This is a genomic window from Methanosarcina sp. (assembly GCF_028693135.1).
Taxonomy (GTDB): Archaea; Halobacteriota; Methanosarcinia; order Methanosarcinales; family Methanosarcinaceae; genus Methanosarcina.
The window spans coordinates 230686-285599 of the sequence record NZ_JAQUVZ010000001.1 but is presented as its reverse complement, the minus strand read 5'-3'; the positions used below and the strand labels follow the sequence as shown (position 1 = coordinate 285599).

The 54914-nt window shown below is 43.9% G+C and carries 49 protein-coding genes (1 of these 49 running past the window's edge); 16 read left to right on the top strand and 33 right to left on the bottom strand.

Annotation, left to right across the window (positions count from 1 at the left end; genetic code table 11):
* Nucleotides 1–71 precede the first annotated feature (71 nt).
* Nucleotides 72–371: a zinc ribbon domain-containing protein gene (locus PHF18_RS01125; protein WP_300097287.1), complete on the bottom strand. Its 300-nt coding sequence runs from the start codon at nt 369–371 to the stop codon at nt 72–74.
* 1056 nt (nt 372–1427) lie between these two features.
* Between PHF18_RS01125 and PHF18_RS01120 the strand changes: the two genes are divergently transcribed.
* The 3 genes from PHF18_RS01120 to PHF18_RS01110 all read left to right on the top strand — a co-directional run bounded on the left by PHF18_RS01120 (nt 1428) and on the right by PHF18_RS01110 (nt 5504).
* The gene (locus PHF18_RS01120) at nt 1428–1880 is read left to right on the top strand and encodes a hypothetical protein (RefSeq protein WP_300097285.1); all 453 of its coding nucleotides are present in this window, start codon (nt 1428–1430) and stop codon (nt 1878–1880) included.
* A 412-nt stretch (nt 1881–2292) separates the two neighbouring features.
* A complete protein-coding gene (locus PHF18_RS01115; protein WP_300097283.1) occupies nt 2293–4659 on the top strand; it encodes a heavy metal translocating P-type ATPase in 2367 nt (788 codons plus the stop codon).
* 290 nt (nt 4660–4949) lie between these two features.
* Nucleotides 4950–5504 carry a cytochrome c gene (locus PHF18_RS01110; RefSeq protein WP_300097281.1) on the top strand — a complete coding sequence of 185 codons (555 nt, stop codon included), beginning with the start codon at nt 4950–4952 and terminating at the stop codon, nt 5502–5504.
* A gap of 128 nt (nt 5505–5632) precedes the next feature.
* On the opposite strand, the gene PHF18_RS01105 is transcribed toward PHF18_RS01110, so the two are convergent.
* From PHF18_RS01105 to PHF18_RS01095, 3 genes are all read right to left on the bottom strand, one after another.
* Entirely contained in the window at nt 5633–5851 is a 219-nt protein-coding gene (locus PHF18_RS01105; protein ID WP_300097279.1) for a PLD nuclease N-terminal domain-containing protein, read from the bottom strand.
* Between the two features lie 162 nt (nt 5852–6013).
* Entirely contained in the window at nt 6014–7450 is a 1437-nt protein-coding gene (locus PHF18_RS01100; protein ID WP_300097309.1) for an MFS transporter, read from the bottom strand.
* Between the two features lie 53 nt (nt 7451–7503).
* Nucleotides 7504–7719 carry a hypothetical protein gene (locus PHF18_RS01095; RefSeq protein WP_300097277.1) on the bottom strand — a complete coding sequence of 72 codons (216 nt, stop codon included), beginning with the start codon at nt 7717–7719 and terminating at the stop codon, nt 7504–7506.
* A 43-nt stretch (nt 7720–7762) separates the two neighbouring features.
* Here PHF18_RS01095 and PHF18_RS01090 point away from each other — a divergent pair, with 43 nt between their 5' ends.
* Nucleotides 7763–8629 (top strand): class I SAM-dependent methyltransferase, encoded by an 867-nt coding sequence (locus PHF18_RS01090; RefSeq protein ID WP_300097275.1) that lies wholly within the window; start codon nt 7763–7765, stop codon nt 8627–8629.
* Nucleotides 8630–8867: 238 nt separating this feature from the next.
* On the opposite strand, the gene PHF18_RS01085 is transcribed toward PHF18_RS01090, so the two are convergent.
* The 6 genes from PHF18_RS01085 to PHF18_RS01060 form a co-directional block, all read right to left on the bottom strand.
* Complete coding sequence (locus PHF18_RS01085; protein ID WP_300097273.1) at nt 8868–10346, bottom strand: phenylalanine--tRNA ligase subunit alpha; 1479 nt, start codon at nt 10344–10346, stop codon at nt 8868–8870.
* A gap of 104 nt (nt 10347–10450) precedes the next feature.
* The gene (locus PHF18_RS01080) at nt 10451–11764 is read right to left on the bottom strand and encodes a tryptophan--tRNA ligase (RefSeq protein ID WP_300097271.1); all 1314 of its coding nucleotides are present in this window, start codon (nt 11762–11764) and stop codon (nt 10451–10453) included.
* Nucleotides 11765–12132: 368 nt separating this feature from the next.
* Entirely contained in the window at nt 12133–13347 is a 1215-nt protein-coding gene (locus PHF18_RS01075) for a radical SAM protein (protein WP_300097269.1), read from the bottom strand.
* A 415-nt stretch (nt 13348–13762) separates the two neighbouring features.
* Nucleotides 13763–14374, bottom strand: a complete 612-nt coding sequence (locus PHF18_RS01070; protein ID WP_300097267.1) for a translation initiation factor IF-2 subunit beta — start codon at nt 14372–14374, stop codon at nt 13763–13765.
* A gap of 37 nt (nt 14375–14411) precedes the next feature.
* Complete coding sequence (locus PHF18_RS01065; protein WP_300097264.1) at nt 14412–14933, bottom strand: 50S ribosomal protein L16; 522 nt, start codon at nt 14931–14933, stop codon at nt 14412–14414.
* Between the two features lie 351 nt (nt 14934–15284).
* Nucleotides 15285–16439, bottom strand: a complete 1155-nt coding sequence (locus PHF18_RS01060) for a DUF1786 domain-containing protein (RefSeq protein WP_300097262.1) — start codon at nt 16437–16439, stop codon at nt 15285–15287.
* Nucleotides 16440–16632: 193 nt separating this feature from the next.
* On the opposite strand from PHF18_RS01060, the gene PHF18_RS01055 reads away from it, so the two are divergent.
* The gene (locus tag PHF18_RS01055; RefSeq protein WP_300097260.1) at nt 16633–17172 is read left to right on the top strand and encodes a molybdenum cofactor biosynthesis protein B; all 540 of its coding nucleotides are present in this window, start codon (nt 16633–16635) and stop codon (nt 17170–17172) included.
* 89 nt (nt 17173–17261) lie between these two features.
* Here the strand turns inward: PHF18_RS01055 and PHF18_RS01050 are convergent, their stop codons facing one another.
* The 5 genes from PHF18_RS01050 to PHF18_RS01030 form a co-directional block, all read right to left on the bottom strand.
* A complete protein-coding gene (locus tag PHF18_RS01050; RefSeq protein ID WP_300097258.1) occupies nt 17262–19985 on the bottom strand; it encodes a tetratricopeptide repeat protein in 2724 nt (907 codons plus the stop codon).
* A gap of 240 nt (nt 19986–20225) precedes the next feature.
* The gene (locus PHF18_RS01045) at nt 20226–20489 is read right to left on the bottom strand and encodes a FeoA family protein (protein WP_300097256.1); all 264 of its coding nucleotides are present in this window, start codon (nt 20487–20489) and stop codon (nt 20226–20228) included.
* Nucleotides 20486–20650, bottom strand: a complete 165-nt coding sequence (locus tag PHF18_RS01040) for a hypothetical protein (protein ID WP_300097254.1) — start codon at nt 20648–20650, stop codon at nt 20486–20488. Before PHF18_RS01040 ends, PHF18_RS01045 begins: the two co-directional genes overlap by 4 nt.
* Entirely contained in the window at nt 20647–22752 is a 2106-nt protein-coding gene (gene feoB / locus PHF18_RS01035) for a ferrous iron transport protein B (protein ID WP_300097252.1), read from the bottom strand. Before feoB ends, PHF18_RS01040 begins: the two co-directional genes overlap by 4 nt.
* A 301-nt stretch (nt 22753–23053) precedes the next feature.
* Nucleotides 23054–23851, bottom strand: a complete 798-nt coding sequence (locus tag PHF18_RS01030; RefSeq protein WP_300097250.1) for a winged helix-turn-helix domain-containing protein — start codon at nt 23849–23851, stop codon at nt 23054–23056.
* 384 nt (nt 23852–24235) lie between these two features.
* Between PHF18_RS01030 and PHF18_RS01025 the strand changes: the two genes are divergently transcribed.
* Both PHF18_RS01025 and alaS read left to right on the top strand, forming a co-directional pair.
* The gene (locus tag PHF18_RS01025) at nt 24236–24496 is read left to right on the top strand and encodes a YhbY family RNA-binding protein (RefSeq protein WP_048125196.1); all 261 of its coding nucleotides are present in this window, start codon (nt 24236–24238) and stop codon (nt 24494–24496) included.
* A 710-nt stretch (nt 24497–25206) separates the two neighbouring features.
* Nucleotides 25207–27984: an alanine--tRNA ligase gene (gene alaS, locus PHF18_RS01020; protein ID WP_300097243.1), complete on the top strand. Its 2778-nt coding sequence runs from the start codon at nt 25207–25209 to the stop codon at nt 27982–27984.
* Between the two features lie 550 nt (nt 27985–28534).
* On the opposite strand, the gene PHF18_RS01015 is transcribed toward alaS, so the two are convergent.
* The 6 genes from PHF18_RS01015 to PHF18_RS00990 form a co-directional block, all read right to left on the bottom strand.
* Nucleotides 28535–29575 (bottom strand): methyltransferase domain-containing protein, encoded by a 1041-nt coding sequence (locus tag PHF18_RS01015; protein ID WP_300097241.1) that lies wholly within the window; start codon nt 29573–29575, stop codon nt 28535–28537.
* A gap of 252 nt (nt 29576–29827) precedes the next feature.
* Nucleotides 29828–30133 carry a DUF190 domain-containing protein gene (locus PHF18_RS01010; protein WP_300097240.1) on the bottom strand — a complete coding sequence of 102 codons (306 nt, stop codon included), beginning with the start codon at nt 30131–30133 and terminating at the stop codon, nt 29828–29830.
* Between the two features lie 204 nt (nt 30134–30337).
* A complete protein-coding gene (locus tag PHF18_RS01005) occupies nt 30338–31465 on the bottom strand; it encodes an isocitrate/isopropylmalate dehydrogenase family protein (RefSeq protein ID WP_300097238.1) in 1128 nt (375 codons plus the stop codon).
* A gap of 95 nt (nt 31466–31560) precedes the next feature.
* A complete protein-coding gene (locus PHF18_RS01000; protein ID WP_300097236.1) occupies nt 31561–32049 on the bottom strand; it encodes a 3-isopropylmalate dehydratase small subunit in 489 nt (162 codons plus the stop codon).
* Between the two features lie 715 nt (nt 32050–32764).
* On the bottom strand, nt 32765–34057 hold the full coding sequence (locus PHF18_RS00995; RefSeq protein ID WP_300097234.1) for an ATP-binding protein: 1293 nt from the start codon (nt 34055–34057) through the stop codon (nt 32765–32767).
* A 924-nt stretch (nt 34058–34981) separates the two neighbouring features.
* A complete protein-coding gene (locus PHF18_RS00990) occupies nt 34982–35332 on the bottom strand; it encodes a hypothetical protein (RefSeq protein WP_300097232.1) in 351 nt (116 codons plus the stop codon).
* A 698-nt stretch (nt 35333–36030) separates the two neighbouring features.
* On the opposite strand from PHF18_RS00990, the gene recQ reads away from it, so the two are divergent.
* From recQ to PHF18_RS18020, 3 genes are all read left to right on the top strand, one after another.
* Entirely contained in the window at nt 36031–38934 is a 2904-nt protein-coding gene (recQ, locus tag PHF18_RS00985) for a DNA helicase RecQ (protein ID WP_300097231.1), read from the top strand.
* A 213-nt stretch (nt 38935–39147) separates the two neighbouring features.
* On the top strand, nt 39148–39720 hold the full coding sequence (locus PHF18_RS00980) for a DUF1847 domain-containing protein (protein WP_300097230.1): 573 nt from the start codon (nt 39148–39150) through the stop codon (nt 39718–39720).
* Nucleotides 39721–40019: 299 nt separating this feature from the next.
* Complete coding sequence (locus PHF18_RS18020) at nt 40020–40286, top strand: RecQ family zinc-binding domain-containing protein (protein WP_367279120.1); 267 nt, start codon at nt 40020–40022, stop codon at nt 40284–40286.
* A 38-nt stretch (nt 40287–40324) separates the two neighbouring features.
* On the opposite strand, the gene PHF18_RS00975 is transcribed toward PHF18_RS18020, so the two are convergent.
* From PHF18_RS00975 to hxlA, 3 genes are all read right to left on the bottom strand, one after another.
* Entirely contained in the window at nt 40325–40834 is a 510-nt protein-coding gene (locus PHF18_RS00975; protein WP_300097229.1) for a hypothetical protein, read from the bottom strand.
* A 133-nt stretch (nt 40835–40967) separates the two neighbouring features.
* The gene (locus PHF18_RS00970; protein ID WP_300097228.1) at nt 40968–41744 is read right to left on the bottom strand and encodes an A24 family peptidase C-terminal domain-containing protein; all 777 of its coding nucleotides are present in this window, start codon (nt 41742–41744) and stop codon (nt 40968–40970) included.
* A 215-nt stretch (nt 41745–41959) separates the two neighbouring features.
* A complete protein-coding gene (gene hxlA / locus PHF18_RS00965) occupies nt 41960–43240 on the bottom strand; it encodes a 3-hexulose-6-phosphate synthase (RefSeq protein ID WP_300097307.1) in 1281 nt (426 codons plus the stop codon).
* 350 nt (nt 43241–43590) lie between these two features.
* Between hxlA and PHF18_RS00960 the strand changes: the two genes are divergently transcribed.
* The 5 genes from PHF18_RS00960 to PHF18_RS00940 all read left to right on the top strand — a co-directional run bounded on the left by PHF18_RS00960 (nt 43591) and on the right by PHF18_RS00940 (nt 48396).
* A complete protein-coding gene (locus PHF18_RS00960) occupies nt 43591–44070 on the top strand; it encodes a DUF5788 family protein (RefSeq protein ID WP_300097227.1) in 480 nt (159 codons plus the stop codon).
* A 104-nt stretch (nt 44071–44174) separates the two neighbouring features.
* Nucleotides 44175–45101 (top strand): aspartate carbamoyltransferase, encoded by a 927-nt coding sequence (pyrB, locus tag PHF18_RS00955; RefSeq protein ID WP_300097226.1) that lies wholly within the window; start codon nt 44175–44177, stop codon nt 45099–45101.
* Entirely contained in the window at nt 45098–45568 is a 471-nt protein-coding gene (pyrI, locus tag PHF18_RS00950; RefSeq protein ID WP_300097225.1) for an aspartate carbamoyltransferase regulatory subunit, read from the top strand. Before pyrB ends, pyrI begins: the two co-directional genes overlap by 4 nt.
* Before the next feature lie 627 nt (nt 45569–46195).
* Complete coding sequence (locus tag PHF18_RS00945) at nt 46196–47431, top strand: transposase (RefSeq protein ID WP_300097224.1); 1236 nt, start codon at nt 46196–46198, stop codon at nt 47429–47431.
* Between the two features lie 485 nt (nt 47432–47916).
* Nucleotides 47917–48396 carry a DUF5788 family protein gene (locus tag PHF18_RS00940; protein ID WP_300097223.1) on the top strand — a complete coding sequence of 160 codons (480 nt, stop codon included), beginning with the start codon at nt 47917–47919 and terminating at the stop codon, nt 48394–48396.
* A gap of 106 nt (nt 48397–48502) precedes the next feature.
* Here PHF18_RS00940 and PHF18_RS00935 read toward each other — a convergent pair whose 3' ends face one another.
* From PHF18_RS00935 to PHF18_RS00910, 6 genes are read right to left on the bottom strand one after another with little or no spacing between them, the layout of a single operon-like run.
* On the bottom strand, nt 48503–49222 hold the full coding sequence (locus tag PHF18_RS00935) for a DUF1673 family protein (protein ID WP_300097222.1): 720 nt from the start codon (nt 49220–49222) through the stop codon (nt 48503–48505).
* Nucleotides 49223–49837, bottom strand: a complete 615-nt coding sequence (locus tag PHF18_RS00930) for a DUF1673 domain-containing protein (RefSeq protein ID WP_300097221.1) — start codon at nt 49835–49837, stop codon at nt 49223–49225.
* A complete protein-coding gene (locus PHF18_RS00925) occupies nt 49838–50476 on the bottom strand; it encodes a DUF1673 domain-containing protein (RefSeq protein ID WP_300097306.1) in 639 nt (212 codons plus the stop codon). It abuts the gene before it with no gap.
* Complete coding sequence (locus PHF18_RS00920; protein WP_300097220.1) at nt 50473–51108, bottom strand: DUF1673 domain-containing protein; 636 nt, start codon at nt 51106–51108, stop codon at nt 50473–50475. The genes PHF18_RS00925 and PHF18_RS00920 overlap by 4 nt, the downstream gene beginning before the upstream one ends.
* A complete protein-coding gene (locus tag PHF18_RS00915) occupies nt 51108–51812 on the bottom strand; it encodes a DUF1673 domain-containing protein (protein WP_300097219.1) in 705 nt (234 codons plus the stop codon). The genes PHF18_RS00920 and PHF18_RS00915 overlap by 1 nt, the downstream gene beginning before the upstream one ends.
* Before the next feature lie 34 nt (nt 51813–51846).
* On the bottom strand, nt 51847–52302 hold the full coding sequence (locus PHF18_RS00910; protein ID WP_300097218.1) for a hypothetical protein: 456 nt from the start codon (nt 52300–52302) through the stop codon (nt 51847–51849).
* A 344-nt stretch (nt 52303–52646) separates the two neighbouring features.
* On the opposite strand from PHF18_RS00910, the gene PHF18_RS00905 reads away from it, so the two are divergent.
* Nucleotides 52647–53075, top strand: a complete 429-nt coding sequence (locus tag PHF18_RS00905) for a hypothetical protein (protein ID WP_300097217.1) — start codon at nt 52647–52649, stop codon at nt 53073–53075.
* 83 nt (nt 53076–53158) lie between these two features.
* Here the strand turns inward: PHF18_RS00905 and PHF18_RS00900 are convergent, their stop codons facing one another.
* The 3 genes from PHF18_RS00900 to dapA form a co-directional block, all read right to left on the bottom strand.
* Nucleotides 53159–53305: a hypothetical protein gene (locus tag PHF18_RS00900; RefSeq protein WP_300097216.1), complete on the bottom strand. Its 147-nt coding sequence runs from the start codon at nt 53303–53305 to the stop codon at nt 53159–53161.
* Nucleotides 53306–53512: 207 nt separating this feature from the next.
* Nucleotides 53513–54304 (bottom strand): 4-hydroxy-tetrahydrodipicolinate reductase, encoded by a 792-nt coding sequence (dapB, locus tag PHF18_RS00895; RefSeq protein WP_300097215.1) that lies wholly within the window; start codon nt 54302–54304, stop codon nt 53513–53515.
* Nucleotides 54301–54914: the 3' portion of a 4-hydroxy-tetrahydrodipicolinate synthase gene (dapA, locus tag PHF18_RS00890; RefSeq protein WP_300097214.1), read on the bottom strand. The gene runs 262 nt beyond the window's last position; 614 of the gene's 876 nt are visible here — the last part of the coding sequence; the start codon falls outside the window, past its right edge; its stop codon occupies nt 54301–54303. Before dapA ends, dapB begins: the two co-directional genes overlap by 4 nt.

Sequence of the window (54914 nt, the reverse complement as noted above, 5' to 3'; positions counted from 1 at the left end):
CCTCACGTCCACATTCCGGACCCTGACTTCAATTTAACAGGACAAAAATGCTATATTTGCTTCCAACATAATCATAAATTCAGAATGAGGGTCCGGAGTGCGAAATCAGAGGTACTTTCATGCCAAACTAATAATGCATTCACCATTTGAATAACCATAAAGAGAAGCCCTTTTCCTATCTCTCCGTTGTATATTTGACCCAGTCCTACCCATAAACAGGAAGCTACAGCAGCAAATCCTGGATTCTTAATTTGATTTTGTATTACACCAAATTGTCTTACACCACATTGTCTTACACCACATTTCGGGCATATCTCAGATGTTTCTAAAATCTCAGCACCACAAGTACGGCAAAAAGTTTGGTTAGTCACTTTGTACATCCTCCATTGGCAACTTTGTACAAAAAGTTACAAACTGTATTTACAACAGATACTAAAATATTTATATGTTGGCATTCCCTTAAATATTATATTTAGAAAAGGATACCACGTCGTTTATCCATCATTTTTCCAAAATTCTCACCATGGTTTTTTATTATCCGTATTCTCTGGAAGCAGCTTAATGTTTTATCTGTGTTTATGGCGAAAGCTGCTGTTGATCTTATATCACTTGTAGTCTGTAGAGTTATGTTTAGAATGGATACAAATTCCTTGATTGCAGAACTTTGATAGGGGTAATTGTGTCCTCTTTTGGATAGTTACTGACAGACCTGAGCCCAAGAGTCCAAAGCTCTTGATGATTGGGGGTAATTGTGTCCTCTTTTGGATCGTTACTGACAGGGGGTTTCCTGAATCAATGGGAAGCGCTCACATAGGGACGAAATCCACTGTGATTTTAGGATCCAGGGATGAAGAAGGTTTTAGGGAATCAGAAGAATCCAGATCTATTGAAATGTTCACAGGAGCAGCTTAACAGGCTGGCAGAGCATATTAAAGAGTTAAAAGAGGGAATATGATAAAAAGAAAGAGAAATAAAAGCAACCTGATAGATAATGGAACAAAACTAATTGTCCAATGCAAAAGCGGAGGACTTTGTATTAAGAACCCTAGAACGATGGCTGATGTAAAATGCATAGGGTGTGAGAGAGAAAGTAAACTGGGGGATTAAAAAATACCTGAGATATACCATCAGCCAGCTCGGATTTTGTGAGGCGGAGATGCAACAAGCTGAAGAAATGGCTTGATGAACAATTGACGAGACCTTCAATTATAGCTCAATCAGAACACAAGATAAATGAGCTGAATATGTCTATTTTTTAGCCAATCGGGACTCTATAAAGCCCCGGTTATTCAGGGCACTACGTTCTGTGAAAAATATTACCTGTTCGTTTGACGGAGTTGTTCCGATCTATCCTGACTGCAAGTTATTTCGGGCAACATTGCAAAGGGTATGAAAAGGTTAATATGTTGTAGTTATATTGATCTTTTATGCCGGATGTTTTATACTCTGAATTTTGTCGGTTATGGGGTTCCTGGAAAAGTGAAGCTGATCAGGCTGAATTTGCTATTGGGCTGATCAGACGTGCTCTTCTCAAGTTTGGTATGAAATGGGATCTTTATAAAAATCACTATGATTTTGATTCCGCGGTTGCGGATGAGATGTTTAGAAACTTTGCAGATTTGTTTATTGATATTTCTGTAGAGGTATCTGAGATATTGCCTGTTGAGTTCGGATCCGAGCTTTTTAAGCTTTCTATTCTTATGGTTGATGTGGCGAATGGACCAAAGTCCGGGTGTTCTAATGACGATCTTCTAAAAATCTATTCTGAATGTGATAGTAAAGCGAATGAATTTTATTCGAAATTGGTTGAATTTTCCGAACACGTTGCTTTAAAATCGGGTGATTCTAGCAATGTTGGCTTCACTGCCATGACATTTTAACCATTTTTTTCGATTAATTCGCTTGCTTCTTCAAGGGGTAAATCTGTCCAGCTTTACCCTCTTTCATTTCAGTAGTTGTTAATTGCTTTACGCCTTCCAATGATTGAGCGGGACTTTCTGATTAAATCTTTTTGTCTGAATGTCGGCTCCATAATAACACTACCTGGAGTTCAATAGTCAGACAGGACTTAAGGACATTAGTTTTTGGTTTGTTACTCCTTTCTATGGATTCCACTTGTTAACTTGATTTTTTAAGATATTACGTTTTTTCTTTATCGTATAGATAAAAGAACTACTACTTTTTGAAACCAATTCAATTATTTTTCGATGCAGGACGTTTGATTCCCTTATTTTCAAATATATTAAAGATTATAATATCTTAAATATAATTTAAATTAGGGGCATTGGATATATGCAGGCTGAAGATAAAGGGGTGGACACTGAAATTTCTAAAGTTCAGGTAAATGAGCCTTCTCTTTCTAATAACGAACATAACTCCGGAAGGGAAATGTCAGGAAATTCTCCTGAACTTCACGAAGAGAGTGGGAGTAAGCCTGCTGAAAATATGCTCCATGAGGGCCATCTGGAAGGTCAAACAGGGCATGCCGGAGAGAAAATCCAAACCCATGAGCAGCACGAAGGGATGAAACCTCAAGGTCATGGCGAGCATGAAGGAATGAAACCGCAAACCCATGAGCAGCACGAAGGAATGAAGCATCAGGGGCATGAAATGTCCGGGGGAAAAGGCCATGAAGATCATCATGCTCATATGCTTGCAGATTTCAGAAAAAGGTTCATTGTCTCTCTTATACTGACCTTCCCGGTTTTGCTGCTCTCTCCCATGATTCAGGGCTTTTTTGGCTTTGAACTTCGTTTTCCCGGTGCGGATATTCTTATCTTTTTGCTGTCCTCTGTCGTTTATTTCTACGGCGGCTATCCGTTTCTCAAAGGGCTGAAAGACGAGCTTGCAGAGAAATCTCCGGGAATGATGACCCTCATAGCTGTTGCTATCAGTGTGGCTTATTTTTACAGCTCTGCTGTGGTTTTCGGGCTTCCCGGAGGAGTCTTTTTCTGGGAACTGGTGACCCTTATCGATGTAATGCTGCTCGGGCACTGGCTTGAAATGCGGTCGGTAATGGGGGCTTCAAGAGCCCTTGAAGAGCTGGTAAAAATAATGCCCTCGGTTGCTCACCTGAAGAAAAATGGTGAAACTGTTGACGTGGGGGTTGACCAGTTAAAAATTGGAGATCGGGTTCTGGTCAAGCCCGGGGAAAAGATTCCTGTTGACGGGACTGTGGTAGAAGGGACTAGCAGTGTCAACGAATCAATGCTTACCGGGGAGTCAAGACCTGTAACTAAAAAGCCGGGGAATGAGGTCATAGGCGGTTCGATTAACGGGGAAGCGGCTTTTGTTGTGGAGGTCAAAAAAACAGGAAAGGACACCTACCTCAACCAGGTTGTCGAACTTGTCCGAACCGCTCAGGAAAGCAAATCAAAAACTCAGGACCTGGCAAACAGGGCTGCGATGTACCTCACGATCATAGCTCTGACTGCTGGAGCTCTCACATTTTCCCTCTGGATCTTCTTCGGTTACGAACTTGTCTTTGCCCTGGAGAGGGCAGTCACGGTAATGGTCATAACCTGTCCGCATGCTCTTGGGCTTGCAATTCCTCTGGTGGTTGCAGTTTCAACGTCAATTGCCGCAAAATCCGGGCTCCTTATCCGGGACCGGCAGGCGTTTGAGAAAGCCCGCAGCCTTGAAGCTGTAATCTTTGATAAAACTGGTACTCTCACTGAAGGCAGGTTTGGAGTAACGGATGTAGTTTCTCTCTCAGGCGAAGACGACAAAATGAACGAAAAAATGGATGACAAAAAGATCCTCAGCCTTGCAGCTTCCCTTGAAGCAAGTTCGGAACACCCGATTGCAAGAGGAATCCTTGAGAGTGCCAGAGAAAAAGGGATAGAGCCTGTTAAGGTCGAAAAGTTCAGTTCCATTCCAGGAAAAGGGATAGAGGGCATAATTGATGGCAAGAAATTCCTGGTAGTAAGCCCGGGCTACCTTGAAGAAAAAGGAATCAGCCTGAATGACGGGAAAATTGAATCTGAGAATATTGAATCTGAGAATATTGAATCTGAGAATATTGAATCTGAGAAAATTGAAGAAATTAAGGAGCAGGGAAAAACCGTTGTATTTCTGCTTGAAGGGGAGAGAGTGCTTGGAGCCCTTGCACTTGCCGATATTATCCGGAAAGAGTCAAGGGAAGCAATCTCAAAGCTCAAAGGAATGGGCATAAAATGCCTTATGCTTACCGGGGACAACCGCTATGTTGCTGCCTGGGTTTCCCGGGAACTGGAGCTTGACGACTACTTTGCGGAAGTCCTTCCTCACGAAAAGGCAGCAAAGGTCATGGAAGTCCAGAAGCAGTACGTTACCGGAATGGTCGGAGACGGGGTCAATGATGCCCCTGCCCTTGCCCAGGCTGATGTGGGAATAGCTATCGGGGCAGGCACGGATGTTGCAATCGAAACCGCCGATATCGTGCTGGTTAAAAACGATCCAAGAGATGTTCTGTACATTATTGAGCTTTCCAGAAAAACATACTCCAAGATGTACCAGAACCTGCTCTGGGCAACCGGGTATAACGTTTTTGCAATTCCGCTTGCAGCAGGAGTACTCTATGCATACGGCATTTTACTGAGCCCTGCCATAGGGGCAGTTCTCATGAGCCTGAGTACTGTAATCGTAGCTATAAATGCAAGAGCTTTAAAGATGGGGTGATTTAATGTTTGGAATAATTCGTGGTTTGATAAAAGCACTGGCTCTGACAGCACTGGTTTCTGCAGGAGTCAAATTCGTCTCAAAGTATGTACCGGGAAAAAGAAGAAAGTAATAAGCAGTAGACAGGAAGCCTGATAATTTTGACTGATTATTTTGACAGATAAACTCAGGTCTGATTTAATGGGGGTAAAAGTATCACAGACAGGGAGAGCAAAAGCAATAAATTCCTGATTCTCCTGCTGGTTCTGGTTGTCGCAGGAATAACTATCCTTATTTTTATGTTCGGGGCCATGTGGGGATTTTCTCGTACCGGGGATGACTTCTACAGCCGGTATGATACTTATTCGGACAACAGGACTTCATATCCTGGAAGAGGTATGTATCCAGGTAGTGGAATGTATCCCGGTGGCGGAATGTATCCCGGTGGCGGAATGTATCAGGGAAGGATTTCTCCTTCCTATAAAAAAAGTGATTTTGAGTCGAACGGAGAGATGATCTATTATACCGGATTTAACGAAAGTGGTGAGCTTATTGAGACCGAGTATGGTCCTCGCTGGCTGTACGTTCACGGAGGGGGTTGCGTGGATTGCCATCGGACTGACGGTAGAGGAGGCTATCGGGTAATGATGGGTTTTGAGGTCCCTTCGGATATCAGGTATGAAAGCCTTATTGCTGAAGATCACTCCGAAGAGGAAGAACATCCTCCATACACGGAAGAGACCATCAAAAGGGCAATTCGGGAGGGCATTGATCCTGCTGGTGAGTCTCTTGACCTGACCATGCCCAGGTGGAAGATGACTGATAAAGATGTAGGTGATGTTGTTGAATACCTTAAAACGCTTTGAGGGGAAATCCCCTCTCATTTTTCTTCAGATGTTTTGAGACTCTATCTTTCAAATATAAGCCTTTCATACATTCAAATAGCTTTTCTAGATCACCTGAATTCTTTGGAATTACCTGAGCCTTTCAGGAATTACCTGCCGAGTTCTTTGACTCTTTTAGGTTGCCTTATAAGGTAGTAAAGAAAAGCTCCTACAATATATGTAAAAACAATAACTATGACCCAGATAAGGCGTGTATTCCCTTTATCCGTTTCTTTTCGCAGGCAATCAACGAGGGTCCAGGCCCAGAGGATAAAAGAAAGAAGAAACATAAATCCGAATATAATGAGAATAAGGGAATTAACTGGCATTTTACTGTTTCCTGTTTTGGTTTTTTATTATTCCGGAGTTTTTTTTAATCTGAATTTTTTCTTAATCTGGATTTTTTCAGCCCTTTTCTATTTTCAATATACAGCCCTATTTACTTAAACAGTTTGGTTTTTCGCTTTTTTTCATTCCCGTTGTCTCTGGTATCAAATTCTTTTCTCAGTTTTTAGCTCTTTCTCAAATTGCCGGAGCCTGAAATTGAGTAAAAATACAATATAAATTACCATACCTGCAAGCAAAAAGGATCTTCCTGCAAATAGTTCATATAAAAGCCCGCCGAGGATCAGCCCGGTTATACTTGCAAGCCCTCCGAAACTGCTGGCAAACCCCTGTATAGTTCCCTGGTAGTTCTTCCCTGCAATTTTTGATAAAAGGGAAAGGAAAGAAGGCCACATAAGCCCGTCCCCCAGTGCGAAAAACCCTGTTGCAAGATAGGTCAGGAAGAGGTCTCCGGGGATAAGCAGCAGAAAGTTTGTGCCGAGCATCAGGCTTCCGACTATTATAAGCGAGGCATCTGAGTATCTTTTTGAAAGTCCTGGGAGTATAGATCCCTGCACAATTATCAGAAGGGCGCTCAGGACAGTAAAGTATATTCCCATTTCTGCGATGCCCCAGTCAAGGGCTGCGATTGCATGCAGGGGAAAAGCGGTGTAGAAAATATTGAAGCCGAGAAAGATGAGGAAGTAGAGGCCTAGCATATAAGGGATATTTGGAAGCTTTAAAACTTCCCTGAAGGAAGGCTTCCCGGCTTCCCGTGCAGTCCTGCACTCCTTTATCTCGTAGCCAAAGACTTTTCGTATGTCCTCAGAATCGGCAGGTCCCTCAAGAGAACACTCTTTGTTTTCAGGGATATAAAATACGATAAGTGCGGTCCCTATGAGTGAAATTACTACTGCGCCCAGGACTGGAGCTGCTTCTCCGTATGCTGTTATGCTCAAAAGCCCGGCAAGGGCAGGGCCCACTATGAACCCGAGGTTTGAGGAAATTGACATTTTTCCGAAATTTCGGTTTCTGTCTTTTTCTTCGGTAATGTCTGCCAGATAGGCATTGGCTACGGACACGTTTCCTCCGGTCAGCCCGTCAAGAGCCCGGGCAAAGAAGAGTACTGCAAGGGGCAGGGTGAAGACAAAAGCTCCCAGGACTCCAGAATCAACTTTAAAAAGGGTGGAGACCGGGAGAAAGAGGGCTGCAAGAAAGATAATCCATGAAAGCAGGGTTCCCAGCTGGCTTAAGAGCAGGATTTTTTTACGCCCGTAAATGTCAGACCACCTGCCGAGAATAGGGGCGCCTATGAGCTGGAAAACAGGATACATGGAACTTGCAAGCCCGTAAATGAAAGCATTGCCTCCAAGCCGATTCACCAGAAATACGAGGAAGGGGAGAACGATGCTGAAGCCCAGGGTCCCTATGAAGTTGACAGTAAGGAGAGGGAGAAGGTGAACATTTTCTCCTGTCGGAGGGTCAGGACTGTTTTCCTGACTCCTGTTTTCCTGACTCTTTCTTTCCTTATCTGTTTCTATATTTTCCGGTTTATTTCCGGAAGCCTTTTCCTTTGAATCTTCAGGAATCTTCCCCTCTCCCATTTTCAAGCGATATTTCAGGCTTATAAAATAACAGTGGCTTTTCAGATAACAGTTTACTCCCTGAGAATAATTTCTTTTTTAATCCTGAGGATCTCAGCCCAGTTCCGCTTCCCGCAATTCGGGCATTTCAGGTACTTCTTATTTACGCCGTTGGGGTTCAGGAAGTTTTCCAGAGTTGAAACCTCGAAAACCTCGCCGCATGACGGGCAACGGTAAGTGAAATTTTTAGTGTGCCAGGCAACGGCAGCAGAGTTCCTACGTGATAGCAAAATTAAACGTATAAGCCGCACTAAATGAATAGAAAGAGGCATCATGACAAAATCTGCAGCTAAAACAGGAGTGAGCCCAACAGCGCTAGTTGCTATTGAGCAATATTTTCCAGAGAAGCAGCGCATCATCGACGATGAGCTGGCCTATCGAATACTTCCGTTAGGCCTGAGATCTCTTGTATGGCTGATGCGGTTTAGTTCTTTAAGGACCTGGATGATCAGAGTTACCAAGAATGACACTCCTGGTCTCTGGGGTGGTATGCTGTGCAGAAAAAGGTACATAGACGAAAAGCTTATCGAGTCGGTCAATCAGGTTAATGCGGTCGTGAATCTGGGTGCGGGCTTTGACACCCGAGCGTACCGGTTATCAGCTCTATCTAACATGCCAATCTGGGAGGTCGATCAGCCTGAAAACATTAAGTCCAAGCAGACTCGGCTGTGTAAGTTGTTCGGAGCAGTCCCGTCCCATGTCAGGCTTGTGCCGATAGATTTCGATCGAGAAGAACTGGGCTCCGTTCTGGCATCATACGGCTACTCGGTGGATAAGCGGACATTTTTCATATGGGAAGCTGTCACGCAGTATCTGACTGAAACCGGAATCAGAGCGACTTTTGATTTTCTGGCTAAAGCCGAGCATGGAAGCCTTCTGGCTTTCACATATATTCGCAAAGACTTTCTTGATGGCCGGGTCATGTACGGCTGGGAGAATATCTACAAAAAGTACGTAAGGGATAAGATCTGGCTTTTCGGGATGGATCCGGAAGAGTGGCCGGGTTTTCTTGAAGAGTACGGCTGGCAGGTAGTCGAGCACGTCGGTTACGAGGAGCTTGCTGAGCGGTATATAAGGCCTACAGGCCGGGAACTTTCTTCTACGCTTGTCGAACGGATAGTTTACGCGGAGAAAATGTAATCTATTGCGCGCATGCACAACTAACTTCTTCTCCCTCCCTGGCGCGGCTGAGGCAACTGTTTTCGAGCAAATCGATGAGAAATCTTTGATCGCACCGTAAAATTGAGTATCAAAATCTCAATCTTCTGGCAATGAAATCAAAATGCAAAAAAGAAATTGCCTGCGGGCTGGGACAGGCAGTTTTTACAGCCCACGAGTTGCTTTAAGTTTTTAAAGCTTGAATATTAGCTTTAAGTTTTCAGATCCTGCATACTTCGCTTTTGCGCAGCCAGTCGATGTCGGACTGGTAGAGCAGCCTGAGGTCTTTAAGCCCCAGTTTTAGCATGGCGAGCCGGCTAACTCCGAGCCCCCAGGCAAGGACGGGTTCTTTGATTCCGAAAGGTTCTGTAACTTCTTTTCTGAAGACACCTGCGCCTCCGAGTTCAACCCAGCCGAGGCCTTCCACGTAAACCTCAGGTTCCACACTCGGTTCGGTATATGGGAAATAGCCGGGGCGGAAGCGGATTTCTTCGAATCCCATCCTGTGGTAGAATTCTGCCAGGAGGCCGAGCAGGTCTGCAAAAGACATATCCTTGTCCATGACCACGCCTTCAAGCTGCTCGAATTCAGGGGTATGGGTCGGGTCAATTGTCTCCCTGCGGTAAGCCCTGTCAATGCAGAAGGCTTTTACAGGCGGTTCGGGGTGGTCTGCGAGGTGCTTTATGGTTACTGAAGTGGTATGGGTCCTGAGCACATTGCGTCCGGCAAGTTCCCTGTCCCATATTCCTCCCCAGCCGCAGGAGTCAATGTCCCCTCCGTTCTCGTGCATTGCTGCCACTTTCTCCGGATATTCAGCCGGGAGCTGGCAGGTACTGCCAAGGTGGAAGGTATCCTGCATATCTCTTGCAGGGTGGTCCTGGGGCTGGAAGAGAGCGTCGAAGTTCCAGAAAGAGCTCTGGATGATTCCGCCTTTGATCTCTGTAAAACCCATTTCCAGGAAGATCTGGCGCATCTGTTCAATCAGGCGCCTGTAAGGATGAATTTTGGCTCCGTAAAGGGGTTTTGGAGTGACGTCAAGCCTGTAGGATCTGAACTTTTTCCCTTTCCAGGCTCCACTCTTCAGCATTTCGGAGGTGATCTGGGCAATTTCTTCTTCAAGGACAATTCCCTGTGCTGCAAGAGCGCTTCCTGCATCTGTTATGGAAACAGTCCTGAACTTATCTTCGTGTTTTATGACTATTTTGCGCTTGAGCAGGTCCTTTACAGTCCCCTCGTCGGCTGCAAGCTCTTCTAAAGTCTTTGCCTTGCCTGTGAAAGCCGCAAGGGCTTCTTCATCTTTGCCAGCAGAAGCTTTTCCCGAAGGCACCATCATCCCGTTTTCAACCTTTGCCCACCCTTTTTTTACGAGCCAGCCGGTTGCAATTCCCACGGTCTGAGGGGAATAAAGGCTTCTCAGTTCTTCAAGGGAGATCGGAGCTTTCAGGGCGTCAATTATCTGGCGCTCCGGAAGTCCTGTTTTCGTATATTTTTCTCCTTCCTTTGTAAGGGAGTAGCGTTCGAGCACTTTTTCGGAAACGGAAGCAAGTTCTTTTTCCTGGAGCATGAAGGCTGCCTGCATTGCTGCATCTACCTGCAGCCCCGACTTCTCTTCAAGTTTCTCGGGAGCTGCCGACCCCAGTTCCTCAAGGGCTAGCAAGACCTTTTTCTCGTTGATTGTGAGATTATCCTGAGCACTCATATTGTAACCACGTCCTGATCTTCCTGAAATGATTATGATTCTGATAGGTTATAAGAATTTAATAAGTTGATGACTCATTTATTTTTTGTAGATTTATGCATAATTTATTTTTTGTAGATAATCCTGTACTCGTCAAGCTGTTCCCTGGCAAGTTCCCGCTTTTCCTGATGGTCTTTAAGGAAGTCGTGCATCTTTTCGGCTGCAAGCTGTTTGCATGAGCCGCACATCCTTGTTCCGGAGAGACATTCCAGCTTGATTTCCAGCAGTTCTTTGTCATCGTCAATCAGATGGAAAAGCATCAGTTCAAAGACAGAGCACTCTTCTGGTTTTCCGCCAAGCTTTTTCTGCTCTTCGAGGGTTACACAGCCTCCGGTCTTTGCCTTCTTTACCTTTTTTGCCCCTTCCTTCGGGTCGTCCGTAAGGGCAATCTGGCTTTCAGGGATGCTGCTGGACATCTTTCCTCCCTGCAGCCCGCTCATGAAGCGGTGGTAGGTGGATGCAGGAGGAATGAAAGCGTAGCCTCCGAACTCTACTGCTACCTCCCTGACAAGCTTTTCAAGCCCTGACAGATCGGGATACTCGAGCACGTCAATGTGCTCTTCGTAGAGTTTTACTTTCCCGGGAATGCGCTTCTTGAGTTCCTGAAGAGCCTCTTTCTGGGCGGCTTTTCCCCGGACGCTCAGGTATTTCCTTCCTGTCTTTACGTCTTCCCGCTCCTCTACCCTGAACATGTTCATCTTGCCTGCAAGCCCCCTTGTAAGGCGGAGGTGAGGGTCCTGGTCCGGACCTACGGGAACAACAACCGGTCTTGGTCCCCCGAATTCTTCGAGCTGGGGCTGGAGGATGTCTGCAGCCTGGGTTGCCACGCTGAGCATGTGGGAGAGGCCAGTCTCTCCTGAAAAGCCGTAGATGGCGCTCAGTTCCGAGAAATTGACTTTAGCCCCAAGTTCAAATGCCAGGTCTTTGACGCTTCCACAACCGGATTGGAAATAGATAAGACCGTCGGGTTTGAATCCAAGGGCAATCAGGCTTAATATGTATTCCTCTACTCCGATTTCCCTGCACTTCTGCCAGGAAAACCCGCGTACAGAATAAGCTTCCCTGTCTGCAATCCCGACAAAGGCCGAAGCTCCCATTTCCTGGTGCCAGACTATCTGGTCCATGACCATCTTATGTCCGAGGTGGACCTTTCCGGAGGGCATAAAGCCGTCCATAACTGAAAAAGGGGCACCTGTCCGCATAGCCTCTGCAATCTGTTCGTAATCACGGTGCCCGAAGATTATTTTTCTCCGCATGTACATATGCGGGGAAGGGATTTCCGGAAGTACGTTTTCAAAAGGAGAAATCCCGAATTCTTCGAATAACTTGGAATAGTCAGTGATATTGCTTGAACTCCAGGGGTCAAGTTTAGTATTCATAAAGTCCCTCAGGGGCTGCCTTTTTCCGGAATTTTGCCGCAGGCAGCTTTTTCTTGCTACATAAATAAGGGTAACGTAAATAAGGGTATAAACCCCATTCCGGCTAAATTGCTCTTTAAAAATACCTGCTCATATGTAAATGTTTATCTTCTGGCAGCCCTGGATACTGTCATTTACCTGTTATCTGTCTGTTATCTACCTGTTATCTACCTGTTATCTACCTGTTATCTACCTGTTATCTACCTGTTATCTACCTGTTATCTACCTGTTATCTACCTGTTATCTACCTGTTATCTACCTGTTTTTGTCCCTTAACTCTCTTCATCCGGTTGCCAGTAAATTCTGAGTAATTCTGTTATAAGCCCTGGTTATTTCTCGCAAATCTTTTCAAAAGGATAAGGCAATGCTGCCTCTTCAGGGATCTTGTCAACGAATTCCATAAACTCAGGGTCGTGCATAGGGCTCAAACTTTTCTGCCTCTGGAAATACGGATAGCTCCTTATCCTCTGCCAGATTTCTTTTAAGGGTACTTCTTTTACATTTCCGAACCTGAAAGGAGGGTAAGGGCTTGGTTTTACATCCCCATCTACGGTTACATGCATCCAGCGCCTGCCTGCCATTGCACCCATCATCTTCCCTTCAAAATAGGTGTTTGAAAACATTCGAGGGCCTTCCGGGTCCGAATTTATCTTCCGGTACATTTCAAGAATTGTCTTCCGGTTCCTGTTAGTGAGCACAGGCTCATCTCTGGTTTTTGGCATTGCTTCCCAGACTGAAAACTCATGCACCCCGAGTTCCGATGCAAGAGCATAGAGGGCAGGAAGTTCCTTTATGCTTGTTGGAGAGGTATGGGTTGTCATTACAACCAGAAGTCCGGCTTCAAGAGCCAGTTTTATTGCTGAGACCGCCCGGGCGTACGCTCCTGCCGATTTTCGGTAAGCATCATGTTTTTCGGGATCAGTTGAATAAATGCCAACCATTAGGGAATGAAGTCCGGCTTCTTTCAGTTTAAGGGCAGTTTCTTTTGAAAAATCCGTGCCCCAGGTGGAACAGTTCACTATAGCACGGCTTTTGTCCACATACTCGATAAGCTCGAAGATATCGTCCCGCAGCAGGGGATCATTCTCGGTAAAAGTGATTATGAAGGTGCCAAGTTCCAGGGCTTCGTCTATTATTCTTTTAATTGTGCCTGTATCCAGTTCGTCAGTGGCTGTTCCTGGCGGGTATCTTGAACTGGTCTGGTGGGTGAGCTCAATGGAGACGGTTTCAGGAATGTATTTTCCCAGCACTATCTGGATTTCTGCATAAATGAGACGCTTGAAAACAGGGCCTGGTATGGGAGGCAGCCAGGCTGAAGGAATAACCCTGTCCTCCTGTACAAGAGCCGGTTTTTCCTCCTTCAGGTGTGAATTCATCTTTTTCAGTATAGGGGTGCAGGCTGCTTTCAGGGTCCCGCTTGCTGTAAGTTTCAGGGCTTTCCCTTCATGCCGCCGAAGGTTCACAGACAGCCCTGGCATGGAGAAAAGTTCTATATTTCTGTCCCTTACAGGAGGGTCCGACACATTCTTTTTTTCAGGAGTCATTTTTCCTCACAGGTAATTTTTCTTACGGGTTCCTGATTTAACTGGCAAATATTTAATATGAGTTCCTGATTTAACTGGCAAATATTTAAAACCGTCTCTGGTTTAAAACTGCTCGTTTAAATCATTCTTGTTTTTTCCCAGCTAAACGGATATATTCTTTATTCAAAAAATATTCTTTATTCAAAAAATATGCTTTATTCAAAAAATATACTTCAAACCAGCGTCAAAGAACAGTGAATTCTTTAAAAATAGGCAATGCCTGAATGTAATACTGAAAACGAAATGATGTTGAATCTAAGAATATCAGTATGAGAATATCAGGCAGTTGAAAATAAGGATATGGGCTGTCCGGACGCGAGGATAAAATTAGTCGTCGGTCCGGACTGCCTCTTTAATTATTAAAAAAGCTTGAACCTCATGCCGCCCTTTCTGAGAAGGCGAGGTTTCCGCTGATTTTCTTTATCTTCACTTTGACCACGTCGCCTTTTCCGGCACCGGGCACGAAGACAGTGTATTTATCGATTTTTGCTATCCCGTCACCTTTGGACCCAACGGCATCTATCCGGAGTTCATAGGTTCCGCCTTCTTCGATAGCATCCCTGACAACCACGTTGCTTACCTTTCTCTTTTTGACAGGTCTGTGAGCCCCACAAGCAGAACATTTCAGGATAAGCACTCTGTCCACCCTGACAAGCTGGGTATCAGGGCGTTCGCATTCCGAACACATAACGTATTCGTCAACATATGCCTGAATATTATCTGTAATCTGAGCTCTCGTAAACCTGCCCTGGAAGACTGCACGTGTGCCTTCTATCTTCCCTGCAGTCCCCAGTTCCCTGGTGAGATATTTCATCAGGTGGTCAGGGTCCCGGTTAAGGATGTCTGCAATATTTCCAAAGTTATCCAGAATTGTGGTTTTTCCTTCGGAAAAGAGTTTGGGGTCAGGGATTACGAATCGAGCGTCAGTAGTCTTTGTTTCCGGCATCTTTTCTATTGCACGGTCCAAAAGCTCTTCGTAATCATACATTCTTTAGGCTCCCTCGTAATCTTTGCGGCTTTACCGGTTACTGTACCAGTTCTGCGCCTTCGTCGATAACGATTCTGCAGGGGGTGGGCAGTTTCTGTCCAGCGTGCCAGAGAGCTTTCTTTGCAGCCTGGAAGTTCTGCTTCTCAACAGCTACTGTAAAGATCTTCTGCATTGCTTCTACCCTTGCTGCAGTACCGACATTCTTTCCAAAAGCCCTGCGCATCCCACTGGATACACGGTCAGCACCAGCGCCTGTTGCCTGCTTGTTTTCCCTGAGTACTTCGTGGGGATAAACACGGAGCTTCATGTAAAAGCCCATCTTTCCGGCATCTCCACTCAGGTGCCTGTTTGCTGTAATACGGGCTGCTTCAAGAGCAACGTGCCTTATCTGGCATTTTTCTTCTACAAGCAGGGAAATTTTAATCGGGAAAGTGGTATTTGCTTTATCTCCCATGTCATAGTGAATAACCTGACTTCCGGGAACACCGCCCATGTATTTTTTTCGGGTAAATGAGCGCTGCCTCACGTTTCTGTACATACTTCCTGGCTTTCGTACCATAAGCTTAATTCTCCTGAAAGATAATGATTTTAATCGAAATGATTTTTAATAAAAATTTGTTGTAACGGATTTGTTTCCGCATATAAATGTTTGCATCACGTTCACAAAAAATCGTTTAGCAAACCATTCAGTATGAGATATGTGCATATAGAGATCCCTGCATGTATTTACATTTATCTGTAAATCTGCCCTTGCGGGTTCTTGCAGGAAACTTCTGTGTCCCCAGGTTCTCCGATAGGGAATTTCATGCCTGAAATTTTACAACCCCTGAACTATTATATATCCCGGGCTTAGGTGACTTACTCCCTACTACTTAGTTGTTTATAAGTTTTATTGATGGCCTCTTGTGGTTTATATTTTATTGACGGCCCCTGGTGGTTTATATCTTATTGACAGCTCCTTGTGGGACGGCTCCGGGTACGTTTCAAAAAATCCTGCAAGAAGTCCAAAGCAGCCGGAAAGCATCATACTCCCGAAGGGTGCGGCAAAATGCAGCTTTTTTGAAATTTCCTGTCTGACCTCTGAGTCTGGAAGCTTTTCAAGCATCTCCCTCTTCGGACCGGTAATCATTATCGAGCGCACCTGCTCAATGCCGGTGGCTTCCTTTATATATGCACCATGCCCTCCGTCATTAAAGACTTCATCAAATCCAAGGGTCCCCCCGGCAAGCCTGATAATATAGTCCTGGAGCTTTTCCGGATCCATGCTGGAACTGTGGTGCTCAAAAATAGCTGTGATCCTGTTTTCATTTACAAGAGCCCCAAGAGTATGTCCGTTTCCTATATTGACCACGATGGAAGGCTGGACGGCAGCAGGGTCGGGAAGAGCCCCAAATACGGCTGCAGGTCCCGTATCCATGAAAACGGCCCGCGTTTTAAAGGTTGTAGTGGCTTTAAGAAGTGAATCTGCCTGGGCTTTCATGCGGGTAAAAGCCTCTGGGATTTCTTCGGGGCGGTAAACGAAGTTTTCGAGCTTTCCTCCCCTATCGATAAGTTCCTTTAGAAGTTCAAACCTGTAGACCCTGTTGCTCTTATCCGGGGCGTTTCCGTGGTCTTGCACCGCCACTGCATAATTTTCCGGCATCCTTACTTCAAAATTTGAAAGTGCGCATGAAACGGCCCAGGGATCAAAGTCCTGCATAACAATTTCCAGCGCCTCCCCTGAACCTGCAAGGTTCTTTGCCTCCTCCTCTGAGACAATCCTGACTCCGAAAGCCTTCACTTTCTCAAGGTTGTCATGAATGGTCAGAGCAGCTTCTTTCGTGGCATACACAGGAAGCCCTGCTTTTAAGTGAGCGCGGACAGCCCATGCCGAGGGTCCCCCACCCATTATGGTCCCGGTAAGTACAAGTGCCTTTCCTGCTTTTGTCACTCTCCGAACTCTTTCCGCTGTAACCTGGGTGGGAGCGGGCATGACCATAATCAGGCTGTTTTCAACCTCTTTTGCCGAGTCAAAGAGCAGGATATCCTGCGTACCTGTACCTATATCTGCCGCAAGTATGTGCATAACCTGAGCATTGGGCTGATAAGTTATTAAAATATGGGCAGGTAAGTAACAGTGCAGGATACAGGACAACAGGAAGAATAAACATAATGTGGAATCATAACGTGAAAGCATAATCTGAAAATCATAATGTGGAAACTGAACCGGATAACCATAACAGGATAACTATCTGAATCTATTGGAGAGTGCCGTTTTCATGAAAGAATCCATACCTGAAATTCACAAAAAAGACGCTAGAAAATCTTATTCTTTTGCCATAATTACAATTTCGACCTCAAGGTACGAAAAGTATGGAGATTCAATTTCTCCCGACGAGGCGGAAGACCTTTCGGGAAAAGCTATGAAAGACCTTCTTGAGGCTGCAGGCAACACCGTCTCTTTCTACAGGCTTGTGCCTGATGAAAAGAATGCAATTCATGATGCTGTTTTTGCCGCTCTTGGCAGCTCTGCGGATCTGGTCATAACAAGCGGAGGTACAGGGCTTGCTCCAAAAGACCTTACTATCGAGTCTGTAGCCCCTCTTTTTGAAAAGGAAATCCCTGGTTTCGGGGAACTTTTCAGGTACAAAAGCCTTGAGGAAATAGGGACGTCGGTAATCCTGACCCGGGCTTCAGCAGGTGTAATAAAAGGAAAAGCTATATTCTGCCTGCCAGGGTCCCCAAATGCGGTGAAACTTGCCCTTTCTAAAATTATCATTCCTGAAGCAGGGCACATTGTCAGGCATGTGAAGGAATAACTCTGATAAGTTGGAGTAGATGGGGCTTCTCATGAAATAAATGAGCTTGAAGAAAAGGTAATCTCAGTACTGTCGTGAAATTCCAAAAATCACTTCTCTGCGTTTTCGTTTATCTTTGAAAGAAGCCTATTGTAATTGTTTTTTATTACTACTGTATTGGGATGATTTTGCCCATTTTTTTCAACTATATCTAATGCCCTTTGATAAAGTGGGAGTGCTTTTTTGTACTCTCCAATCCGATAATTGAGTCCTGCGAGATTATTTAGTATTGTTGCAACATCTGGATGTTGTGGCCCCAGAGCCTTTTCTTTTATTTCGATTGTCCTTTGATAAAGTGTAAGTGCTTTTTCTTGATCCCCCATAATTTCATAGAGCCCGGCGAGATTATTTAGGGTTCTTGCAACATCTGGATGTTGTGGTCCCAGAACTTTTTCACGAATGTCAAGTGATCTTTGATAAAATGTAAGTGCTTTTTCTTGATCCCCCATACTTTCATAGAGTAATGCAAGGCTGTTTAGGGTTCTTGCAACATCTGGGTGTTGTGGTCCCAGAACCTTCTCATATATTTCAAGTGAACGTTGAGAAAGAGAAAGTGCTTTTTCGTAATCTCCTATATGCCTATAGAATCCGGCGAGATTGTTTAGGGTTGTTGCAATACCTGAATATTGTGGACCAAAAACCTTTTCATTTATTTCAAGTGCTCTTTGATAAAGTGGGAGTGTTTTTTGGTAATCTCCCATACCATCATAAATTAATGCAATGTTGTTTAGAGTTGTTGCAATATCTGGATGTTGTGGCCCCAGAACCTTTTCATATATTTCAAGTGCTCGTTGAGATAGTTGGAGTGCTTTTTCGTACTCTCCCATCTGACGATAGAGTAATGCGAGATTGTCTAGGCTCGTTGCAAAATCAGGATGTTGAGGACCCAGAACCTTTTCTTTTATTTCAATTGTTCTTTGATAAAATGTAAGTGCTTTTTTGTACTCTCCCATACTTTCATAGAGTCCAGCGAGATTGTCTAGGGTTATTGCAACATCTGGGTGTTGTGGGTCCAGAACCTTTTCGTATATTTTAAGTGCCCGTTCAGACAGTTGGAGTGCTTTTTTGTACTCTCCCATGTTTTTATAGAGTAATGCGAGATTGTCTAGGCTTGTTGCAACGTCTGGATGTTGCGGATCCAGAATCGTTTCACCAATGGTAAGTGCCTTTTGACAAAGCGGAAGTGCTTTTTTGTACTCTCCCATTTTGTGATAGAATACATCGAGAATGTTTAGGATCGTTACAATCTCTTTGTGTTCAGGTCCGCATTTTGCTTCCAGAATTTGCAGCATTTCTTCATACATAGGGGCAATTAATTGCCAGAGTGCTGCTCTGTTGAACGGATCAGATACATAAATAAACCATTTGAACAAATCTTCCTCTTCAAATGCCTCTTTTGCATGGTAGAAGGCTTCGGTAAGGGCTAATTCATGCTCTGGGGTAATTGCTTTGATATCAAGGTCTTCTATTTTGTCACTGTAGTAAGCAAGCAAAAACTGATGAGTATTTTTTCTATCAGTGGAATCTTGATGTTCTTGGAGGCTTTTCCTCATTAACTGGTGAATAGAATATTTATCATTGGAGTCTGTTTTGATAAAAGAAAATTTAATCAGTTCTGAAAAAGCACCAGTTGGAAGTCCTGGGTCAAACTTTTTCATCAATAATTCAAAGAGATCCCGATTCCAGAAATTAGGTGTTGAGAGTACTTCGAGCGCTCGAATCTCATTGCGATCCAGATATTTCACAAATCTATTGAAAACTTCTGGCTGTGTTTTTCCGAAATCTTTAGAAACCGGCTGTCTTTTCTTGTATATCTTTTCAAAAGTATCAATGGACAGGTTAAGGTAGTACGGAACTCCTTCACTGGATTTGATAATTATATCTCGAATCTCTTTGTTTTCAATACCGCAATCTTCCAAAAATTCAGTACAATAGCTTTCTGGAAGCTCGTCTACTGAGTGCTGTTCCAGATATATATCCCAATCAGGATCACATTCTGGAACCCATAGCAATTTTTCTCGTCCGCATATAACCCATGAAACCCTAGGCATGTTTTGGATAAGATTGTCCCTGATCCATTCGTCTTTTTCATGAAAACTGCCTTTATCCCTCAAACCATCCCAGAGAGCTTCGTAAGTGTCAATAAAAATGTACGCCCTTGAGCCTGTGCCTAAATAATCTGTAAAATCTGCAGCAAAAAAGCCGGGTAATAATTTTTCAATTTCAGGGGCTTCCATAGCTGTAAGTATATTTATGTCTACAGCGTGTTCCTTAAAACATCTCATAACGTTGTCTGGAGCATTGTTTATAGTGTCCCAGATTAATCTTGCAGGTCCAAATTCATTAAGGACTTCTATTATTTTGCTGAAAAATTTTCCTTCTTTTATCAAAGGATAGTTCTCTATTAGCAAGGGAATTTCAGGATGGAGCTTTTTCCAGTATATAGCATGAGCAATATTGAAAAGGTAAAACTTAGCTTTGTATTTCTCCTGAATCTTGTTTCTGAGAGTGGTTAAAAAAGTGCCAACTTCTCTGTAGGTCTTTGTGTTTAGATCAATAGCTGCCCAGAGTATTTCAGAATACTCTTCATCCAGTATTTTTTGCAATTCTTTCTGCAGCTTGCTTTTCCCGATTCCGGCAATTCCATAGTAAAATAATACGTTGTATTCTCGATTTCCCGAATTCTGGATAGTTTCTCTGAAAGCCTGAATACAGGGTTCCCTATCAACAAATACTCTCTCTTTCCCAAAGTGAGTTGTAGGACCGATTGGCATGCATATCTCCACAGGCCAGTTTTCCGATCAACTAAGCTTCCGACCTGTGGAAGTATTTTCAACTTGCTCTATATTACACTGTTGAAATCTTTCAATTTCGAAAATCAGACAAAAGAGGCCCATTAAAATAAGCTAAAACTTTCTCAAAAGATTTACATAATCGGTTTCTACAACCTTTTGTCCGCGCCGCGTACATTTTGGCTTCTTGTACGCAGTCAGTTAAAAAATAGGAATTTTGAATTAGTAACTGACATAGATATGGTTTGCAATTTCCCTGTCCACGGCATACCTGGTCTGGTCTACCTCAAAGAAGTAGGAGGGAGAGCGCCTGAGCAGGGTGACAGGCATTCCGGGCAGGATGCCCATCGCTATCAGTTTCTGTAATATCCCCGGGTTTTTCGTTTCCAGATGGGCGATCTTTCCTGCTTTTTTAGGTTCCATTGAGGAAAGTGTGGTAGTTTTAAGGGTGGGATTCAGGGAGATGTGTGAGTTTTCTGCTATCATTTAAAGAGGCTCCTTATAAGCTGTATTATCTTTGCTTCTTTTACGAGTTCGTACCCGCAGGAAGGGCAGCACTGCTTGTTGCAGTTGTGCAGTTTTCCGCAGCCGGTACATTTTGTTTCATTTGCTTTTTCAAATTCGCTTCCGCACAGGGGGCAGTTCACAGGCTCACCCCCAGCACTTTCAGCAGGGTGTTTACAATAAAACCTGCGAGGAAAGCAGAGGGGAAAATGAAGCCGGAGATTGCAAGGGCCGTCTTAAATCCTCTCTCCTTTATTGTCATCATGAACTGGGCAACGCAGGGCATAAAAAGGGTCAGAGTGACTGCTGCAACTACAAGCTGCACGCCTGTCAATAACCCGGCATCATGCATTCCGTAGAGCCCTGCTGCCCCGAAGTCCCTCCTGAAAAAGCCGAAGAGAAAAATATCCGCAGCATCAGCAGGTAAGCCGATCCAGACTGTCGGGTATTCCATAGCTTTCAGAGCAAGGGCAAAAAGACCTGTCAGCCTCCCTATCCAGATCAGCACGCTTGCCAGGACAAAGAGGGGAAGGACTTCCAGGAAGTACCAGTGCATTCTTGAGTAGGTCTTAACAGCTATGTTTGAAAGCTGCGGTATCCTGAGGGGTGGCATCTCCAGTATGAATGTCGGGGCTTCTCCCGGTAGAAGTTTGGCAGCCAGGTACCCTATGAAGGCAAATTCAAGCAATATCACACCTGCCCAGATAATCAGTCCGTTTGGGTTTCCGGACAGGATGGAAAGAATAATGCCAAGCTGGGCTGAACAGGGGATGGCAAGGGCGAGCAGAATGGTTGAAATCAGCCTTTCCCTTTTTGTCTCAAGAGTCCGCGTGACCATCGTAGCCATAGTTGAGCAGCCAAAACCAAGCACCATCGGAATTACTGCCCTTCCACTGAGCCCTATTTTTTTGAACATCCCGTCCAGGAGCAGGCCCAGCCTCGGGAGGTATCCCGCATCTTCGATAATTGAGAACACCAGGAAGAAAGCTCCCACTATTGGCAGGATAAGGGCAATTGTATAGGTTACTGCCTGCGTAAATATCCCGTACTCCCCTACAAAGAGGTCCTGCAGGGTAGGGTAAGGTACAAGGGACGTGAACCAGGTGGTTACCAGGGGGTTTATGTGCTCTCCGAATACCGTGTTTTCCAGGAAGTCAACAAGTGTGCCTGCTGCAAAGACCCCTACGAAAAGGTAGAGCCCGAAGTAAAGGACAAGGAACAGCACCGGAATGCCAAGCAAAGGATGGGTTAGCACGCTGTCGATATTTTCTGCGAGGAGGATTTTTTTCGTTTCCCTTTTTTTCTTTTCGGTTTTTGTTTCCTGCCCCGTTTCTTTTTCCTTTTCCTGCACTTCCATTACCTGTTCCACTATTTCGTTTACAAGCTCCTGTCTTTTGAGGGTGAACAGGTAGGACAGAGGGATTCCAGCCTTTATCGAGGCTATTTCTGCAAGTTTCTGGCACTCCTCAAAGCCAGTTTCACTGCCCTTACTTTTCTCTCTTTTACGCCTGTATACCTCCCCGGGGCTGTATACAAAATCAAGTGCTGTCCTGTCTCCCTGAAGCAGCAGGAGAGCGAGGGATCTTTTTGATATCCCGGTTTCTTCTGTAGTTCCCAGCAAGCTTTCTATTTCCGAGACGTACGGCTCTACTTCCGGTCCATAATCGATTTCCCGCGTACTTTTCTCATGAGTAAATTCCATAATTGAAGCTTTGAGTTCTTCAATTCCTTTCCCCTCACTTGAAACCGTACCTACTACAGGGATTTTGAGAGACCTGCTGAGTTCCTGTATGTCAATTTCTATTCCCCTTTCCTCAGCTTCGTCCATCATGTTCAGGACAAGGATAAGGGGGAGCCTGGCTTCAAGAAGCTGGAGTGTAAATGAGAGCATGCGCCTGAGATTCCTGGCATCCACCACATGCAGGCAGACAAAGGTTTTCTCGTCAAAGAGCAGGCGCTGGGAGACTCTCTCTTCCTCGCTTACAGGGAGCAGGGAATACATTCCGGGGGTGTCGATAATTTCATACTCCTTGTCTCCGATCTTGCTTTTTCCCCGGCTGATCTCAACTGAGGTCCCCGGATAGTTGGAGACGACAGTATAATTTCCTGAAAGGGCATTAAAAAGGCTGCTTTTGCCTACATTGGGGCTTCCTACAAGTACAATTTTGGGCAGCCCTTTACCCGGGGTGCAGTCTTTTTTTCCCCGGCAGCACTCTTTTTCAGGACAGATAAGTGGTAGTTTCATGCTTTGACTCTCATTTATGCTTTAGCTCGGTTATTTAGGCAACCCTAAATTTTTATTTTGGCCATATTTAGGCATACCTAATATTTAAGGTTAATGAAGTACCTCCTGATTTTTATAGACGGGCCTTAATTAAAATCATCAATTTAAAAACAGTCTCGTTTAAAAACATCAATTTAAAAATATCAATATAAAAAAGTCTCAAACTCAGGAATATCTGAAAAACAGCTTTTAACCTGAGATTACGTTTTCACATTTGGCAGCCTGTTTAGCGTGGGGTAGCTGGCAGTTACTTCTCAAACTCTTATTTTTCTTTAATTTCTATCTCTCTGCTTATGTCTCTTAAGTATTCGAACAGGTCTTTTCCCCATTCTATTGCCCCGGGTTCGAAGCTAATTACATACTGGCGGTCAAATCTTCCACTTTCATTAAATAGCCCCAGAATCATTATTTTATCTGAAGACACAACGGCTGCAGGGGTCTCCACTTCTTTTTTGTCCAGAATAAAGAGACTTGTGTTCTGCATTCTGAGAAACTCTCCTACTTCTTTTTTGAAATCTTCTGTAAGCCGCAAGTACACAGATTCACTCAGTACAAGGGAGATCTCCGTTCCTTTTCTGGCAAGCTCCAGGAAAAAGACAGGGAATTGGGGATGAAAATAGGAGAAAAACATGAGGATATGGTTAGAGTTAGAAGTATGCTTCACGAATTCCGGGTTAAGATCAAAAGTATGGCTCAGGTCCGGTTCTATGAGGCTGTAATTTCCAAGGTCGCTGATCCGTTTTATAATATGAGGGGGAATAGGTGAGAGTTTTCTGTCTGCCCAGAATTCTTCATTTTTCTCAAAAACATTCAGGGTAGCAAGAAGAGGCTGCATTTTCTCTATAACAATCTCTCCTATCAGGCTAAGGCTATACATCCCTTCTTCGTGGATTACGAGGTTCTGTTCTTTCAGCTTTTTTATCTGGGGAAGGAGAGCGGTTCTTGGAACCTGAAGCCTGTCGAGAATTTCCTGGGCATTCTTTGGTCCTTCCTTCAATAACAGGAGAAAATCTTTTCGCTTCTCTGAAAACAGGATCAAATCAAGCAAGTTTGGGTTCATTTACGGTCGCCTCCCGGAAGTGGAAAAGGGGGGTTATTTTCCGTTTTTGGTTCTTTGTAGTGTTAATGAATATCAAGCCGATAATAAAGGTGTCGAAATTAGTTGAAATACCTGTTCAGGTTCAGTATCTATCAACACAAAAAGCCCACATACCGGTGAAATAAGTAACTGATAAAGGAACTAACCAGCTGTTCCTTTAATTGGGCTCGCCGGGAAACTTTGATATAGATGCCGGTGAGAATGGGTGAAATCATACTCAAGGGTAAACTAGCTTCAAGGTAGAAGGAATTATTTCATCGATGTTGTGCATTTCTTATCACATTGATGATATGAGCTTTTATAATTAGCAGGCGAGTTTTATCATTAACGATGTGAGGAAGGGCAATGGAGAAAGAAAAACTATACCAGCTGAAATCCGATGCAAGCAAAATCAGTCCTATTCTTAATATTGGAAAGAACGGGGTCACTGAATCTTTGATCGAAGAACTGAACAATAAGTTGAAAGTTAACAGGCTTGTAAAGGTCAGGGTACTCAAGAGCGCAGAAGAAGGAAAAGACTTGAAAACGATCGCAGATGAGATCGCCGTATCTACACGGTCCACATTGATTGATGTGCGCGGCAGGACAGTTGTGCTGTACAGGTAATTATTTCAGGGAGCAGGTATACTTGATTAGCGTTATTTAAGTTGAAGCTTTTGAGTAACAGTATTATAATTGAAATCTAATTGAGATCTAATTGAGAGTAATAATTGAGATCTAATTGAGAGTAATAATTGAGATCTAATTGAGGGTACTTAAGTAGCCGAAGTATACTTCTTTTAACCTTCTCCCTATGATATCGTTTTTTTCGGGTTGATTTACAGGCGAGAAGTCTACCTTCAGAGGCAAAGAGCGCTTTTTTATCTTCATAATGAAGAACAAAGTTTTTCTGTAGAAGTGCCTCTAATAGTTAAGGTTCGTAAGTGTGGGCCCGTTTAAATATAAATTCTTATGTAACATTATTATATATTTCATCAGTATTACTGTAAATTTCATCAGTATTACTGTTAATTTAATCAGTATTATATAAATTTCAGCAGTATTATGTAAGTTACTTATACTGAAAAACAATTAGCTGTAAAAGTTTATTCGTACACAAGCCCACATAGCCTCATTATTTGAGGTTGATTTCATACTGCTGTACGTAAAATTACGGATAAACGCATTGAGATCGTCATATAAGATCATTACAAAATCACCATATAAGCACTAAAGTGCCTGGAAACCCCTAGACGGTTGAGCTGGGATACTTCTGCTTTCCTTTTATTTTCAAATACAGCGGGGCAGATCGCACCCCCCCATCCGGAGAGATTATCATGCTTGAAGATGAGTATCAACTTGACTTTTTCAAAAACAACGGTTTCGTCCGGAAGCAGTGCCAGAAATGTGGCAAGTTCTTCTGGACACGTGACCCTGAAAGAAATACTTGCGGAGATGCGCCCTGTGATCCTTATTCTTTTATAGGGAGCCCTGTCTTTTCCAGGGAATTTAATATTTCAGAGATGCGCGAATACTACCTTTCCTTCTTTGAAGCAAGAGGGCACACAAGGATTGATCGCTATCCTGTTGTCGCTCGCTGGAGAGATGATATTTACCTTACCATTGCTTCAATTGCAGACTTCCAGCCCTTTGTAACTTCAGGACAGGTTCCACCTCCTGCAAACCCCCTTACGATTTCCCAGCCGTGTATCAGGTTAAACGACCTGGACTCGGTGGGCAGGAGCGGACGCCACCTGACAACTTTTGAAATGATGGCACACCATGCTTTCAACAAAAGGGACAATGAAATCTACTGGAAGGAACATACCCTGGAACTCTGTGACGAGCTCCTGACATCTCTCAAGGTAGACCCATTCGCTGTAACCTACAAAGAAGAGCCCTGGGCAGGCGGAGGCAATGCCGGACCCTGTGTGGAAGTCATTGTGCATGGGCTTGAGCTTGCCACTCTTGTTTTCATGGATCTGAAGACCGACAAAAAAGGAGATATCCTGATCAAGGGTGAGACCTACTCAAAGATGGACAACTACATCGTGGATACAGGATATGGTCTCGAGCGTTTTGCCTGGGCTTCAAAGGGTTCTCCTACGATTTATGATGCTCTTTTCCCTGGCATAGTAAACGAACTCATGGGGCTTGCAGGGATTGAACACGAACTGGATAACTCCGAGTATGCAAACATCCTGGCGCAGAACGCCCGGCTTGCAGGGTTTATGGATGTCAGTGAAAAGGCAAACCTGATAGAACTCAGGAAAAAAGTTGCCTCAAGCATCGGGATGACCGTGGAAAAACTCTCGGCTATCATGGAACCTGTCGAAAAGGTCTATGCGATCACTGACCACACGCGCTGTCTCACCTTTATGCTCGGGGACGGGATCATTCCCTCCAATGTCAAAGCAGGGTATCTGGCACGCCTTGTCCTGAGAAGGACGCTGCGCATGATGAAAGACCTGGATATCAGGATTCCACTCTCCGAAATCGTGGACATGCACATAAAGAACATGCCCGAGTACCCCGAGTTCAGGAATAACTTCCCTGTCATTCAGGATATCCTGGAATCCGAAGAGGAAAAGTTCAATGCTACCATGGAGAGGGGGCGCAGGATCATCCAGAAATCGGCATCCCATTTCAAGAAGACCGGAGAAAAAATTCCTCTTTCCCAGTTAACCGAACTCTACGACTCACACGGAATACCGCCAGAGATGGCAAAAGAAGTTGCAGCCGAAATCGGGGTAGGAGTAGAGTTCCCTGACAATTTCTATTCCATTATTGGTGAACTGCACAACAAGGCGGAAGCAAAGGAAGAACAGGTAATTCCTTTTGCAGAAAGGCTCATACACCTTCCGAAGACCAAACGCCGCTTCTATGACGAGCCAACCCGTCTGGATTTCGAGGCAGTAGTTCTTGATGTGTTTGATAACCATATCGTGATGGACAACACATTCTTCTATGCGGAAGGTGGAGGGCAGCCTGCAGATCTCGGGACCGTCACTTGTGGAGACGCCATGTATAGGGTTGTGGATGTTCAGGTCTATGAAGGTATAATTGTACATACAGTTGACATTCCAGGCAGGAAACTTGAGATCACCAAAGGCGATATTATCACCGGGAAGGTCGATGAAAAGCGCAGGATGGCCCTTGCAAGGCACCACACAGCAACCCATATTGTAAATGATGCTGCCAGAAAGGTTCTCGGAAAACACATCTGGCAGGCTGGTGCCCAGAAGTTTGAGGACCACTCAAGGCTTGACCTTTCCCATTACAGGCACATCTCTCCTCAGGAAATCAGGCAGATCGAGCTTCTTGCCAACCGTACAGTTATGGAAAACAAACGTGTGGTTACGGAATGGATGACGAGGACTGAAGCTGAGCAGATATACGGCTTTGGGCTCTACCAGGGCGGGGTGCCCCCGGGAGAGAAGCTCAGGATTGTAAAGGTCGGAGACGATGTGGAAGCCTGCGGTGGGACCCACTGCCTGAGTACTGGCATTATCGGCCCTATCAAAATCCTGAAGACAGAGAGAATTCAGGACGGGGTAGAGAGGATCGAGTTTGCAGCCGGAGATGCAGCCGTTCGCGCCATGCAAAAAATGGAATCTCTCCTTGTTGATTCCGCAAAGACCCTGAGTGTGCCTCCGGAACACCTCCCGGTAAGTGTGGAACGTTTCTTCGGGGAATGGAAAGACCTCAAGAAAGAAAACGAAAGGCTTAAAGAAGAACTTGCCCGAACCAGGGTTTACAGGATGCTCGGGGATGCTTCCGAGGTTGCAGGCCTCAGGGTTGTTGCCGAATCTGTTGTGGGAGCAGATTCTCTTGAACTCCAGAAGATAGCTACGGAACTTCTGAAACAGGAAAATGTAGTTGCCCTTCTTGCAAGCGATGTTGAAGGCGTCAAGCTTGTAGCATCTGTCGGAGAAAAAGCCATAAAATGCGGAATCAATGCCGGTAACCTTGTCCGCGAGATGTCAAAGATTGTCGGTGGAGGCGGAGGCGGAAAGCCGTCCTTTGCAATGGGCGGCGGAACTGATCCCACAAAGATGCAGGATGCTCTTGCCAGAGGGCTTGAGCTTGTGAAAGATGCCTGCAAGGAAGCCTGAACGCCGAATGGATGTATCAGGCTGAATGGCTCAATCAAACCCGATTGAGCCGAAAATCAAAACCGATGCCGGGTTTTTAAAGCCCGGTTTTTTTACCTTTTTTAGTTTCTGGATTTCTCTTTTTCAGATCTTTTTATCCTGATGTCTTTTTTGAGCATTTTCCAATTATAGGTGGTCCGCAGTTAATTGTTTGATACTATTACGGGGCACTCATATGGCTTTTTCCAGTCTTTCCGTTCTTGCACCCCGGTGCCGCTGGAGGCGGGGGGCTTTGAGCAAATTAAAGTGCAATCTTCAGCCGCAATGGTAAATTGGGTCTCAAAATATCACTTTCTTACCGGTGGGCAGCTAAATTATAGATTAGAATGTGAACATCACACTTTATTCAGTCCAGTCTCTATAACAACAGAAGGCACGGAAAGCATGGGGGAAAAGAGTACAGATAAGGCTATTCCGTGCACGTTGGTGTTTTTCTGTGGTTAACTTCTTAGGTTAATTTCTTATTTTGAAATTAATAAAGGAATTTGAGAATTGCCTATTACTGTATTTTTCAGACCTTAAAAAGCATTTCGCAGAGGATTGCAACACCGTCTTTTACAAAGAGGTGTATGGTTTTCTTCCCTTCAAGGCCTTTTTCAACTTCGTTTCTGACTTCCCAGTAATCTTCGGGTTTTACGCCTGCCCGAAGCACGACACTCCCAATGTTTCTGTCCTTCAGGAACTTATTGATTTCCCTGGGCTCAAAGGGGATGACCCTCAGGACCAGGTAGTGATGTTTGATCATGGACTGCTTTATCAGGGCATCTGAGGTCAGCAAAAGCCTCTTTTTGTCAACCCTGAAAAGTTCGAAAGCTCCTACAATGGGCCCTGCTACCTCCATCATGGATTCAACAAGTTCAGGCAGAAGCCCTGCTGCAACAACAGAGGGCTCGGGTTCATAAGCGCAGAGTTTCATCTTTTCCGCTTCCCTTATCTTCGGGAACGGCATATTCTTAGAGACCAGCCCCTCGCCTGCAGGAAGAGCCACAGCAAGCCGGTCATACTGTTTTAACCCGCCGAAGTAGAGAGTCAGGCGGTTGAGCTGCCCTTCCAGGGAAATATACTCTTTTTCACAGTCAAAGGGAATCCTTTCCGGCGGCATCTGGGGTGGAGCTTCGAAGGCGAAATTTGTTGTCTTTTCCCCATAAGCCGAAAGCACATTCGGGATTCCGGGCTCAAGGCTTGATACATGCCTCTCATCCTCTTCTGCCGGGCGGAAAGGGTCCGAAAAGACCACATCTACTGCCGGGATCTGCTCGATCACTTTCGGGTCAAGAGCGTCCCCGCAGATGAATTTCACATTATTAAGCCCGTACATCTCGCAGTTCTGTTTTGCATACTCGATTTTCCCTGGGTCGATTTCCACTGCATATACGAATTCGCACTGCTGTGCAAAAAAAACAGTCTGCCCTCCTATCCCGCAGCTGATATCAGCAAGAGACTTGCATTTCAGACGCTGCGCCCTGTAGCGGGCAATAGGCTCAGGGGTTGCAAAGCGCACGCTTTCCTTATCCCCGTGCAGGGGTTTTTCAAATTGTTTTCTCCGTGCCACATCGATCAGAGGAGTAGTAGGAGTTTTATGGGATTTAAAGGCAACTGAAAAGGAAGGTTGTATTACTTCCCGAGTTCCAAACCTTGTTTTCGTGGAGATTGCTCGCGAATAAAATTAATTATAAGAATGGAGGGTGTCCAGTAGAGTTTCAATCCTTGTTTTCGTGGAAGCTACTTCTCGACTGAACTGCGGTTGGAAAAATGGAAATAATTGTGTTTCAATTTTTTCTGGCTTGAAATCGGCCTCATCTGTTTAAAGAATCTCCACTGCCTGCATTGTCATAAGCTCTTTTCCTACAATTTCTCGCAGCTTTGGAACCAGAGCTCGGATTTTTTCTTCTCTGTCAACTGTTTCCACAACTACTGGAAGGCCATTGCTCAGCTCCAGGATCTTCAGGGTATGGATCTTTCCGTCCGTCCCGTAACCTTCAATTCCTCTGAGCAGGGTTGCGCCGCTGATGCCGGAATCACGCAAAAGTTCGAGGACTGCTTCGTGGATGGATTTGCCGTGGTAGGTTGAGTTTTGTTTCAGATAGATGCGGAGAAGTACGGATGACATTGTTAAAACCTCAAGTGTGTATCTTTTGAAAAACCTAATTTTAAAATTAATTTTAAAACTAATTTTAAAACTAATTTTATTCTTATCTCCGATACAGGATATAAATTTGATCAAAAATAGTTCTGATTCTCAAAAAAGAGTCGGAAAATTCCGGCAATTCTGCGTTAATATTTTTAAAAGAAAATGTAAAGAGGGAGATTTGAATTATTCTCCCTTTATTATCCTTGCAATGTCGTCTCCGACATCGGAGGTGGTGCTCTTACCGCCCATGTCGTAGGTCTTTACTTTGCTGTCCAGGATATTTCTCTGGATTGCACTGACTATATTATCTGCAGCTTCTTTTTCTCCGAGCTGTTCTATGAGCATTGCGCCTGCCCAGATTGTGGCAATCGGGTTGACTTTGTTCAGGCCTTTGTATTTCGGGGCTGAACCGTGGATTGGCTCAAACATGCTTGTCCCGTTCGGGTTGATGTTTCCGCCCGGGGCAAGGCCGAGGCCGCCCTGGATCATGGCACCGAGGTCGGTGATGATGTCTCCGAACATGTTCGGGGTTACGACTACATCGAACCATTCAGGGTTTTTCACAAACCACATTGTAATGGCGTCAACGAAGTTGAAGTCCGTGGTAACGCCGGGGTGCTTTTCAGCAACTGCGCTGAACTCTTCTCTCCATAAGCCGTATATGTCGGAAAGAACGTTTGCCTTATCAACAGATGAGACGTGTTTTTTCTGGTTTTCGGCAAGGTCGAAGGCGTACTCGATAACTCTTTTTGTACCTTCTTTGGAGATTAGGCCGATCTGGTACCCAATTTCTTCGCTGTCAGTCTCGATGTCAAGGCCGAATTTTGCGGAGTAGAGTGTCCTTTTGACTTCAAGGAGGTCTTTACTCTCTCCTTTTTTTGCCCTGCCACCGATTCCTACGTAAAAGTCCTCGGTGTTTTCTCTGACCACGACAAAGTCGATGTCTTTTGAGGTCTTTTCCTTGATCGGGGTCCAGACTCCTTCGAGGAGTTTTATCGGGCGCAGGTTGATGTACTGGTCAAAGTAAAAGCGCGCAGTTAATAAGATTCCCTTTTCAAGAACCCCGGGGGCAATCCTCGGGTCTCCGATGGAGCCAAGGTAAATGGCAGGGTAGCCGGACAATTCCTTTAAGGTTTCTTCCGAAATCAGTTCTCCTGTTTCCAGGTAGTGATCTGCTCCATGCGGGTATTCAATCCATTCTACATCAAAACCAAATCTCTCGCCTGCGGCGTCAATTACTTTTCTGCCTTCGGCGAGGATTTCTGGGCCTATCCCGTCGCCGGGGAGGACCGGAATCTTATACTGCGTCATGTTTGTGCTCCTTTCAAATTTACAGGCAAAACTGCCTTTTTAATGCGAGATGTCAAACGTGGGTCAGGGCTGTCTCTGGACAGGTTTCCTGTTTTTCATTGCTCAGAGACCAGTTTCCGGGCATACTCTATAAGCCCTCCCGCATCCACGATCTCGCGGACGAAATCCGGGAGGGGGGTTGCCTGGTAGGTCTCTCCTTTCGTTTTGTTTTGAATGACCCCTGTTGCAAGGTCTACTTCAAGTTCATCTCCGTCATCGATCCTGTCCGTGTCCGGGCATTCAAGGACAGGGACTCCGATATTGATCGCATTCCTGAAAAAGATCCTTGCAAAAGACTTTGCGATCACACAGGATACCTTTGACCCTTTAAGGGCAAGAGGTGCGTGTTCGCGCGAGGATCCGCAGCCGAAATTGCTTCCAGCGACCACGATGTCATTTTCATGAACATTTCTTGCAAAATCAGGGCGTACGCCTTCAAATGTATACTTCGCCAGCTCTTCCGGGGTATTGAAAATCAGGTACCTTCCGGGAATTACTGCATCCGTATCCACGTCATTTCCGAATTTCCAGGCTCTTCCTTTCATAAACCCTCAGCAGGAAACCCCTGAGTCTTTAGCTCAGGGGAGGAATACGTCACCTTCCACATCCTGCTCTATTGAATTAGTTTTTTATTAATGTAACGAGGGCGAATAAATCACCCTCCACCTACATACGTAGGGTCATGCGTATCCCGATTGTGGACTCCAACTTCGTGAAGTTGGAGTGTTACAGCGTAGATGGAAGTACTCCAACTTCGTGAAGTTGGAGTGTTACAGCGTAGCTGGAACCAGTCAATCAAGGAATCCGACCTCCTCTCGATCTGATATGGAAAGGTTTAACGATGCAAGCACTGTCCCTACCTCTCAGGACTGTTTAACCGGCATCCTTAGAGCCTGAAACTGAGGCGGCATTTCAGGGTAACTATGTATTCTTTCCTATCGGTTCCCGATTTTCCGTTGCTCCAAATCGGGGATCTGGTCAACCAGGGCTTGTTAGACAAGCCCCTGAGTCTTTAGCTCAGGGGCAGTTGACGAAATCACCGTAATTTGCTGTAATTAAAAGCTGCTGATAAAATGTTCACAGCCTGTAACTCAGCTAAACTAACAGGGTTGAAGTATCACAGGTAATATTTAAATTATTTTCTGACAGGTTATAAATATGGTTAACAATTCACGCTTTTTTTGCCACCTAATTTGCTTGACCACTCTATAAAATTTCTTATGATATCTCTTATGATGTTGTTTCTTCTTTTTCCTCTCTTCAGGGCTCAAGAGCACTTGGCTCTCCTCCTCCGTGCCAGCTCTTTCTCGGGCGGATGCGCACCATATGGACCGATTCTGAGTGATCATCTACTATCAATGCAGCTCCCCTTTCACTCCCCATTTTCTTCATGTATGCCCTGAGGCTTTCCTGCATATAAAGAGGCCGCGATGTTTCAAGGGCAAGGATATCGTCACTTGAGGTGAGGCGGTGGCAGATTAGAAGGTCGCTCTGCGAGACAACATCAGGGTGAAGGCTTGCAGGTCTCTGGGTCGCCAGTACCAGGGAGAGACCGGGCTGCCTGCCCTGCCTGAGGCAGCGGTTAATAAGCACTTCCGAAGCGAGGCTTTCTTTCCCCACGGGAACGAAGATATGAGCCTCATCTATGAAAAACCAGACCATGGGGAACTCTTTTCCTTCCTGCTTTTCCCCCATCTGCTTTTTTTCATAGGCTCTTCTTGACTCAAGCCTCTCTGCATAAAGCCTGCCTGCAAGAATTGATACTGCCGCAGCGCAAACGTTTTCATTTTCAAGGGCGCTTATATCAAGGACTGTTGTCCTGCCCCCTGATATTAGTTCTGATAGAGGCGTCCCTTCCTTTGAAAACAGACCCCACGACTTCACAGCCCTGAAATAGTTTTCAGCAGCTCCTTTAGATGCTGAATCCGAACGCGTATCCAGAAATATCTCGCTGATAACGTCTTCAAAAGAATAAGGTTCGCTTCTTTCCCGGAGGGATTCAATAGTCCTCACGAGCATAATTCCAAGAGGAGAAACCTCTTCAATCTTGAGGAGCCTGCACCACTGGCTTCCGGAGAGCTCCCGGATTGAAATCGAAAAAGGCTTTACCTCTATGTTTCGCGTCTTATAGGCTTCGACCTTCCCTGCCGGCACGAAAACCTCGGTATCGAGTCCCGTGGGGGCAAGGTCCCAGCTTTTTAGCCTTCCTGCCTCGGAAGCATTCGGATAACTCATTGTCCAGAAAATTCCCATGGTATCGACGATAAGGGACGCAAGTTTTTCCTTGATGGCAGGAGGGAGAAAGGCAAGTTCTTCCAGCATGCACCCCATCGTATAGGACTTCCCGTATCCTCTTTTTCCGCAGATCAAAACAGCATGAGGTTTAAGGGCATCCAGATAAACGGCTGCTCCCCTCGAATGGTCAAGTGCCATATAGTTTCCAAGAAACAGGAGCCCTTCTCCAGTATTTTCTTCATTACCAAGAATGCGCAACGTCCCGCTATATTTTCTTCCAGAAGCAGGTCTGAACTCTTTATTTTCCCCTTCAGGCATCCTTGATAGTATCGAACTGACAACTACTTAATATAATTTATTAAGAGGGGGTAAAATAAAAGTCTTGATCTTTAAGTTTTTCATGGTAAGATATGCAGGATACCCGTGTCTTTAGACATGGGAGGAATGCGTCAACATCCCCGTACCTGCTTTCATCCCTCATTTAAATAGCAATAAGTTGGGTGGGAGCTAAAAAGAAGCTCCCCTCTACTTTCGTAGAGTAATGCGTATCCCGATTGTGGACTCCAACTTCGTGAAGTTGGAGTGTTACAGCGTAGATGGAAGGACTCCAACTTCGTGAAGTTGGAGTGTTACAGCGTAGCTGGAACCAGTCAATTCCGGAATCCGACCTCCTCTCGATCTGATATGGAAAGGTTTAACGATGCAAGCACCGCCCACAACCCTTTAGGGCTTTTAACCGGCATCCTTAGAGCCTTAAACTGAGGCGACATTCAAGGGTAACTATTTCTTTCCTATCGTTTACCGATTTTGTTAACTCCAATCGGTGATCTGGTCAACTTAGACACTATTACATGCCTGCCAATTTATTTGTGGGTAGTTGACGCTTGAATCCCTTTCTGAGTTTCTCTTCAGGGAATGTTCAGTCTAAAAATAGGGTGGCTTAATATCAAAATCGGGGATATCCTAAATAAACCGATATGAAATACTCATGTTCAGGAATATTTGTTCTTGCATTTATATATCAGTACATCTCAAATTAAGAACAGGGGAGTTGGAAGTTTGAGTACAGAAAAAGCGTTAAAGTTATGGAAGGTTCTGATGTTTATACTGATGCTTGGAGTGACGTTTATTTTCCTTCTGGTAATTGCTGGCTAATCATAAACAGTGTCGGATGAAAGATCTCTTCTTGTTTTTAGAGGGGACTTTTAGCGGGATTTTTGTCCGGATTTTTAAGATGAAGTTTTATAGATCAATTTCTTTGAACATTTCATTTTTGTTTGTTCCCGGATAACCATATACCTGAAGGCAGGTGGATACCAGGTTAACTGGGAATTGAGGTTGGATGATATGATCCCTGAGTATAAACTCGGTAGATATAAATCGGCTGAATATCAACTGACAGTCGAATATTAAAAGCCAGTAGTTAAAAAAAAGGTATTTTGCAAATGTTGGAAGTAAAGATTGACATGTGCGGCCATATTTCTTCCCCCTAATTCTTTCACCTCTTATCAGGCATTGACTTCCCAGGCGCTGAGGATGCCTGATTTTAGAGGTTATGGTATTCGCTCCATTCCCCCCTTTCTTTACTTCCACATTTGCTTTTCCGCGTTAGCGGCCTCGTCTTTTCTTCCTAAGTCCTATCATCTCATGAAGAAAAGGCACCATCATCGTTATGTTTATGTGAGGGTTTGCTCTCCAGTACGGAATTTCAAAGGTCACGGTACCGGGAGCATGAGTACTCTTTATGTTCAGGGAATAACCTTCATGTTCAGGGAATAACCCTGGTAAACTCCGGGATGAACGTCACTTAACCTGCAGTTTTCCTGGTTATCTTCCGGACTGCAATTCCAGAGTTTCCCGTTCCAAATATGAGGTCTCCACTCAACACAATTAATTTATACACAATGTTAAACGCAATCATCACATAAATTTCTTTCTGAAGTATTGTTCCGAATTATCTCAGTAAATCAGCTCTGAATTTTTATTTCTCCATGTTTTTAAAACGAAATTTATCTCTCGTTTTTTGAAATCGAATGAATACATTTTTTGAATATCCGGATGTAAATACTTTCAACCTGCATACCTTCAACTTAAATAAGATGAACCCAAAACACCACAGCGTTGCTGCTTCACAACTAAGTATAGCTATTGTGCAAGTGGTGTAAATTGATTTCATGGGATATCTATTTCATATATACGTTGACTTTCAAAGAATACGTTGACTTTCAAAGATCTACCCGGAACTTTATATTCTGGCATGGTACGAGTTCGGCAAACTCAGGGATGAGATAATGGGCATTGATTACGAAGTATTGAGAGATAGTAAAAATGAGCTTGAGTCCAGGGTATTGATGTCTGCCAGAATGCACTCCGTACTCCGCCAGTACTTCGGATATACTGCTTTTCGCCCCCTGCAGGAGGAAATAATCAGGGATGTCCTGGACCAAAAAGACGTTTTCGTGCTCATGCCTACAGGAGGGGGCAAGTCCATCTGCTACCAGTTGCCTGCCCTTCTTCTGGACGGAGTCACTGTCGTGGTCTCTCCTTTGATTTCCCTTATGAAAGACCAGGTTGACGGGCTTGAAGCAAATGGAATTGCAGCAGCCTGCATGAACAGTACCCAGGGAGCGAGGGAAATCCGGGATATTAAAACAGCTTTTCTGGAAAACAGGCTGAAGATCCTTTATATTGCACCCGAGAGGCTCATGATGCCAGGAACTTTTGCGTTCCTGAAGAAAGGGAAGGTCAGCCTTTTTGCAATCGACGAGGCGCACTGTATTTCCGAGTGGGGCCATGACTTCCGGCCTGAGTACAGGAAAATGAAACTCCTGAGAGACCCGAAGACCGGCTTTCCTGATGTGCCGGTTATTGCTCTCACGGCTACAGCCACTGACAGGGTCCGAAAAGACATCATATCTCAGCTCGGACTTGATATTGATAAGGAAAAAGGGGCTTACGTTGCCAGCTTTAACCGGAGCAACCTTTACTACGAGGTCAGGCCCAAGAAAGATACTTTTTCAGAGATTACTGACTACCTGCGCAGGCACAGGGGTGAATCCGGAATCATCTATTGCCAGAGCCGGAACAACGTGGAAAACCTGACAAAAAAGCTGAATCTTGCCGGGTTCAGGGCTCTTCCCTATCATGCCGGACTTTCGGATTCCGAACGTGCCCGAAACCAGGATATGTTCATAAAAGATGATGTGGACATAATAGTGGCTACAATCGCTTTCGGGATGGGAATTGACAAGTCCAATGTCCGGTTTGTAATACACTATGACCTTCCCCGGAATCTTGAAAGTTATTACCAGGAAACAGGAAGAGGGGGCAGGGACGGCAGCCCATGCGAATGCATCCTTTTTTTCAGCAGGGGAGATCGCTTTAAAATTGAGTACTTCATCGCACAGAAAACAAACGAGAAAGAAAAGGACATCTCTCTTGTGCAGTTGAGGCAGATGGTAGCCTACTGCGAAGGAAATAAGTGCAGGCGCCAGACTCTCATGGAATATTTCGGTGAAGAGTTTCCAGCGTCATGCGGCAACTGTGATGCCTGCCTCAGGCCTAAAGATACTTTTGATGGGACAGAAGCTGCCAGGAAACTGATTGCCTGTATTCAGGAACTGAACCAGCGTTTTGGAACGAATTATGTTATTGATGTGCTCACAGGTTCAAAGAATAAAAAGATTAAGCAAAACCGCCATGAAAAGCTGAAAGCTCACGGCAGCGGCAAGGAATTTACAAAGGACCAGTGGAGGTCGCTTGCTTCTGAAATGTTGAACACCGGGCTTCTTGAGGTAAGCGGAGCGCAGTACCCTCTCCTGAAACTGAACGCCATGAGCAGGAAAATTTTGAAGGGATCGGAGAGCGTTGAGCTTGTCTGTCCTGAGGGTTTTATGCCCGGAGATAAAGTGAGTTCTGTTCCAAAGGGTTCTGTTCCGCCAGCGCCCGCAGGCAAAATCAAAGGAAAAGACGAAGATGATATACAATTTCCTATACAGCCTCCTGCCGAAAGATATTCTCCTGCTGCTGAGGTCCTTAAAAAAGCAAAGCCCGGAAGACTTACAAAATCGGGGACAGAGCATGACCCCATTCTTTTTGAGAGGCTAAAAGCTCTCCGAAAACAGATTGCTTTAAAGAAAAATCTTCCTCCATATATCATTTTTTCCGATACCAGCCTGAAGGAGATGGCTACAAAGCTCCCTCAAAACCCTGAAGAGTTTCATTCTATCACAGGGGTAGGAGACCATAAACTCCGGAAATACGGAGACGATTTCCTTAAGGAGATAAGGGATTACTGCAATGACTATGGTTTGATTCCTGCAGAGAAAGCTGAAGCTTCCGGAGATTGCGAGACTGAACCTGAAAAAAAGAGGAAAGCCCCAAAGAGTCCCATCCGCAAAAGTGCATTTTCAGAACTCGAAATTGAAACCGAAGGTCTCGGGATTGAAACCCCCGCACCGGAAGCCGGTAAAGAGAAAGCATTAAAAATCTCATCTCTCAAAGTACCTCCCGAAATACCTGGCCAAAGATCTCCTGAAGTTCGCAGGTTGCCCACAAAGAGAGCAAGGTATCTGGATATGAGTATCCAGGATTGGCCCGAAGCAGATTCTTCTTCTGGCAACCTTAATGAAATCGTCCCTGAAGGAAATTCTCCTGAAACGGCTGACGATGTACCCAAGACGAATTGCCCTGACGATTTTTTCGAAAATGGCTCTCTTGAGACGGGACCTGTCGAAGAAGACACCTTCGCAACAGATTCTTTTAAACCTGACTACCTTGAGGCAGATTCTTTTGAAATGGATTCATTTGAGGTGAACTCTCTTGAAATGGGTTCTTCTGAAATGGCTCCCTCTGAAATTGATCCTTCTGAAATTGATCTTTTTGAAAAAACCTCTCTCGAAAAGACGTATTCGCTCTATTTACAGGGGCTAGATATTGGTGAAATTGCAGAAATCGAAAGTTTGAGCGTAAAAAATGTGTACAGGCAGTTTGAGAGGCTTATACTTGCCGGAAAGGTCAGGAAAATTGAAGGGCTTGTGCCTCCTGAAAGGCAGCAGCAAATAAAAACGGCACTGGAAGTACTGGAGATTGAACTTGCCTCCCTGTTCAGGGCGAGGATGGGAGATAATTGTCCGGAGGAGGAACTGAAGCTTATAAGAGCGCTCCTCCTGTCTAAAATGTTTTCGTCAGTTTGAATAACCAACTTACGTTATTTATTCCTTAACTGAATCCTGTTTTTTCAAAATTTGTTCTTACCTTTATAACTTACTACCATTCAAAGTAAGATAAGGAGATACCTGGAATGCCGGACGAGTCAAAATTTCAGAGTATGAAGCAGGAAGACAGGATTCTTCAAAGTTACTTTTATCAGTTACTTATACCCTGGTAACCCAGAAAGGAGCAAAAATATGAAGTGCGCACTCTGCGATGAAAAAAACTGCTATAAAGGAAAGGACTGCACGAGCATTAAGGACGAGATTTCCTACGAAGGTGGGGATCTGGATTCTATGCAGGCCTCGGCTGAGATCGAAGCCCGTTATTACATGGAAAAGACCCGGCTTGAGGAACTCATCCTTTATGCGCAGAAGATGGGCTACAAAAAACTCGGGCTTGCCTTCTGCATCGGACTTCAAAGGGAAGCAAAAACTATCCACAGGATCCTTGCAAGGGATTTTGAAGTCTTTTCGGTCTGCTGCAAGGTCTGTGGGATTGATAAGGAAGATTTCGATCTCGAAAAATTATACGGGGAAGGCTTTGAAGCAACCTGCAACCCAATAGGCCAGGCAAAAGTCCTGAATGAAAGTGAAACCGACCTGAACATCATAGTCGGGCTCTGCATCGGGCACGATATTCTCTTCACACAGCACTCCGAAGCCCCTGTTACGACACTGGTGGTCAAGGATAGAGTACTCGCCCATAACCCTGTGGGGGTTGTGTATTCAGGGTACTACCTGAAAAAAAGGTTTGGGATAACTGAATGACTGGATAATTGAATGACTGGATAATTGAATGACTGGATAATTGAATGACTGGATAACACAAAAGAGTCTGGAAAAAATAAATGAGAAAAGGAACGGAAAGAATAGGTTTCTCAGGTTTTTCACGGAAAGAATAGGCTTTTTAGGATCTAAATGATTTGGAGAAATGAAACAGCCTTAATTTTCGTTTTCATGATAAATCAACTGTAAATTGGAGTTAATTTACAAAAGGGGGAATGGGGTAAAAGGAGGGTGGGGGAGGGTACCCACTTTTCTAATCCTCCGATTTAACCCTATTATGCCTGAAGGCACATCATTGTGTAGTTAAGGCAGATGGTAGCTACGTTCCATTTTTTTACATTTTTATAGCTGGTGTCGCGGGTGCACATCATTGTGCAGTTAAGGCAGATGATAGCTACTGCGAAGGGAATAAGTGCAGGTATCGGACACTCCTCGAGTATTTCGGGGAGGAAATTTCAGAGTCATGCGGAAACTGTGATTCCTGCCTCAGGTTAAAAGGTATTTTTGACGGGACAGAAGCTGCCCGGAGGAAGAACCGAAGTTGTTAACTTTTTCTCTCTCATATAACAAAATTCTTTCTTCAGTCTTAGGCGCCCAAAATAAGCACTTTTCTATAAATTATTTTGTTATTCCTTACATTTTTTATCAGGATAATAGCTGAATCCCCATCTTTCAGTTCAACTTCTTCAGGCAGGGACAGTTTCATCTCGTTTGCAATACCCAGAACAACAGGGGGATCAGGACTAATTTCATACTCAATACCGTTCTGCTGGAGATAGATGCTGGTGCTTTTCCCAAAGTTAAGGGTGTCTCCTCCTTTATGTTCTATTTTAAGGGTCTTTGAGTCAAGTATCTGGACATCCAGCTGTGTAAAAGTCCCTGAGTTCAGGGATCTTTCCATACTCCCCCCAAGGAGCACAGCTGCCCCCAGAAGAGCAAGGAGTCCTACGCACATCATAGCGAGGGCAATGACTACAATATTGTTTACGGCTTTCTCATCATACGTGAATTTATTTAAGGATCCGTTTATGTATTTTCTTGAGAATCCTGGATGCGAAATAGCTTCACCTCCATTGTTGAAGCAATTTAAATTCATTATATTAATGTTATTCATATACTCAATTTATTATAACTGTTATGCGTTTTCCTGTATAAAAAAGTTTCAACATTTCCTTATTCTTTAATCAGTCCTTATGTTATGTAATTATTCACAAAAGCCCTATCAGAAACTAAAAGTAAGCAAAAAGTTCCGTTAGGAAATAATAAATGAGATCTCCTAATATAATTGCCAGAACAAAACTCGCCGTTATGGGAATCATGAATGGAAATCCTGGAGTTACCCAGACAGTGCTGCCAAGGCGTCCCTGCTCCTCGTGTGCCTCAAGTCGGGAGATCATATTATGGTTTACATTAATTCCTCTGCCTGCAAAAGAAGGATATAACTTCCCGTTATTCAGCTCAAAACGTTCAGCTAGCCGGATATGTCGGCCTTTATCCAGAAGCCTTCGCAGATCCTTAATTTTTATCCTGTATGCAAAGAGCATATAAAATGGTTTTTTGAGCATATCAGGAGTAAAATGAAGAATGTTGTAACAGAAAAGTCCTAAAGGAACAGCAGCGGTAAGAAATAAGGAATTTTCAAGAACAGTAAGTGCAAAGAGTCCTGCAGGGAGAAATCCAAGCAGGGGAAAAGTGTGGCCGTAAAACTCCAGGACAGGGTAAACCGGGACAAGAGTTCCGATCACTATCAGGGCTTTTGCATCTGCACCTCCGAAAACCCTGGCCCTGAAAAGCAGATAAGTCAGAAATAAACTGGAAAAAAAAGAAAAAACTAACTGGAGAAGAAAGGACACTCCCCCAGTCACAATCTCATATATTAAGAAACCTGAAAGAGAAAGAAGCATAAGCTTCCATACACGGTTTGGGACCCTGCGGGTTTTCAGGTCCAGGTAGGAAGAGTAAAAGAGAAAGGGCAGGCAGGCTGCCAATTTCAAAATTTCGATCATAAAATCTCAGCAGGAAACCCGTTAAATCTTTAGATTTAGCGGGTAGTTGACGTGTAGTTTTCTGCTCTTTTACTTTGTGTTTCTCCAGTTACAATCTTTTTTTGGACTGGTTTTTATTATTTTCTGTATTTTTTCAGTTTTGCTTAGTTTAGTTTTTATTCCTGGCTTTTACTCCTGCTTTTCCGGGTTTCAGAAGTTTCCTGAGATAGCTTTTTTCAAAGTTTTTCCCATTTCTTGAGTTTCAGGATTTCTGAGAGAGTTCCGCCCCTCCGGATCTCATCAAAGATTCTCTTTTCGGTTTTATTGACTTCTTTTGCCCTTCTTGCAAGTTCGTAGGCACGTTCCCCCGGGACAACTACAACTCCGCTTTCGTCGCCGATTATATAATCCCCGGGTTTTACAGTCTGGCCTCCACAGGTGATTTCAGCATTAATTTCCCCAAAACCTTTCGGGTCCCCGGCATTGGGAACTGTATTGCTGGTATAAATTGGGAGCCCGAGAGTTTCCACCTCGTCAATGTCTCTTACAGCACCTTCGATTACCACACCTGCAATTCCCTTATTCAGACTACTCAGGGTTGCAAGCCCTCCCCAGCAGGCAATGTCCTTACTTTCATTATAAATTACTATTACATTTCCTTCTTTTGCGAGATCAATGGCTTCGACTGTTTTTGCCCAGTCTCCGGGAAAAGACTGCACCGTAATTGCAGTTCCTATCATTTTTCCTCTTACCAGTGGGTGGATACCTTTCATTGCCCCCTTTCCGTGCATCGCATCCGAGATATTTGAGGTGGAGACTTCCTTAAAGATCTCCCTTATTTCCTGGTCTACGGTTACTCTGTTCCGGATATCTACAGACTCAGGAGAGTCCACACTCTGCCTTATTTTTCTTGCAGCGTCTGTCACATTGTCAGAACGGGTTATGTTTCCTCCAACGATCACAATCCTGGCACCTGCCATGACTGCCTGAGCTGCACTCTCGGCATCAAGCCCGCCAGCTACTGCAAGCTGTACACTCACCTTTTCTGAAATTTCCATTAAAATTGATATCGGGTCTTTTCCAATCATCTGCTGGTCTATGCCTACATGAACATTTACATAGTCCACACCCAGAGCTTCGAGTTCCACTGCCCTTTTTACAGGGTCCGGAGCCGAGATCAGGTCTGCCATTAGCCTTACTCCATATTTGTGGGCTGAACGGAGCGCGTCAAGAATTGTAGAATCGGCTGCACTGCCGAGAACGATAACTACATCTGCACCGGCTTTAGCAGCCATCTCTACTTCCATTGCTCCTGTATCTACGGTTTTCATGTCGGCAAGAATTGTCCTGTCCGGAAAAGCTTTCCTCATGGTGCGGATTGCGTTCATGCCCTCACTTTTGATCAGGGGGGTCCCTATCTCGATCCAGTCAGCGCCTCCTGCGATTGCTTCCTTTGCAATTTCAACTGAGCGGTCAAGTTCCAGAAGATCAAGTGCAACCTGAATTATGGGAACGATAGTATCACCTCTATTGGGAAATCAAAATAATTGAAAAATTGAGTGTTTGTATCGGTTTACCTTCTGTTTTTATATTCTTAAATTTTTATTACGATCTTAAATCTTTATTATGATCTTTACTTTTTAATAACCTTTATTACCTTTTTTATTTACTTATTACTCCTGTTCATTGTTTACTACTCATTTTTAGTATGTGAGTTCTTCATTACCTATATTGCTTTTCATTCTGGATGCCTTTATTTTGAATGTTTTTGTTTTTGCAGTTTCACATTCGTAGCCGAAAACCCGTTGCTAAATAGTTGTCACAAAATTTTTTTATAAGAGAGAACAATCTAGTTAGGGGACAGTTTATGGAAAAGAGCCTTAAAACAGATGATGAAAACGACTTTTCTCAAAAATATATCACTGATGAGGAACGTAAGCAGCTTTTGTCAGCTCTACATTCCCGTCTTTTCTGGGCCGGGCAGCATATCCCGGATTATGTGGAATTTGAAGGAGAAACATTCCCGCTTCATAAATATGTATGGGAACTGATTCAGAAAGACAACCTTACGGAAAGCGAAAAATCCAGAATAGATAAATGCATCGATATTATTTCGGCAAAAGAACAAAAGGACGAAAAGGAGCTTGAAGATAAACCCCTTACACATGAACAGGCAAACTCTCTCTACCACGAGACTGCAGGCTTGCTGCGTGCGATAATGGATCTTAAAGAAATTGAGAGTGGAGAACTTAAAGAGAGTGCAAAACGCTTCCAGGAGCAATTTATCGCCCAGAGAGTTAGGGATACCAGGCTCTGGCTTGAATTCCTGAAGAACGTATCAAAGTAAAATGGCATAACCGATGTGCCAGTTGATGCTTAATTGTTGCAGCGCTAACCTGAAAAATTTTCGGAGCAAAGGTTATATCTTTGGGAATCATTTATGAAAACTCGATGCCATTTAAGAACCGAAACGTCATATCAATGAAAGATTTTTCGCGGGAGGAAATCGACTATGTTCTGGATGCCGCAGAAAAACTTGAACCTGTTGCCAGGGGCGAGGAAAGGTCCAGACTGCTGGATGGAAAAATTATTTCGCTTCTTTTTTTTGAACCAAGCACAAGAACAAGGCTGTCTTTTGAGGTTGCTGCGCGGAGGCTTGGAGGCCAGGTCCTGAACCTGGGTTCAGTTGAGGCAAGCTCTGTCATGAAAGGGGAAAACCTTGCTGATACTATCCGCGTGATCAGTAAATATGCTGACCTTATCGTGCTGCGTCATCCCCTTGATGGGTCGGCACAGATGGCTGCGGAGTTCGCGACTGTCCCTGTGATAAACGGAGGAGACGGTTCTGTCCATCATCCTACCCAGACTTTTCTTGACCTCTACACAATCCGCAGGGAAAGCCATCTTGAAGGCCTTAAAATCGCCATTGCAGGAGACCTTAAATACGGGAGAACCGTCCATTCCCTCTGCCATGCTCTATCCCTTTATGGAGCAGAAATGACCTTTGTTTCGCCTCCGGAACTCAGGATGCCCTCCGAAATTGTCCGGGGTCTTCGGAAGCAAAAGATCCGTGTAAAGGAAACTGATTCTCTTGAGGATATAATAGAGGATGTCGATGTCCTGTATATGACAAGAGTTCAACGGGAGCGTTTTCCTGATCCTGATGAATATGAAAAGGTTAAAAACAGTCTGAGGGTCACAGGCGACCTTTTAAAAGCTGCAGACCCTAACCTTAAAATCCTTCATCCTCTCCCGAGGGTCAATGAGATCGCTCCTGAGGTGGATGAAACTCCCCATGCATGCTATTTTGAGCAGGCTTTCTATGGAGTTCCGATCCGCATGGCACTGCTTGCTCTTGCAATGGGGGTGATTGAGTGAATGAAAAAAGGGACCTGAAGATTCAGGCAATCGAAAACGGGACTGTGATCGATCACATAACAGCTGGTCAGGCTCTAAACGTCCTGCGCATCCTGGGAATTTCCAGTGCTTTTCGGGAAACTATCAGTTTTGTGATGAACGCTCCCGGGGCGCGAGGCAAAAAAGACGTTGTTAAGATCGAGGGCAAGGAGCTCAGTATTGAGGAACTTAACAGAATAGCCCTGATCTCTCCTAAAGCCACAATCAATATCATCAGGGACTTTAAAGTGATTCAGAAAAATGATGTCGTGCTTCCGTCTTATGTGGAAGGTGTTGTCCGTTGTACGAATCTAAACTGCATCTCTAACAGCAGCGAACCCATTAAATCCAAATTTTCAGTACTGCAGTCCGAAGAAGAAGGGGTTTCCCTTCACTGCCTGTATTGTGAGCACGTGATTTCTGAAGAGCTTGCGGAAAATTTGCTTTGATTCTTTTACAAACTGAGAATAGAAGAAGTGCTGAACATCGGGAAAGCCGGATATTCTTCAGCACTTTTCAGCAAAAGGAGTTCCTCAGCAGGGCGGTACTCCTGCTGAGGAATATGGATCTCTTTTTATCTTGAAATTCCCACCGGCTTTTCGGAGGTAAAGGATCTAAGTAGCTGACTAAATCTTATTCCGGTTGATGCTTCCTTTTTTCCAGAACCAGGGCTTCTAAGTTCGTTAGTTCAACAGTTACAGGCTGATGCAACCCCACTCAATGCGATCAGACAGGCTGTAAGTACTAAGATTTTAGTCAACGACCTCAAGTTTTTTCACTCAAATTTCTTTTTTATTGGGAGGCTTGCCATATCAAACTCGGACCGGAAAATAGTATATTTAATAATTCTACTTCTTTTCCAGCCTCCATATCTGGTTGCCAGTTTGTCTAATTTCCCCAAATGATAATAATACTCTTAATTATTTAATACTTTTCTGTATAAAATTAACACTCCAGTTCTGGCTGAAATTCTCTACTAAATTATATGGGTCTGAAAAATGGTAACAATGGTAACTTACATAATCATCTGATATTATCAATCAACATACTTGTATAAAAGCTGGAGATTGACTAAAATGGCACTTGTGACAAGGACTGAGCAAATTCAATTTAAATCAAATAGTGTTTCAGTCCTGGCTCACGCCTCTAAAAATTTGTTTAATACTGCCAACTACATAATACGACAAAGATTCTTTGAAAATGATAAGCTTTACCAGGAAACTGGTGAAAAGGGTGAAGGTATCTGGTATAAACAGCTTTACTCAATGCTAAAAAACACAGAACAATACAGAGCATTGCCAGCACAGACTGCTCAACAGGTGCTTAAACTACTGGATAAAAGCTGGAAATCGTTCTTCAAAGCATTAAAGGTATACGCAAAATCTCCTGAATTGTTTATGGGACGCCCTAAACCACCCAAATACAAACACAAAGATGGAAAACATATCCTGGTATTCACAAACCAGCAGTGTAAAATCGTTAATGGTATACTCATATTCCCAAAAGCGGTAAACCTGGAATTGAAAACCAGATTAGTTGATGTGGACCTCAGAGAAGTACGGGTAATCTCAAACGCAAATAAGTATACGTGTGAAATCGTGTACGACAAAACAGTTTCTGAGAATGAAATTAACTCAAGCCGAGTTTTAGGAATTGATCTTGGCGTTCGCAATATTGCAACTATCGCAAACAACTTTGGTGCAAACCCAATTGTTGTTAAGGGTTATACTGCAAACAACATTAATCAGTTCTATAACATGAAAAAAGCCCGGATTCAGCACATATACGATCTGGCTAAAATAAAATGGGGTAGTAAATTAGCAAAACTCGACTTCAAACGAAATAACATGATAAAGGATTATTTCCACAAACTTAGCCGTGGAATAGTTAATTACGCTATCAAAAACAATGTCAAATCAATCATAATTGGCAAAAACGAAAACTGGAAGCAAGAAGTTAACATGGGACGAAAAAACAACCAGAAGTTTGTTCAGCTCCCTCTGGTTAAATTGATTGAAATGATCCAGTATAAAGCTCAGGAAGTCAACATAGAAGTTATACTTCAAGAAGAGAGTCATACATCAAAATGTAGTTTCCTTGATAACGAACCTGTAGAACACAGAGCTAAATACGTAGGCAGAAGGATCAAACGAGGCCTATTCAAATCCGCAACTGGGATAATTATCAATGCCGATGTCAACGGAGCTCTGAATATAATCAGGAAAGCAACTCCAAAAGCATTTGCAGACGGAGTGGAGGGTGTAGGGTTACACCCAAAGAGATGTTTGATAACATCTTTTGAATATACTTGATCACATTTTGATTATTTATGATAACCTGGCTGTTATGAATGAATCCTTTTTCTCTTCTTCTTAAATACATAATGTAGCTGTTTTTTTGACTAACAAAAAAGGGTATATCATATTTGGATAATAACCCTTTTAATTTATTTTGTATATGCTATAAAATTTAATTCTGATAAACGAGTTTTTCATTAAAAAATGAATCTAGATAAATTCAAGTGCATTATAAACTGGCTGGAAAATGCGGTAAATTTGAGGCATTGAGGTAAGACTTTTTCCTGCGCCAGAGAACGGGTTAAAGGTATGGGAGTCCGAAAGCCTAAAAAAGGTAATCATAGTGCCTATGGCAATCATAGTGCTTATTGATCTACCTGATCAGTGAATCTGGCTCAGCAGTTGATCGATTTTAGCGGGTTTCCGGGCAGGGATGGAAAAGAATAAGAGCCCGGGCGGAGAAATCATAAAAGTATGTCTGTATTTAAGGGGAAGAGTTCATGCTGAAAGATGATACAAAAATAAACAAAGCAGAGGCAGAAACAGAATACCTTGATTCTCAGGGGCGCAACAAACTCCTCTGGAGCCTCAGGAGCGACTTTGCCTGGGCCGGGAAGAAAATCCCTGAATGCCTGGAGATTGAGGGTGAGGAGTACAGGCTGCGGGACATGGTCCGGGAACTGGGGGAAAAAGAACTCCTCAATCCGGATGAAGCTGCCAAAATCAGGGCTCTTATCCCGAAACTGAAGGAAAGGGCAAAAGCAGATGAAGAATTGCTGGAAACCGAGGAACTAACAAAGGCAGAAGCTGAAACGCTTTATGAAGAGGCCGCCGGGCTTTTGCGGGCGGCAATGGAGCTGAAGGATAAGCTTGAGGGGAAAGGCGGGGAAAAAGGTGTCGATGAATTTAAGAAAATGCTCAATACCCAGAGGGTCGTTGATGAAAAGGGCTTTCAACAACTCCTAAAAAGCCTGAAATAATGAGCTTGTTTTCTTCTTTTACCGGGGGATTTCCGAAGGGAATTTTCCATCGGGCACCAGCTCATCAGTTCTCTGAAGTAATTCACGAAAGTCATTTCATACGCCTTCACAAATGCCTTTCAATAAATGATTTAAGCTCTTCAGCCGAGGCTTCATCCGTGATCAAGGAATAATAAGGAGTCCATTCATACCATTTTTTGTGTCTGATTTTAATATACAGCTGCGTATTCAGATCCAATAACCGGGTTTTTTGTTTCCTCTCCATAAGCAGTAGGAAGGGAAACAGGGAGCCCAATAGCAGAAGTGGTTTCCATTCTCCTTCTACTACAACCATGTAAACTACGAATCCACAAATGGCGACTCCTCCAATTCCCAGGAGTATGGACATTTCCTTTGAACGTTTTTCATGCTTGTATGAAGCCACACTTTTAATCTCTTCATAAGGAATTTTTAAATTCTTCAGTCTGAAGACCTGCAGGTGTACCCCGAATCTGTCTGCCAGAACTGCTGCCTCGAAAGTTTTGAGAAATAGAACGTAGTAACAGGTGTTAAGCAGGAAGACACCTGCCAGGAAGAGTGTAATGTCCTTTGGATACCTCAGAAGCAGGCTGATGCCTATATAAAAAAGTACAAAAACCAGATTTGAATTTGCAGGAAAAATTACATTTGAAGTTCTGAATTCCGGGATATTTCCTGTTTTTCCGGAAATTGGGGTCACGTTTGCAAAATCGCAGGGCTGTTTTGTTTGCTGTGCCATTTTCTTGCAAGCCGGGCACCAGCCCATCAGCTTTTTGATCTGCTCGAAAACAACAGCTTTAGCAGGCATCTACCTTCTCTCCCTTATAACATACAAGGTTTTCCAGGTCCCGCAACTTTTGAAGTAGAGCGTTTTATGGTTTTTCCTCTCCCAGTAAATCATCTGCAGGTAACTGCACCAGAGGAAAATAAGGGAGCCTGCAACGAAAGAATAGAGATACGGCGTGGCCAACTCCCTTGCTTCAGACCAAAGGTAAAAAGTAAGGAGCAAAAATATGAGACCTGGAATTCTGTGCCATTTTTTAAACAATTTCATCTTGCCGGAGTAATCTAGCACCGGTTCTTTTTCCAGGGCATCATATTTTTTCATTTGCTTCTTCCAGTCGAAGATGCCTACTAGCATGGAAATGCCAATTCCGGCAAGAAAAGCTCCCCGGTTCAGGCCTATTATGGCAAGCACCACGGGGTGCAGGAGAGTAAAACTCGCGTTCATAAGGAGGATTCGGGTGCTTGCTTTTCTGTGCCCGTACAGGGTTTCCGGTGTCCCTGCTTTTTCTTTTCCTTCCCGGGCATTTGCTTCAAAATTCCCGGAGGGAATTAGGTACCCGCTTTCAGGTGTTTTTGCATAAGGGCACCAGCCCATAAGCTTTTTGATCTGGTCAAAAACAAATATCTTATCGGGCATTTATTCTCTCTCCCTAATAAGATACGATTGTTTCCATGCCCCGTAACTTTTATCGAAATAAATTGTTTTATGGTTCTTCTTCTCCCAGGATATTAGCTGGAAATAATTAATCCATATCCCCATCAGGAGACCTCCTCCAAATGAAAAGGCTATTTGTAAGGAATAATTCCTTTCTACATCTCCTGAAGAAATCCAATAAAAAATCCAATAAAAAAGCATTACATAGAAAATTGGATTTATTCTCCGAAACAGTTTCTTCATGTCGGAATGAAACAGTTTTTTCATGTCGGAATTATCGAAAATTAGTTTTTGTGCTATGGTATCATATCTGTGCATCTGCTTCTTCCAATCAAAGCCAATAAGCGTTACAGAAATGAAAAATCCGGCAAGCAAAGCAGATATATTCACATCCAAACGGGTCATTGCTAGGTATATAAGTGTAAGAAAAGAATCAATCAGGAGAATTCTGTTACTCACTTTCCGGAACCAGCTTCGATTTTCCGGGTCTCTGGAATCTCCACCTCTGGCCCGGGTATTCGCGCCAAAATATTCAGGGTGGGTGGGATATTGAGTTTCGAGTGTTTTTGCATTCGGACACCAGCCCATCAGCTTTTTGATGTATTCGGCTCCCCAGTTCACAGTTTCCCCTCTTTTTCTCCAAGGGCGTACATCCACTGGAACCCCTTTTCACTTTTTATATAAATTTTCAGATGGTTTTTTCTCTCCCAGTAAATTAGCTGAAGATAGGTTCCCCCCATAAGAATCCAGGCTCCTGCAATGAAAGAATACATTGACCGAGCGTTAAGAAAAGAGGGTATATAAGACAAGATATAAGACAAGAAAACCATAGGCAAAATCAAACCCAAAATCAGGACTAAGAAAATCCAGAATAATGTTTTTTTAAAGGAAGACGCAATAATGGGTTTTTTTGCCAGGGTATCGTACTGACGCATTTGCTTTTTCCAGCCGAGCAAATAGATAAGTAGAGAAAGTGAAAGGCCTAAAAGGAGAGCCTCTGTATTTACACCTGTTCGGAACAGTGAATTTATGAAAAAGGGGGTTAAGAAAATCGTTGGCAGAAGGATTCTGACGTCAAACCTGGAAAATAGCCTGGAAAATCGGCTCAAAAACTCAGGGTTCCTGGCTTTTTCTCCTCCTGATTGATCGTATGTTTCAAAATTAGCTGAGCTGATTAGAGATCCGGTTTCAAGCGCTTTTGCGTTAGGGCACCACCCCATCAGTTTTTTAATGTATTCCAGGGTCAAAGTCATTATAACTCAGCTCCCTTATTTACAATGTAGATCTCTGGACTGTTACGCCCATCGATGAACACGATTTTTTTATTCTTCTTTTCCCAGTATACATCTGTAAGGTAATACAGAAAAGCTGTCAAACAAATGCCGGATATAGGTGCCATGTTGCGTGAACCGAAGTAAAGAAGCAGCACCAGGGGCGATGAATCAAGTTTAAAGTAATACAACAAAGCTATCAAACAAAAAGCAGAGATTAAAAATAAAACGAATCCCCAGTTAAATTGTGAAAATAAGAGATACAGAAATACCAGGGAAAGTATTAGATTTATAACTCTCCATTTTGACGATACAGTTATAATTTTTCTTTTTTTGCTTGAGTTCTTTATGTTATCCAGATAATTCCAGCTCCAGATACAAAAGGTCAGGTTAAAAATAATTCCGAAAATTAACCCAAACATGAAACCTTTATCCATGGGACGAACTCCCTGGAATCCGATCCAATATATGGAAAAGAGGGTAAACACGGAGGACATTATTAATGACCTATTATGGCGTTTGTTCCACCAACCAGAGGGTAAAATAGGGGTATTTCCTGCATCTCTTCCCCTGGATTGGTTATCAGTTTCCAAATATTCAGGGCAGATGGAATGTTGAGTTTTAAGTGGTTTTGCATTCGGGCACCATCCCATTAGTTTCCGTATACTCTTTACAAATACATTCATTGTTTCCCCTTCATTCAATTTTATCTGGTTGAATTCAGGCCTGCTCCACCAATTCTTTCAATTTTCCAAACAATTCGTCAGCTATTTTTGTGGGATCATCCGAACTCTGGAGTTTGAGCTGCATTTCTTCTGCAAAGTCCCAGAGGAGTTCGATACATTCCCTGTACCTTTCGCAGGACCCGCATTCTCCCTCATGTTCGTACCAGACCTGCATTCCGTGTTTTATCGAGACAAAGATTATTGCGCTGGTCTTGAAAGGAATCGATCTTCCGAAGAGGATTCCTTTCTTTGAGTCCAGCTTTTCTACTTCTATCCTGTTTGCCCTGGCCATCTCAAGTAGAGTTTCTTCAATGCGTTTATCCATACTGAGGAGGGCTCTTGAGATCGCCTGCCTGGAGACCCCGAAATGCTTTGCAATATTGATGTTCGGGAGCCCGTTTCGGCGAAGGACCCAGAATTCAAACTGTTTTTCACCTGCCGGAAGGAACATAAGTAAACATCTCCATGTTGACTATTTATACCTTTCTATCTTTGTAACTTTTTGGAGTCATTGTCCTAAAAATTTTTACTAGATGGCGGGATCCTGAAGTTTTTTCAAGAATAATTTGATGATCTGGCCATAAAATATTTATGGAACAAGGTTAAAATTTGTTTTCGAGTATGGCGATTTATAAACGAATATAAAAATTATATTTTAAATGTATAGACAACGTTTTCTGAGAAGGCCTGGGTTTTACTTCCACAAAAACATCCAGGGTGAAACTGTCGTCCTTGATGAATTATTGAAAATAATTGATCATGGGAATCAAAGTTAATCTGGAGGAACAAAAGCCGATGGAAAATCTCAAAAGGAAAGCCTTTATAGGTGCGTCGATTCTGGTTTTGTTGCTGTCAGTATTTTTTATAGTGCGGTTCATAACCAACCCCTATTACATAGTCGGGCCTCCAACTCCGCTTTTTTGCATCCGAAATATGGATGAAGGGGCGCATGAACTCAGGGTGGAGGTCTTTGATTCGGAGAATAATTCCGTGCTTAATGAAACATACGAACTGGCCCCAGGTGAAAAAATCAGCTATCCCAAACCCTTCAGGTCCCGGGAGATGGGGGTTGAAATGGTGGATTACACATTCAAATTCACATTGGACGGCAGGTTTACGGAAAAGTATAGTACGAAAGTTGATTCTTGGGGCACTGTTGAAGTAGAACTCTACGCTGATTACTCGGAGGGTCAGCCCCTTTCCATAGTAGAGACAGCTGTTTAAAACCACTTTCAGGTTTGTTTTCAGCAAAAAATGAGTTTTTCCGGGGTTTGCAGGGCTCCGTTTGGTTTATGAGAATCTGCTTTTCAGTTTCTACTTTTCTTTTTCAGGAGCCTGCATTTCCTGGGATGGATGGTTTTTATCTGGAAATGTGCTTGCAGGTATGTATCCGTATCCGCATCATGGGATGATGTGATGTTTTGAGGCTTCAGGGGGCGGGCACATGCAAGCAAACACCCTCCTATTTCCGATATTCTATAATTTATACTTTTCGCTATGGAACACTTGGAAATTATTTCTAAGTAAAATGGATGAAATCAAGATAGTCCGAAAAGATTTAAGAAAAAGCTGGTTGAGGATTCCGATTAAAATGTAAAATAGAGGCGGAACTGAATGATTTCAGAAACCAGCCTTTAAAATTAATTCCCTTAAATAAAGCTTTACAACCCGAGGACATCGTCCATATTATATATTCCGGGTTCCTCTCCGCAGACCCATTCGGCTGCGCGGACTGCACCTTTGGCAAAGATCTGGCGGGAATGAGCCATATGCCGGATCTCAATCCTTTCGGAGTTTCCTACGAAAAGTACGGAGTGGTCTCCGGTAATGTCCCCCCCACGCACTGCATGGATTCCTATTTCTTTCCCGCGGGGCGCGATGCCTTCCCTTCCGTATACGTACTCTTTGCCACCCAGCACCTCACTGATCACATCAGCTGCGCGAAGGGCGGTCCCACTTGGGGCATCTTTTTTCTGGTTGTGGTGAGCTTCGATAATCTCTATATCATAGTCTGCAAGATACTTTGCAGCTTCCCTAACTATCTTGAAAAAGACGTTCACGCCTACGGAATAGTTAGGGGATATGACTGCACGCACCTTGTTTTTCCGGATAGCTTCATCAATTACTGCCCGCTGTTCCGGAGTCAGGCCTGTAGTTCCTATTATCAGGTTTACTCCGCATCCTGCAGCAACAGGGGCATTTACAATGGTTGCACCGGCTATAGTAAAGTCAATAAGGACCTCAGTCTGAGTCTTTTTCAGGACTGTTTCGAGATCTTTAACATCTGAAATCTGGATTCCCAGGTTGCCCACATGGGCAAATTCTCCTGCATCCCTTCCGATGTTTCCCACATCAAAAGCGGCAACGAGTTGCATGTTGGTGGAGCTGGTAATGTTTTCTATAATTAAGGAGCCCATCCTGCCGCAGGCTCCGAGTACTGCTGCGTTAATCATTTCATTACCCCCAGTTTCTTGAGCTCCGTTAAAAGCTTTAACTGATTTGCATCGCTCATGGGAGCGAGTGGAAGCCTCAGGTGCCCGCTTGCGAGCCCGACAAGCTCTGCAGCTTTCTTAGCCGGAATCGGGTTTGTTTCAAGGAAAAGGGCACGGATCAGAGGGGCTATCTCGAAATGGATTTTTCTTGCAGTCTCGTAATCTCCCCTGAGGGCTGCATTTACCAGTCCCGACATTTTGTCAGGCACAATATTTGCAACAACTGAAATAACTCCGCTGCCCCCCATGGAAATAATTGGAAGAGTCAGCCCATCCTCGCCTGAGATAACCACGAAATCGTCATCAATAGTCTGCTCAAGGATCTGGGAGACTTTGCCGACGTTCCCGCTGGCTTCTTTGATTCCCGCGATGTTTTCTACTTTTGCAAGTTTGGTGATAACATCCACAGGCATGTCCTGCCCTGTCCGGGAGGGGACATTGTAGAGGATCATAGGGATATCTACTGCCTCTGCAATTTTCTTGAAGTGAGCTAGCAGGCCGGCAGGATTAGGCTTGTTGTAATAGGGAGAGATTAGAAGTACGCCATCAACACCCGCATCTGCAGCGTGTT

Coding starts and splice junctions, on each gene's coding strand:
- PHF18_RS01120 (WP_300097285.1), top strand. CDS start 1,428: ATGCCGGATGTTTTATACTCTGAATTTTGTCGGTTATGGGGTTCCTGG.
- PHF18_RS01115 (WP_300097283.1), top strand. CDS start 2,293: ATGCAGGCTGAAGATAAAGGGGTGGACACTGAAATTTCTAAAGTTCAG.
- PHF18_RS01110 (WP_300097281.1), top strand. CDS start 4,950: ATGTGGGGATTTTCTCGTACCGGGGATGACTTCTACAGCCGGTATGAT.
- PHF18_RS01105 (WP_300097279.1), bottom strand. CDS start 5,851: ATGCCAGTTAATTCCCTTATTCTCATTATATTCGGATTTATGTTTCTT.
- PHF18_RS01100 (WP_300097309.1), bottom strand. CDS start 7,450: ATGGGAGAGGGGAAGATTCCTGAAGATTCAAAGGAAAAGGCTTCCGGA.
- PHF18_RS01090 (WP_300097275.1), top strand. CDS start 7,763: ATGACAAAATCTGCAGCTAAAACAGGAGTGAGCCCAACAGCGCTAGTT.
- PHF18_RS01085 (WP_300097273.1), bottom strand. CDS start 10,346: ATGAGTGCTCAGGATAATCTCACAATCAACGAGAAAAAGGTCTTGCTA.
- PHF18_RS01080 (WP_300097271.1), bottom strand. CDS start 11,764: ATGAATACTAAACTTGACCCCTGGAGTTCAAGCAATATCACTGACTAT.
- PHF18_RS01075 (WP_300097269.1), bottom strand. CDS start 13,347: ATGACTCCTGAAAAAAAGAATGTGTCGGACCCTCCTGTAAGGGACAGA.
- PHF18_RS01070 (WP_300097267.1), bottom strand. CDS start 14,374: ATGTATGATTACGAAGAGCTTTTGGACCGTGCAATAGAAAAGATGCCG.
- PHF18_RS01065 (WP_300097264.1), bottom strand. CDS start 14,933: ATGGTACGAAAGCCAGGAAGTATGTACAGAAACGTGAGGCAGCGCTCA.
- PHF18_RS01060 (WP_300097262.1), bottom strand. CDS start 16,439: ATGCACATACTTGCGGCAGATATAGGTACAGGTACGCAGGATATCCTG.
- PHF18_RS01055 (WP_300097260.1), top strand. CDS start 16,633: ATGAAAGAATCCATACCTGAAATTCACAAAAAAGACGCTAGAAAATCT.
- PHF18_RS01050 (WP_300097258.1), bottom strand. CDS start 19,985: ATGCCAATCGGTCCTACAACTCACTTTGGGAAAGAGAGAGTATTTGTT.
- PHF18_RS01045 (WP_300097256.1), bottom strand. CDS start 20,489: ATGATAGCAGAAAACTCACACATCTCCCTGAATCCCACCCTTAAAACT.
- feoB (WP_300097252.1), bottom strand. CDS start 22,752: ATGAAACTACCACTTATCTGTCCTGAAAAAGAGTGCTGCCGGGGAAAA.
- PHF18_RS01030 (WP_300097250.1), bottom strand. CDS start 23,851: ATGAACCCAAACTTGCTTGATTTGATCCTGTTTTCAGAGAAGCGAAAA.
- PHF18_RS01025 (WP_048125196.1), top strand. CDS start 24,236: ATGGAGAAAGAAAAACTATACCAGCTGAAATCCGATGCAAGCAAAATC.
- alaS (WP_300097243.1), top strand. CDS start 25,207: ATGCTTGAAGATGAGTATCAACTTGACTTTTTCAAAAACAACGGTTTC.
- PHF18_RS01010 (WP_300097240.1), bottom strand. CDS start 30,133: ATGTCATCCGTACTTCTCCGCATCTATCTGAAACAAAACTCAACCTAC.
- PHF18_RS01005 (WP_300097238.1), bottom strand. CDS start 31,465: ATGACGCAGTATAAGATTCCGGTCCTCCCCGGCGACGGGATAGGCCCA.
- PHF18_RS01000 (WP_300097236.1), bottom strand. CDS start 32,049: ATGAAAGGAAGAGCCTGGAAATTCGGAAATGACGTGGATACGGATGCA.
- PHF18_RS00995 (WP_300097234.1), bottom strand. CDS start 34,057: ATGCCTGAAGGGGAAAATAAAGAGTTCAGACCTGCTTCTGGAAGAAAA.
- recQ (WP_300097231.1), top strand. CDS start 36,031: ATGGGCATTGATTACGAAGTATTGAGAGATAGTAAAAATGAGCTTGAG.
- PHF18_RS00980 (WP_300097230.1), top strand. CDS start 39,148: ATGAAGTGCGCACTCTGCGATGAAAAAAACTGCTATAAAGGAAAGGAC.
- PHF18_RS00975 (WP_300097229.1), bottom strand. CDS start 40,834: ATGAATTTAAATTGCTTCAACAATGGAGGTGAAGCTATTTCGCATCCA.
- PHF18_RS00970 (WP_300097228.1), bottom strand. CDS start 41,744: ATGATCGAAATTTTGAAATTGGCAGCCTGCCTGCCCTTTCTCTTTTAC.
- PHF18_RS00960 (WP_300097227.1), top strand. CDS start 43,591: ATGGAAAAGAGCCTTAAAACAGATGATGAAAACGACTTTTCTCAAAAA.
- pyrB (WP_300097226.1), top strand. CDS start 44,175: ATGCCATTTAAGAACCGAAACGTCATATCAATGAAAGATTTTTCGCGG.
- PHF18_RS00945 (WP_300097224.1), top strand. CDS start 46,196: ATGGCACTTGTGACAAGGACTGAGCAAATTCAATTTAAATCAAATAGT.
- PHF18_RS00940 (WP_300097223.1), top strand. CDS start 47,917: ATGCTGAAAGATGATACAAAAATAAACAAAGCAGAGGCAGAAACAGAA.
- PHF18_RS00935 (WP_300097222.1), bottom strand. CDS start 49,222: ATGCCTGCTAAAGCTGTTGTTTTCGAGCAGATCAAAAAGCTGATGGGC.
- PHF18_RS00930 (WP_300097221.1), bottom strand. CDS start 49,837: ATGCCCGATAAGATATTTGTTTTTGACCAGATCAAAAAGCTTATGGGC.
- PHF18_RS00920 (WP_300097220.1), bottom strand. CDS start 51,108: ATGACTTTGACCCTGGAATACATTAAAAAACTGATGGGGTGGTGCCCT.
- PHF18_RS00915 (WP_300097219.1), bottom strand. CDS start 51,812: ATGAATGTATTTGTAAAGAGTATACGGAAACTAATGGGATGGTGCCCG.
- PHF18_RS00910 (WP_300097218.1), bottom strand. CDS start 52,302: ATGTTCCTTCCGGCAGGTGAAAAACAGTTTGAATTCTGGGTCCTTCGC.
- PHF18_RS00905 (WP_300097217.1), top strand. CDS start 52,647: ATGGAAAATCTCAAAAGGAAAGCCTTTATAGGTGCGTCGATTCTGGTT.
- dapB (WP_300097215.1), bottom strand. CDS start 54,304: ATGATTAACGCAGCAGTACTCGGAGCCTGCGGCAGGATGGGCTCCTTA.